Origin of the sequence: Micromonospora endolithica (genome assembly GCF_003626595.1) — a bacterium.
Taxonomy (GTDB): Bacteria; Actinomycetota; Actinomycetes; order Mycobacteriales; family Micromonosporaceae; genus Micromonospora; species Micromonospora endolithica.
Genome location: NZ_RBAK01000009.1, coordinates 114,668 through 171,756, shown reverse-complemented (window position 1 = coordinate 171,756; position 57,089 = coordinate 114,668). Strand labels below are relative to the sequence as shown.

The 57,089-nt window shown below is 73.8% G+C and carries 50 protein-coding genes (1 of these 50 cut by a window edge); 27 read left to right on the top strand and 23 right to left on the bottom strand.

What is annotated here, in order from left to right; genetic code table 11:
• Positions 1–64: 64 nt before the first annotated feature.
• The 6 genes from D7223_RS22230 to D7223_RS22200 form a co-directional block, all read right to left on the bottom strand.
• A complete protein-coding gene (locus tag D7223_RS22230) occupies positions 65–1,666 on the bottom strand; it encodes an acyl-CoA carboxylase subunit beta (RefSeq protein ID WP_120730355.1) in 1,602 nt (533 codons plus the stop codon).
• Positions 1,667–2,794, bottom strand: coding sequence for an acyl-CoA dehydrogenase family protein (locus D7223_RS22225; RefSeq protein WP_120730354.1), 1,128 nt, complete (start codon positions 2,792–2,794; stop codon positions 1,667–1,669).
• Positions 2,795–2,797: 3 nt separating this feature from the next.
• Positions 2,798–4,531 carry an acyclic terpene utilization AtuA family protein gene (locus D7223_RS22220; protein WP_120730353.1) on the bottom strand — a complete coding sequence of 578 codons (1,734 nt, stop codon included), beginning with the start codon at positions 4,529–4,531 and terminating at the stop codon, positions 2,798–2,800.
• Positions 4,528–5,331 carry a TIGR03084 family metal-binding protein gene (locus tag D7223_RS22215; RefSeq protein ID WP_120730352.1) on the bottom strand — a complete coding sequence of 268 codons (804 nt, stop codon included), beginning with the start codon at positions 5,329–5,331 and terminating at the stop codon, positions 4,528–4,530. The genes D7223_RS22220 and D7223_RS22215 overlap by 4 nt, the downstream gene beginning before the upstream one ends.
• A 29-nt stretch (positions 5,332–5,360) precedes the next feature.
• Positions 5,361–5,975, bottom strand: a complete 615-nt coding sequence (locus D7223_RS22210) for a TetR/AcrR family transcriptional regulator (protein ID WP_120730351.1) — start codon at positions 5,973–5,975, stop codon at positions 5,361–5,363.
• A 1,021-nt stretch (positions 5,976–6,996) separates the two neighbouring features.
• Positions 6,997–7,674 (bottom strand): Crp/Fnr family transcriptional regulator, encoded by a 678-nt coding sequence (locus D7223_RS22200; RefSeq protein ID WP_007073398.1) that lies wholly within the window; start codon positions 7,672–7,674, stop codon positions 6,997–6,999.
• Between the two features lie 220 nt (positions 7,675–7,894).
• Between D7223_RS22200 and D7223_RS22195 the strand changes: the two genes are divergently transcribed.
• The 6 genes from D7223_RS22195 (at position 7,895) to D7223_RS22170 (ending at position 13,242) form a co-directional block, all read left to right on the top strand.
• Entirely contained in the window at positions 7,895–8,557 is a 663-nt protein-coding gene (locus D7223_RS22195; RefSeq protein WP_120730349.1) for an adenosylcobinamide amidohydrolase, read from the top strand.
• Between the two features lie 56 nt (positions 8,558–8,613).
• The gene (locus D7223_RS22190; protein ID WP_120730348.1) at positions 8,614–9,777 is read left to right on the top strand and encodes a CapA family protein; all 1,164 of its coding nucleotides are present in this window, start codon (positions 8,614–8,616) and stop codon (positions 9,775–9,777) included.
• A gap of 38 nt (positions 9,778–9,815) precedes the next feature.
• Positions 9,816–10,625 (top strand): endonuclease III, encoded by an 810-nt coding sequence (nth, locus tag D7223_RS22185; protein ID WP_120730347.1) that lies wholly within the window; start codon positions 9,816–9,818, stop codon positions 10,623–10,625.
• Positions 10,622–11,278, top strand: a complete 657-nt coding sequence (locus D7223_RS22180) for a TlpA family protein disulfide reductase (protein WP_120730346.1) — start codon at positions 10,622–10,624, stop codon at positions 11,276–11,278. The genes nth and D7223_RS22180 overlap by 4 nt, the downstream gene beginning before the upstream one ends.
• Complete coding sequence (locus D7223_RS22175; protein ID WP_120730345.1) at positions 11,275–11,967, top strand: NUDIX hydrolase; 693 nt, start codon at positions 11,275–11,277, stop codon at positions 11,965–11,967. The genes D7223_RS22180 and D7223_RS22175 overlap by 4 nt, the downstream gene beginning before the upstream one ends.
• Positions 11,968–12,063: 96 nt before the next feature.
• Positions 12,064–13,242 (top strand): MarP family serine protease, encoded by a 1,179-nt coding sequence (locus D7223_RS22170; RefSeq protein ID WP_120730428.1) that lies wholly within the window; start codon positions 12,064–12,066, stop codon positions 13,240–13,242.
• A 10-nt stretch (positions 13,243–13,252) separates the two neighbouring features.
• On the opposite strand, the gene D7223_RS22165 is transcribed toward D7223_RS22170, so the two are convergent.
• The 4 genes from D7223_RS22165 to eccCa form a co-directional block, all read right to left on the bottom strand.
• Entirely contained in the window at positions 13,253–13,981 is a 729-nt protein-coding gene (locus D7223_RS22165; protein WP_120730344.1) for a phosphatase PAP2 family protein, read from the bottom strand.
• Positions 13,982–14,034: 53 nt separating this feature from the next.
• Positions 14,035–14,829: a phosphatase PAP2 family protein gene (locus D7223_RS22160; RefSeq protein ID WP_120730343.1), complete on the bottom strand. Its 795-nt coding sequence runs from the start codon at positions 14,827–14,829 to the stop codon at positions 14,035–14,037.
• Positions 14,830–14,882: 53 nt separating this feature from the next.
• The gene (gene mycP, locus D7223_RS22155; RefSeq protein ID WP_186832319.1) at positions 14,883–16,229 is read right to left on the bottom strand and encodes a type VII secretion-associated serine protease mycosin; all 1,347 of its coding nucleotides are present in this window, start codon (positions 16,227–16,229) and stop codon (positions 14,883–14,885) included.
• A gap of 74 nt (positions 16,230–16,303) precedes the next feature.
• Positions 16,304–20,251, bottom strand: a complete 3,948-nt coding sequence (gene eccCa, locus D7223_RS22150; protein WP_120730341.1) for a type VII secretion protein EccCa — start codon at positions 20,249–20,251, stop codon at positions 16,304–16,306.
• Between the two features lie 101 nt (positions 20,252–20,352).
• Between eccCa and eccD the strand changes: the two genes are divergently transcribed.
• On the top strand, positions 20,353–21,753 hold the full coding sequence (eccD, locus tag D7223_RS22145) for a type VII secretion integral membrane protein EccD (RefSeq protein ID WP_120730340.1): 1,401 nt from the start codon (positions 20,353–20,355) through the stop codon (positions 21,751–21,753).
• Positions 21,754–21,784: 31 nt separating this feature from the next.
• Here the strand turns inward: eccD and D7223_RS22140 are convergent, their stop codons facing one another.
• Positions 21,785–22,291: an inorganic diphosphatase gene (locus tag D7223_RS22140; RefSeq protein WP_120730339.1), complete on the bottom strand. Its 507-nt coding sequence runs from the start codon at positions 22,289–22,291 to the stop codon at positions 21,785–21,787.
• Positions 22,292–22,732: 441 nt separating this feature from the next.
• On the opposite strand from D7223_RS22140, the gene dacB reads away from it, so the two are divergent.
• The 4 genes from dacB to D7223_RS22120 all read left to right on the top strand — a co-directional run bounded on the left by dacB (position 22,733) and on the right by D7223_RS22120 (position 28,088).
• Positions 22,733–24,157, top strand: coding sequence for a D-alanyl-D-alanine carboxypeptidase/D-alanyl-D-alanine endopeptidase (gene dacB, locus D7223_RS22135; RefSeq protein ID WP_238162171.1), 1,425 nt, complete (start codon positions 22,733–22,735; stop codon positions 24,155–24,157).
• 57 nt (positions 24,158–24,214) lie between these two features.
• The gene (locus D7223_RS22130; RefSeq protein WP_120730337.1) at positions 24,215–25,285 is read left to right on the top strand and encodes a zinc-dependent metalloprotease; all 1,071 of its coding nucleotides are present in this window, start codon (positions 24,215–24,217) and stop codon (positions 25,283–25,285) included.
• A gap of 10 nt (positions 25,286–25,295) precedes the next feature.
• Complete coding sequence (tilS, locus tag D7223_RS22125; protein WP_120730336.1) at positions 25,296–26,288, top strand: tRNA lysidine(34) synthetase TilS; 993 nt, start codon at positions 25,296–25,298, stop codon at positions 26,286–26,288.
• A gap of 156 nt (positions 26,289–26,444) precedes the next feature.
• On the top strand, positions 26,445–28,088 hold the full coding sequence (locus D7223_RS22120; RefSeq protein WP_120730335.1) for a gamma-glutamyltransferase family protein: 1,644 nt from the start codon (positions 26,445–26,447) through the stop codon (positions 28,086–28,088).
• Here D7223_RS22120 and D7223_RS22115 read toward each other — a convergent pair.
• On the bottom strand, positions 28,082–29,056 hold the full coding sequence (locus D7223_RS22115; RefSeq protein WP_120730334.1) for a GlxA family transcriptional regulator: 975 nt from the start codon (positions 29,054–29,056) through the stop codon (positions 28,082–28,084). The genes D7223_RS22120 and D7223_RS22115 overlap by 7 nt on opposite strands.
• A 99-nt stretch (positions 29,057–29,155) precedes the next feature.
• Between D7223_RS22115 and D7223_RS22110 the strand changes: the two genes are divergently transcribed.
• From D7223_RS22110 to folE, 4 genes are all read left to right on the top strand, one after another.
• On the top strand, positions 29,156–29,344 hold the full coding sequence (locus D7223_RS22110; protein WP_120730333.1) for a hypothetical protein: 189 nt from the start codon (positions 29,156–29,158) through the stop codon (positions 29,342–29,344).
• A gap of 101 nt (positions 29,345–29,445) precedes the next feature.
• Entirely contained in the window at positions 29,446–30,021 is a 576-nt protein-coding gene (gene hpt / locus D7223_RS22105) for a hypoxanthine phosphoribosyltransferase (protein WP_120730332.1), read from the top strand.
• Positions 30,022–30,407: 386 nt separating this feature from the next.
• Entirely contained in the window at positions 30,408–32,420 is a 2,013-nt protein-coding gene (gene ftsH, locus D7223_RS22100) for an ATP-dependent zinc metalloprotease FtsH (protein WP_120730331.1), read from the top strand.
• Positions 32,421–32,458: 38 nt separating this feature from the next.
• Complete coding sequence (folE, locus tag D7223_RS22095; protein WP_186832438.1) at positions 32,459–33,121, top strand: GTP cyclohydrolase I FolE; 663 nt, start codon at positions 32,459–32,461, stop codon at positions 33,119–33,121.
• A gap of 12 nt (positions 33,122–33,133) precedes the next feature.
• Here the strand turns inward: folE and D7223_RS22090 are convergent, their stop codons facing one another.
• Positions 33,134–33,868, bottom strand: a complete 735-nt coding sequence (locus tag D7223_RS22090) for a hypothetical protein (protein WP_120730329.1) — start codon at positions 33,866–33,868, stop codon at positions 33,134–33,136.
• Positions 33,865–36,471, bottom strand: coding sequence for an FtsK/SpoIIIE domain-containing protein (locus D7223_RS22085; protein ID WP_120730328.1), 2,607 nt, complete (start codon positions 36,469–36,471; stop codon positions 33,865–33,867). The genes D7223_RS22090 and D7223_RS22085 overlap by 4 nt, the downstream gene beginning before the upstream one ends.
• Positions 36,472–36,667: 196 nt before the next feature.
• Here D7223_RS22085 and D7223_RS22080 point away from each other — a divergent pair, with 196 nt between their 5' ends.
• Positions 36,668–37,225 (top strand): hypothetical protein, encoded by a 558-nt coding sequence (locus tag D7223_RS22080; protein ID WP_120730327.1) that lies wholly within the window; start codon positions 36,668–36,670, stop codon positions 37,223–37,225.
• Positions 37,226–37,229: 4 nt separating this feature from the next.
• Here D7223_RS22080 and D7223_RS22075 read toward each other — a convergent pair whose 3' ends face one another.
• From D7223_RS22075 to D7223_RS22045, 7 genes are read right to left on the bottom strand one after another with little or no spacing between them, the layout of a single operon-like run.
• On the bottom strand, positions 37,230–37,832 hold the full coding sequence (locus D7223_RS22075) for a hypothetical protein (protein WP_120730427.1): 603 nt from the start codon (positions 37,830–37,832) through the stop codon (positions 37,230–37,232).
• 13 nt (positions 37,833–37,845) lie between these two features.
• Positions 37,846–39,012, bottom strand: coding sequence for a M23 family metallopeptidase (locus D7223_RS22070; RefSeq protein ID WP_120730326.1), 1,167 nt, complete (start codon positions 39,010–39,012; stop codon positions 37,846–37,848).
• Positions 39,009–39,566, bottom strand: a complete 558-nt coding sequence (locus D7223_RS22065; RefSeq protein WP_120730325.1) for a hypothetical protein — start codon at positions 39,564–39,566, stop codon at positions 39,009–39,011. The genes D7223_RS22070 and D7223_RS22065 overlap by 4 nt, the downstream gene beginning before the upstream one ends.
• Positions 39,563–41,509 carry an MFS transporter gene (locus tag D7223_RS22060; RefSeq protein ID WP_120730324.1) on the bottom strand — a complete coding sequence of 649 codons (1,947 nt, stop codon included), beginning with the start codon at positions 41,507–41,509 and terminating at the stop codon, positions 39,563–39,565. The genes D7223_RS22065 and D7223_RS22060 overlap by 4 nt, the downstream gene beginning before the upstream one ends.
• A 1-nt stretch (position 41,510) precedes the next feature.
• Entirely contained in the window at positions 41,511–44,954 is a 3,444-nt protein-coding gene (locus D7223_RS22055; RefSeq protein ID WP_120730323.1) for an ATP-binding protein, read from the bottom strand.
• A gap of 34 nt (positions 44,955–44,988) precedes the next feature.
• Positions 44,989–45,351 carry a hypothetical protein gene (locus D7223_RS22050; RefSeq protein WP_120730322.1) on the bottom strand — a complete coding sequence of 121 codons (363 nt, stop codon included), beginning with the start codon at positions 45,349–45,351 and terminating at the stop codon, positions 44,989–44,991.
• 13 nt (positions 45,352–45,364) lie between these two features.
• On the bottom strand, positions 45,365–45,679 hold the full coding sequence (locus tag D7223_RS22045; RefSeq protein ID WP_120730321.1) for a hypothetical protein: 315 nt from the start codon (positions 45,677–45,679) through the stop codon (positions 45,365–45,367).
• Positions 45,680–46,021: 342 nt separating this feature from the next.
• Here D7223_RS22045 and folP point away from each other — a divergent pair, with 342 nt between their 5' ends.
• The 7 genes from folP (at position 46,022) to D7223_RS22010 (ending at position 50,708) form a co-directional block, all read left to right on the top strand.
• The gene (gene folP, locus D7223_RS22040; protein ID WP_186832320.1) at positions 46,022–46,912 is read left to right on the top strand and encodes a dihydropteroate synthase; all 891 of its coding nucleotides are present in this window, start codon (positions 46,022–46,024) and stop codon (positions 46,910–46,912) included.
• Positions 46,909–47,274, top strand: a complete 366-nt coding sequence (folB, locus tag D7223_RS22035; protein ID WP_120730319.1) for a dihydroneopterin aldolase — start codon at positions 46,909–46,911, stop codon at positions 47,272–47,274. Before folP ends, folB begins: the two co-directional genes overlap by 4 nt.
• A complete protein-coding gene (gene folK, locus D7223_RS22030; protein WP_120730318.1) occupies positions 47,271–47,798 on the top strand; it encodes a 2-amino-4-hydroxy-6-hydroxymethyldihydropteridine diphosphokinase in 528 nt (175 codons plus the stop codon). Before folB ends, folK begins: the two co-directional genes overlap by 4 nt.
• A 19-nt stretch (positions 47,799–47,817) precedes the next feature.
• Positions 47,818–48,342 (top strand): DUF3180 domain-containing protein, encoded by a 525-nt coding sequence (locus D7223_RS22025; RefSeq protein WP_120730426.1) that lies wholly within the window; start codon positions 47,818–47,820, stop codon positions 48,340–48,342.
• Between the two features lie 201 nt (positions 48,343–48,543).
• Positions 48,544–49,752: an ABC transporter permease gene (locus D7223_RS22020; protein ID WP_120730317.1), complete on the top strand. Its 1,209-nt coding sequence runs from the start codon at positions 48,544–48,546 to the stop codon at positions 49,750–49,752.
• Between the two features lie 85 nt (positions 49,753–49,837).
• Positions 49,838–50,146, top strand: coding sequence for a hypothetical protein (locus tag D7223_RS22015; protein WP_120730316.1), 309 nt, complete (start codon positions 49,838–49,840; stop codon positions 50,144–50,146).
• A gap of 73 nt (positions 50,147–50,219) precedes the next feature.
• On the top strand, positions 50,220–50,708 hold the full coding sequence (locus D7223_RS22010; protein WP_120730315.1) for a hypothetical protein: 489 nt from the start codon (positions 50,220–50,222) through the stop codon (positions 50,706–50,708).
• Between the two features lie 44 nt (positions 50,709–50,752).
• Here the strand turns inward: D7223_RS22010 and D7223_RS22005 are convergent, their stop codons facing one another.
• Complete coding sequence (locus D7223_RS22005; protein WP_120730314.1) at positions 50,753–51,754, bottom strand: ABC transporter ATP-binding protein; 1,002 nt, start codon at positions 51,752–51,754, stop codon at positions 50,753–50,755.
• A gap of 2 nt (positions 51,755–51,756) precedes the next feature.
• Between D7223_RS22005 and D7223_RS22000 the strand changes: the two genes are divergently transcribed.
• The 4 genes from D7223_RS22000 to D7223_RS21985 all read left to right on the top strand — a co-directional run bounded on the left by D7223_RS22000 (position 51,757) and on the right by D7223_RS21985 (position 56,361).
• Positions 51,757–52,446 carry an ABC transporter permease gene (locus D7223_RS22000; RefSeq protein WP_120730313.1) on the top strand — a complete coding sequence of 230 codons (690 nt, stop codon included), beginning with the start codon at positions 51,757–51,759 and terminating at the stop codon, positions 52,444–52,446.
• Entirely contained in the window at positions 52,443–53,165 is a 723-nt protein-coding gene (locus D7223_RS21995; RefSeq protein WP_120730312.1) for an ABC transporter permease, read from the top strand. Before D7223_RS22000 ends, D7223_RS21995 begins: the two co-directional genes overlap by 4 nt.
• Before the next feature lie 180 nt (positions 53,166–53,345).
• Positions 53,346–54,350 carry a glycine betaine ABC transporter substrate-binding protein gene (locus D7223_RS21990; protein ID WP_120730311.1) on the top strand — a complete coding sequence of 335 codons (1,005 nt, stop codon included), beginning with the start codon at positions 53,346–53,348 and terminating at the stop codon, positions 54,348–54,350.
• A 187-nt stretch (positions 54,351–54,537) separates the two neighbouring features.
• Positions 54,538–56,361 (top strand): hypothetical protein, encoded by a 1,824-nt coding sequence (locus D7223_RS21985; RefSeq protein ID WP_186832321.1) that lies wholly within the window; start codon positions 54,538–54,540, stop codon positions 56,359–56,361.
• A 1-nt stretch (position 56,362) separates the two neighbouring features.
• Here D7223_RS21985 and D7223_RS21980 read toward each other — a convergent pair whose 3' ends face one another.
• Positions 56,363–57,089, bottom strand: partial view of an NADH-quinone oxidoreductase subunit D gene (locus tag D7223_RS21980; protein ID WP_186832322.1) — the 3' portion only. The gene runs 440 nt beyond the window's last position; 727 of the gene's 1,167 nt are visible here — the last part of the coding sequence; the start codon falls outside the window, past its right edge; it ends in the stop codon at positions 56,363–56,365.

The following is a 57,089-nucleotide window of genomic DNA, read 5'->3' as shown; positions in this document are numbered from 1 at the left end:
TGAGCCTGCCTTTCGTTCGCGACTGCGGGACTCCGCTTCGCTGCGTTCCTCGCGCTCACCGTGATCACATCCGGAAGACGCCGAAACCGTCGGCGCCCCTCACCGGTCCGTTGTGGATCGCCGACAGGCACAGGCCCAGGACGGTCCGGGTGTCCCGGGGGTCGATCACCCCGTCGTCGTAGAGCCGGCCGGAGAGGAAGAGCGCCCCGGACTGGGACTCGATCTGCTGCTCGACCATCATTCGCATCGCGGCGTCGGAGTCCTCGTCGTAGTCGCGGCCCCGGGCGGCGGCGGCCTGCCGGGCGACGATCGACAGCACGCCCGCCAACTGCGCCGGACCCATCACCGCCGACTTGGCGTTCGGCCAGGTGAACAGGAACCTCGGCTCGTACGCCCGGCCGCACATGCCGTAGTTGCCGGCGCCGTACGAGGCGCCCAGGTTGACCGTCAGGTGCGGCACCTTCGAGTTCGATACCGCGTTGATCATCAGTGCGCCGTGCTTGATGATGCCGCGCTGCTCGTACTCGGTGCCGACCATGTAGCCGGTGGTGTTCTGCAGGAAGACCAGCGGGGTGTCGGCGGCGTTGGCCAGCTGGATGAACTGGGCCGCCTTCTGCGCCTCCGCGCTGAACAGCACGCCCCGGGCGTTGGCCAGTACGCCGACCGGGTACCCGTGCAACTCGCCCCAACCGGTGACCAGTGCGGTGCCGTAGCCGGGCTTGAACTCGTCGAACTCGCTGCCGTCCAGCACCCGGGCCAGCACCTCGCGCGGGTCGAACGGCACCTTGAGGTCGCCGCTGGCGATGCCGAGCAGTTCCTCCGGGTCGTACTTCGGTGGTTGCGGCACCGGATTGCGCGGCGGCGGGCCCTGCTTGCGCCAGTTCAGCCGGCGTACGCACTGCCGGGCCAGCCGGATGCCGTCCCGCTCGTCCTCGGCGAGGAAGTCGGCCAGGCCGGACGTGGTGGCGTGCATGGCCGCGCCGCCCAGCGACTCGTCGTCGGCGTCCTCACCGGTGGCCATCTTCACCAGCGGCGGGCCGGCCAGGTAGACCTGCGACCGATCCCGGATCATGATCGTGAAGTCGGACATGCCCGGCACGTACGCGCCGCCGGCGGTGGCGTTGCCGAAGACCACGCTGACCGTGGGGATCTTCTCGGCCGAGAGCCGGGTCAGGTCGCGGAAGACCCGGCCACCCGGAATGAAGATCTCCGCCTGGGTGGGCAGGTCCGCGCCGGCCGACTCGACCAGGTTCACCATCGGCAGCCGGTTGGCCAGGGCGATCTCGCCGGCCCGCCGGGTCTTCGCCAGCGACCACGGGTTGACCGCGCCGCCGCGTACGGTCGGGTCGTTGGCGACGATCAGGCACTCCACGCCCTCGACCACCCCGATGCCGGTCACCACGCTGGCACCGACCGGGAAGTCGGTGCCGTACGCGGCCACCGGGGACAGCTCCAGGAACGGACCGTCCGGGTCCAGCAGCAACTCGATCCGCTCCCGGGGGAGCAGCTTGCCGCGCTTGTGATGCCGGGCCACGTACTTATCGCCGCCGCCGGCCCGGGCCTGGTCGAGCGCGGCGTCCAGCTCGGCGAGGCGTTCCCGCAGGGCCTCGCGGTTCGCCGCGAAGGCCGGCGCCGACGGGTCGATCGTGCTGTCCAGTGTGGTCATCTACAGGCCCATGCCCTTCGCGATGATCTCGTTCATGATCTCGGTGGTGCCGCCGCCGATGCCGAGGATCCGGGAGTCCCGGTAGTGCCGCTCCACCTCGGCGTCCCGCAGGTAGCCGAAGCCGCCGTGCAGTTGCAGCGCCGCGTCGACCACCTCGGCGCACGCCGCCACCGCCACGTTCTTCGCCATCGCCACCTCGGTCACCACCGGCTCGCCCGCGGCGACCCGGCCGGCCACCTCGTGCACGTACGCGCGGGCCGACTCGGCGCGGGTGTGCATCTCGGCCAGCCGGTGCCGGACCAGTTGACGGCTGGCCAGCGGGCGGCCGAACGTGGAACGGTCCCGGCACCACCGGGTGGTCAGCTCCACGCAGCGCTGCGCGGTCGCGTACGCCTGGGTGGCCAGGGAGAGCCGTTCCGCGGCGAAGTGCTGCATGATCGCCAGGAAGCCGGTGTGCTCCTCGCCGACCCGGTTGGCCACCGGCACCCGGACGTCGACGAAGGACAGCTCGGCGGTGTCCGAGCAGTGCCAGCCGAGCTTCTCCAGCCGCCGCCCGACGGTCAAGCCGGGCAGGCCCTTGTCGATCACCAGCAGGGAGAGCCCGCTGCCGGTGGACACCGCGGTGGTCACGAAGTCGGCCCGGATTCCGCTGGTGATGTACGTCTTCGACCCGTTCACCAGGTAGTCGTCGCCGTCCCGGCGGGCCTTCGTCCGGATGCCGGCCACGTCCGAGCCGCCGTCGGGTTCGGTGACCGCCAACGCGCCGATCGTGGTGCCGGCGAGCGTGGGCCGGACGTACCGGTCGATGAGATCGCCGTTGCCCGAGGCGAGCACGTGCGGCAGCGCGATGCCGTGCGTGAACAGCGCCGCGACCAGACCGGACGAGCCGCCGGAGCGGATGATCTCCTCGGTCACCACGATCGAGTCGAGCAGGTCGCCGCCGCTGCCGCCGACCGACTCTTCGAAGCCGACGCCGAGCAGCCCGACCTTCGCGGCGGCGGCGTGCAACGCCCGGGGCACCTCGCCGGCGCGCTCCCAGCCGTCCAGGTGGGGCAGCACCTCACGGGTCACGAACGATCGGGTCAGCTCGCGCAGCTGCCGCCGTTCCGGGGTGTCCACGATGGTCATCGCTCACTCCTCGGCCGGCAGGTCGACGATCCGCGAGCGGAGCAGCTCGCCGAGGGCCTTGGCCTGCGGGTCGAACCGGGTGGACGCGGCCACCCCCTGCCCCAACAGTCCCCGGATCACGAAGTTGACCGCGCGTAGGTTCGGCAGCTCGTACCGCTGCACGGTCAGCGTCCCGGTCTCCGGCAGCAGTTCGGCCAGCCGCTCGACGGTCAGCCAGCCGCGCAGCCAGGCCCAGGTCGCGTCGGTGCGCGCCCAGACGCCGAGGTTCGCGTCGCCGCCCTTGTCCCCCGAGCGCGCCCCGACCAGCTCGCCGAGCGCCCCCCGCCGGGTGGGATGTAAGGACGAATGGGCCGGGGGCGCTCCGGCGCAGCAGGCGCCGCCGGCCTGTTCGGAAGGGACCCCTTTTAACGCCTGGTGTTGTACAAGGGGCCCTTCCAATCGCGTCAGCGGCTCCGTTGTCGTGGGCGGGGCGATCGGCACGCGTACCCCGTCGGGCAGCACCGCGACGTGCGCCACCTCGGCCTGCGGCACCACGTCGGCGGTGAACACCCCGTAGGGCGTCGCGTCGCCGGGCAGGGTGGTCAGCGTGCAGCCGGGATAGGAGGCCAGCGCCAACTCGACCGCGGCGGCCGAGAACGCCCGCCCGGCCCGTGCCCGGTCACCGTCGCGCAGGTGTACGTGCAGCAGCGCGCTCGCCGTCTCGGTGTCGGTCGCGTCCACATGGTCGGTGCGGGCCAGGGTGAACTCCAGCCCGTCCTTGCCGACCGCCTCCTCGATCTGGCCCCGGACCAGGGCTGCCTTCGCGGGGATGTCCAGCCCGCAGAGGACGAACGTCATCGAGTTGCGGAAGCCACCGAGGTTGTTGACGCCCACCTTGAGGGTGTCCGGCGGGGGAGTGCCGCGGATGCCGTCGACGCGTACCCGGTCCGGGCCGTCCTGGGCGAGCCGCACGGTGTCCAGGTGCGTCACCACGTCCGGCCCCAGGTACGCGGGCGCGCCCACCTCGTACAGCAGTTGCGCGGTGACCGTCTCGACGGTGACCGCGCCCCCCGTGCCGGGGTGCTTGGTGATCACCGAGGAGCCGTCGGGGTGGAGTTCCGCGATCGGGAAACCGGGCCTATGCCCGCCGTCGGGCAGTTCGGTGAAGAAGCTGAAGTTGCCACCGGTCACCTGCGCTCCGCATTCCAGCAGGTGTCCGGCCACGGTCGCCCCGGCCAGGGCGTCCAGGTCGTCGCGCCGCCACCCGAAGCGGGCGATCGCCGGACCGACCACCAGGGACGCGTCGGTGACCCGGCCGGTCACCACCACGTCCGCGCCGGCGTCCAGGCAGGCGGCGATGCCGAACGCGCCGAGGTAGGCGTTGGCGGTCAGCGCGTCCGGCCGGGCCAGGGCGTCGCCCTCGACGTACCCGATCCGGGCCTCCAGGCCCAGCCGCGCGGCGAGTGACCCGATCGCGGCGGCCAGCCCGGCGGGGTTCAGGCCGCCGGCGTTGGTCACCAGCCGGACACCCCGGTCCAACGCCGTGCCGAGGGCGCTCTCCAGTTGCCGGAGGAACGTCTTCGCGTACCCGAGTGACTCGTCGCGCATCCGGTCCCGGCCAAGGATGAGCATGGTCAGCTCGGCCAGGTAGTCACCGGTCAACACGTCCAGGTCGCCGCCGTCCAGCATCTCCCGCCAGGCGGTCGCCCGGTCCCCGTAGAAGCCGGACGCGTTGCCCACCCGCAGGACGCCGCTCATACCGGCGCCTCGGTGGCGCCGACGGTCCGCGGCGCCCGCCCGGCACCGGGCGGGCCGGCGAACGCCTGCGCGACGTCCAGCCACGCGTCGGCGACCGGGCCGGTGGCGACCAGGGCCAGGTCGTCGCGGTGCCGCCGCTGGGTGACCAGCAGGCAGAAGTCCAGCGCCGGTCCGGTGACCCGGTCGGTGGCGTCGGCCGGGCCGTACGCCCAGGTGTCTCCCTGGGGTGCGGTCAGCTCGACCCGCATCGGCGCCGCAGGCACCGCACGGCCGTGGGCGGCGAAGCCGTGCCCGAGGGTACGGAAACCGAGGTGCGCGACATGCCGCAGCCGGGCGGTGGCCGGCCGGATGACGCCGAGCGCGTCGGCGATGTCCTCGCCGTGCGCCCAGGTCTCCATGATCCTTGCGGTGACCATGGAGGCGGGTGACATCCGGGTGCCGTACCAGGGCACCTTCTCTCCGGGCGGCGCGGCGGCCAGCACGGCGGCCAGAGCGGTCCGGCCGGTCCGCCACCTCGGGAGCAGTTGCGCGGGTGGGCCGAGGAACTCCGCCGCACCGTCGTCGACCAGCCGAGCCGGGTCGGGAGCGGAACTGACCGAGGCGTAGAACGACTCGGTGTCGGTGACGGCCAGCAGCGCCACGTGGTCGGTCCAGGTCAGGTGCGCGATCTGGTGCCCGACGGTCCACCCCGGTGCCGGGGTCGGTCGGTCCCAGTCCGCCGGTGGCCGCCCGGCCACCAGGTTGTCCAACTGGCCGGACTCCTCGGCCAGGTCCGCGAGCAGATCCTTCAGGTCGACCATGGTGCCTCCGGCGGCTCGGCGGTGGTCAGTCAGGGGTTTTCCGGGGCGAGCACGGTGGCGAGCTGGCGCTTCCAGGTGTGCAGTAGGGCGGACCGGCGGGACGAGTCGTCGCTGAGCAGGTTGGCCACACCCAGTCCGCGCAGCAGGTCGAGGGTCGCCTGCACCGCCTCGCGTACGCCCGGCCGGCGCTCGTCCACGCCGAGCAGGCCGACGGTGAGCCGGTGCATCTCCCGCCCGACCCGGGCCTCCAGCGGCACCAGGGCCTCGCGTAGCTCCCGGTCGGTGCGGGCAGCGACCCATAGTTCGAGGGCGGCGACGAAGAGTGGCCCGGTGAAGGCCGCCCCGAGGAGGTCGATCACGCGGTCCAGGCGCTGTGGCCCGGCCGGCAGCGCCTCCGCCTCGGTACGCAGTTCCTCGGCCCGCCGCTCGGCCAGGTGTGCCACCGCGGCGGTCACCAGCGCCGCCTTGGTGGGGTAGTGGTGCAGCTGCGCACCCCGCGAGACGCCGGCCCGCGCCGCGACGACGGTGGTGGTGGTGCCGGACCAGCCGTGCTCCACCAGGCATTCGACGGTCGCCTCCAGCAGCCGGGCCTGGGTGGCGCGGCTGCGCTCCTGCTGCGGTACGCGGGTCGGTGCTACGGACACGGCAACAGCGTGCCGCCCTCGAAACAAACAGTCAAGCCTGACTTTTTCGGAGCCCGCGAGCGGCGGCCCCCTCCCGTCCTTCCCCTCCGGCCCCTCGCTCCCGGCCCTCCCGTTCCTGGCCTTGGCGTTCCTGGGCCTTGCGTTCCTGGCTCTTCCGTTCCTGGCCCTTGCGTTCCTGGCCTTTCCTTCCTGGCCTTTCCTTCCCGGTCCTTCCGTTCCGGGCGGCACAGTTGCTCGGGACGCTTTCGAGCTGATGTCGTTGATGACTCACGGCTCCGGACCCGCGGCGCCGCCGGCGGTGGCCGCGATCCGGCGGCCGCCGTGCCGGTACGTGATCCGGCGGTGGCCCGGGCGGTGGCGTGGTGTAGCGGTGGCCGGGCGGTGGCGTGATCCGGCGGTGGCCCGGGCGGTGGCGTGGTGTGGCGTGGCCGGGCGGTGGCGTAGTGGCCCGAGCGGTGCCGTGGTGTGGCGGTGGCCCGCGCGATGGCGTGGTGTGGCGGTGGCCCGGGCGGTGGCGTGGTGTGGCGGTGGCGTGGTGCGGCGGTGGCCCGGGCGGTGGCGCGATCCGGCGGTGGCCCGCGCGGTGGCGTGGTGTGGTGGCCCGGGTGCGGTGGCGCGGTGCGGTGGTGGCGCGGCGTGGTGGTCCGGCGCCGGACTCTCGCCGGGGCCGGGGCGCGTTCGGTTCCGCCGCACACTGGTCGAGCCGGGGCGCAAGCCGTCGCCTCCCGGCCCGATGACATCGATGACTCAGCTCGAAAGGGCTGCTGGCGCGCATCGTCCTGCGGGCCCGCCGCGCTCCGGGAGGAGGGCTGTGACACCCCGGGAACGTCCACAGGCGGAGGCGTTGCCGGGGGTGGAAGCGATGTCCGGTGCGGAGGAACCCAGGGGGGAGCGGGCAGCGCCGACCGGGCTGGGTGACCCGCCGGGTCCGGGTGCGGTGCCCAGGCCGGACGGGTGCCGCAGCGCGGAGCGGCCCGGACCGCCGTCGGGCGATCCGGGCCGGAAAAGCCGGGCGTACGGGTCAGACGCGGGCGCGGCGGGCCAGGCGCTCCGGGTCGAGGATGATGATGCTCTTGCCATCCAGCCGCAGCCAGCCGCGCGAGGCGAAGTCGGCCAGGGCCTTGTTGACGGTCTCCCGGGAGGCGCCGACGAGCTGGGCGATCTCCTCCTGGGTGAGGTCGTGGGTGACCCGCAGGACGCCGCCGTCCCGGGTGCCGAAGCGGCCGGCCATCTGGAGCAGGTTCTTCGCGACCCGGCCCGGCACGTCGGTGAAGATCAGGTCGGCCAGCGAGTCGTTGGTCCGGCGCAGCCTGCGGGCCAGCACCCGCAGCAACTGCTCGGCGATCTCCGGCCGGTTGTTGAGCCACGGACGCAACGCCTGCTTGCGCAGCCGCACCAGACGGGTGTCGGTCACCGCCGTGGCGGTCGCCGTCCGCGGTCCGGGGTCGAAGAGCGACAGCTCGCCGACCATGTCCGACGGTCCCATGACCGCGATCAGGTTCTGCCGGCCGTCCGCCGCCCGGCGACCGACCTTGATCTTGCCGGACAGCAGGATGTAGAGACTGTCGCCGGGCTCGCCCTCGTTGAACACGACCTCGCCCTTGCGGACCTCGATCGTCTCCATCTCCTTGGCGAGCGCCTCGGCAGCCTCCGGGTCAACGCCCTGGAAGATCCCGCTGCGGGCCAGTACCTCATCCATCGCGCACCTCCGGTCGCGCGGTGCCGTCCGTCGGCCGGGTCCGCCGTCCGCTGATCCCTTCGCGCGCCGCCAAGTCTAGGCCCACGTGAGCAGGAATCGGAGGTGCACCCCTGGAATCTTGATCGTTGGGCGTAACCCGCCCGACTCCCGCCGGCGGTACGATCTCGCGCCCGACCGGGTGCCGGCGGGCCGGTAAGCGCGCAGGTCGTAGGGTCACCACGTGCTGAACGACCCGCTGCTGACCACCCGCCGCGAGGACGGGCGGGACGTCCCGCTGCTGGTGTGGCGCACCGTGCGCCCGCTACTGACCGTGAGTTCCGGACCACTCGGCGGTGGGCTCGGCCCCCGAAGTTGGGTGGTCAACGCGACGGTGCCGATGTCGTACGACCGGGACGACCCCGCGGACCACCTGACCGACCTGGCCGACCAGCTCGGCCTGGACGGACCCGGGGTGGGCCTGCTGACCGGCGTGGACGTCGCCGAGGTGGTGGCCCGCGCGGACGGCGGCGTCAGGGTCTGGACGACCGTCGGGCTGGGCACCCCCGTCCCGGCGGCGGCCCCCGCGCCGGTCGCGCTCGCCGAGCGGGTCGGCACGGTCAACATCGTGGCGTACGTGCCGGCCCGGCTCTCCGCCGCCGCGCTGGTCAACGCCGTGGCCACGGCGACGGAGGCGAAGGTCCAGGCCATCGCCGCACTCGGGCTGCCGGGCACCGGCACCCCGACCGACGCGGTCACCGTGCTCTGCCCGGCCGAAGGGCCGGAGGTGGCGTACGGCGGACCCCGCTCGGCCTGGGGCGCGCCGCTCGCCCGCGCGGTGCATGCGACCGTGACCGCCGGCGGCGCCGGCACCGTGATCCCCTGGTCCGACCGACCGGCCGGCTGAATCTCGACCCGATCGGCTCTCGTGGGCGCGTCGACCAGCCGGTAGGGTCGCGGGCGATGTACTCTGCCGCTCCCTTCCTGGTCCGTCCGCGTCGCCGCCTGGCGCTCGCGGCCGGCGTGCTGCTGTCCGTCCTGCTCGCCACCGGGTGCGGCACGGAGGAGCCCGGGGCCGGCGCGGTCTGGCAACCCGGAGCGGGTGGCGGTGGCACCGGCGCCCCGGTCGCCACGACCGGCGGCACCGAGCCGGCCGGCTCGGCGATCTCGATGTCCGCCACCGGCGACATCATCATGGGCAACGCGCCGAACCGGCTCCCCCCGAACGGTGGCAAGGGTTTCTTCACCTCGGTCCGCAAGGCGCTCGCCGCCGACCTGGTGATGGGCAACCTGGAGGAGCCGCTGACCGTCGACACCGGCACCGGCAAGTGCGGCGCCAACTCGACCCGCTGCTTCCAGTTCCGGGCTCCGCCGGAGTACGCCGCACACCTGCGCGACGCCGGGTTCGACCTGCTCAACCAGGCCAACAACCACGGCTACGACTACGGCCCGAAGGGCTACGAGAACACCCAGGCCGCGCTGGAGAAGTACGACCTCGCGCACACCGGGGCGCCCGACCAGATCACCGTGGTCGACGTCAAGGGCGTCAAGGTCGCCGTGGCCGGCTTCTCGTCCTACGTGTGGTCCAACCCGCTGACCGACATCGCGGCGTCGAAGAAGGTCGTCGCCAAGGCGGCCGGGATGGCCGACCTGGTGGTCGTGCAGGTGCACATGGGCGGCGAGGGGGCCGACAAGACGCGGGTGAAGCCGGGCACCGAGATGTTCCTCGGCGAGAACCGGGGCGACCCGGTGAAGTTCTCCAAGGCCATGATCGACGCCGGCGCGGACCTGATCGTCGGGCATGGCCCGCACGTGCTGCGCGGCATGGAGTTCTACAAGGGCCGGCTGATCGCCTACAGCCTGGGCAACTTCGCCGGCGGGGGCAACTCCCTCAGCAACAACGGTCGGCTCGGCTGGGGTGGCGTGCTCAAGGTGTCGCTGAAGCCGGACGGCACCTGGGCCGGCGGATCGTTCGTCTCGACCTTCATGAACTCCTCCGGCAAGCCGACGATGGACCCGGACGATCGGGGCCTCGGGCTGATGCGGCAGTTGACCGCCGACGACTTCCCGAAGTCCGGGGCGACGTTCGACGACTCCGGCAAGATCAGCCCACCCGCCGCCGGCTGAACCGGCTCCCGGCCGGGTGTGGCCCGGGCGGACGGTCGGTGCGGCGACGTAGGCTGGCCGGCGTGACGACCAGCTCCACGCGCGCCGACGAGACCGACCTCGGGCGTACCCGCCGCGCCCGGCGGATCGGCCGGGCGCTGACCGAGACCCACCCGGACGCACACTGTGAACTCGACCACTCCAGTGCCCTGGAGCTGGCCGTGGCGACGATCCTCTCCGCGCAGTGCACGGACAAGAAGGTCAACGAGGTCACCCCGAAGCTCTTCGCCCGCTACCCGACCGCGGCCGACTATGCCGCCGCCGACCGGGGCGAGATGGAGGAGCTGATCCGGCCGACCGGGTTCTACCGCAACAAGACCGACTCGCTGATCAAGCTCGGTCAGGCGCTCGTCGAGCGGTACGACGGTCAGGTCCCGGGCCGGCTGGTCGACCTGGTGACGCTGCCCGGGATCGGCCGCAAGACCGCCAACGTGATCCTCGGCAACGCCTTCGGCGTCCCCGGCATCACCGTCGACACCCACTTCCACCGCCTCGTGTCTCGGTGGCGGCTGACCACCGAGACCGACCCGGTGAAGATCGAACATGCGATCGGCGCGCTGTACCCGAAGCGCGACTGGACCATGCTGTCGCACCGGATCATCTTCCACGGCCGGCGCGTCTGCCACGCGCGCAAGCCCGCCTGCGGCGCGTGCACCCTGGCCCGGCTGTGCCCGTCGTACGGCACCGGTCCCACCGAGCCGGCGGCGGCGAAGCTGCTCAAGGGCCCCCGCGCCCGGGACCTGGCGGTCGCCGCCGGGGTGGACCCGGATCTGGTGCCCGCCCAGGCCGTCGTGGCGGACGTGCCATGAGGAAGCGGCTCGTCCTGCTGCTCGTCCCGGCGCTGCTCGCGGTGGCCGGCTGCACCGCCGACACCGACACCGACACCGGACCGGCGACCACCACCCGGGAGAAGGCGGCGAGCAGCCGGCCGTCACCGTTCGCCGACTGCGCCGATCTCGGCACCCCGCCGGCCTCCGCCGACCTGGCCACTCCGCCGTCCTCCGCCCTGCCCGAGTCGTCCCGGGTGCCCGGCGTCGGGAAGGCGCTGCCCGAGCTGACCCTCACCTGCTTCACCGGCGGCGACGCGGTCGCCCTACCGGACCTGCGCGGTCCGGCGGTGATCAACGTGTGGGCGTCCTGGTGCCCACCCTGCCGCAAGGAACTGCCCGCCTTCCAGCGGCTCAGCGAGCGGACCGCGGGCCAGCTGCGGGTGGTCGGCGTCAACAGCCGGGACGGGCGCGGGGCCGCGCAGTCCTTCGGCGAGGACTTCGGCGTCCGCTTCCCGATGCTGTTCGACCAGGGTGAGGCGTTCCAGCGGGCGTTGGAACGCAACGCGATCCCGCTGACCGTGCTCGTCGACGGGCAGGGCATCGTACGGCACGTCGACGCCTCGGGCGCACTGGACGACGCCCGCCTGGCCGAGCTGGTCCGGCGGCACCTGGGTGTGGCGGTGCCGGCGTGAACCGGCGGCCGCCGGGCTGGATCGAACCCCTGCTGGCCCGGCTCGGCAGCGCGCGTACCGAGGACTTCACCCGGCTGGCCACCCCGGAGACGGGCGGCCGGGAGAGCGCCGTGCTGGTGCTCCTCGGTGAGGAGCCGGGCGTCGGTCCCGACGTGCTGATCCTCCAGCGGGCCGCCACCCTCCGCAACCACGCCGGTCAGCCGGCCTTCCCCGGCGGCGCGGCCGACCCGGAGGATTCCGACGCCTCCGCCACCGCCCTGCGCGAGGCGAACGAGGAGGTAGGCCTCGACCCGGCCAGCGTCACCGTCCTCGCCGAACTGCCGAGGCTCTGGATCCCGGTCAGCGACTTCGTGGTCACCCCGGTCCTCGCCTGGTGGCACACGCCGCACCCGGTGCACCCCCGGGAGCCGGCCGAGGTGGCGCACGTGGCCCGGTTGCCGGTCGCCGAGCTGGTCGACCCGGACAACCGGATGCGGGTACGCCATCCCAGCGGCTGGATCGGCCCGGCGTTCTCCGCCCGGGGGATGCTGGTGTGGGGTTTCACCGCCGGGGTGCTCTCCACGCTGCTGGAGATGGGCGGCTGGGCCCGACCGTGGTCGCGTGGCCGGGTGGTCGAGCTGCCGCCCACCGGCGCCGACCCGGCACCGTCGGCCGGCACCGACCAGGTGGACGAGACCCCCGTGCGCTGAGCCGATCCCGCCGTGGTGATCCCGATGCGCTCACCTGACGGTCACCTTCCGCAAGCGATGGTCATCCGATCGGCCGTCTGCCCGTACGCTGGACGGGTGTCCGCCGTGGATCTCGTACTGCTACTGCTCATGCTCGTGTTCGCGATCAGCGGATACCGTCAGGGCTTCGTCATCGGGGTGATGTCGTTCTCCGGGTTCTTCCTGGGCGCCCTGATCGGATTGCAGCTCGGCCCGTTGCTGGCCCAGCAGTTCGTGGACAGCGGCACCCGGGTGCTGATCTCGCTGGTCACCGTCTTCGGCCTGGCGGTGGTCGGTCAGGCACTGGCCGGCTGGCTCGGCTCCCACCTGCGCAAGACGATCACCAGCGAGGTCGGGAAGCGGGCCGACGACGTCGGCGGCGCGTTCGTGTCGCTCTTCGCGGTCCTGCTGGTCGCCTGGCTGGTGGCGGTGCCGCTCGGCTCGTCGTCGCTGCCGTGGCTGGCCTCCTCGGTCCGCAACAGCGCACTGCTCACGGTGGTCGACCGGGTCCTGCCCGACCAGGCGCAGGAGTTGTCCACCGCGCTGCGGGACACGGTGGACACCAACGGTTTCCCGGACGTCTTCGGTGACCTGGCGCCCACCCGGGCCCGGCAGGTCTCCCCGCCCGACCCCGCGCTGGCCGGGTCCCAGGTGGTGGTCAACAGCCAGCGGGCGGTGGTCAAGGTGCTGGGTTCCGCGCCCAGCTGCTCGCGCCGGATCGAGGGCTCCGGCTTCGTCTACGCCGACGACCGGGTGATGACCAACGCGCACGTGGTGGCGGGCACCCGCTCCACCGTCGTGGAGCTGAACGGCGACCGCTACGACGGCAAGGTCGTCGTCTACGACCCGGACCGGGACCTGGCCGTGCTCCACGTACCCGGCCTGCCCGGCCCGTCGCTGCGGTTCGCGGCCGGCAACGCGGGCACCGGCGCCGACGCGATCGTGCTCGGGTTCCCGCTGGACGGCCCGTACGACGCGCAGTCGGCGCGGATCCGGGACGTCGACCGGATCACCGGCCCGGACATCTACGACGGCGGGAAGGTGACCCGGGAGATCTACACGATCCGGGCCCTGGTGCAGAGCGGCAACTCCGGTGGACCGTTGGTCTCCTCCAACGGCCTGGTGCTGGGGGTGATCTTCGCGGCGGCGGCGGACGACCCGAACACCGGCTTCGCGGTGACCGCCGCCGAGGCCCGGCCGGTGGCGCTGGCCGGTGCCGAGCGCACCCGGGCGGTCCGCACCGGCGAGTGCACCTGACCGGTCGCCGTCAGGATGCCGCCGGCTGCCCCACGACGCCCCGGTCGGCGTCCGCCGCCTGGCCCGGCGACAGCATGGACCGACCCCAGCGGATGCCGCGGTCGAGGAAGGCGCGCGCCATGATCAGCACGCAGGTGCCGCCGTTGACGAACGACGCGACCACGTCGCTCGGGTGGTGCATGCCCCGGTACATGCGGGTGAGCGCGACGCCCACCGGCACCAGCAGGAGCAGGCTGCCCCAGGCCACCTTGGCCGGCGTGCTCCGAGCCCGCAGGACGAGCAGCAGCCCGATGCCGAGGTAGAGCGCCACCGCCGCGGAGGTGTGCCCGGACGGGAAGCTCGACGTGGGCGGGGAGACGTCCATCTGCTCGACGGCCGGGCGACGTCGGTCGATCGCCATGGTGGTCAGCAGGAAGATCAGCGCCTGTGCGCTCACCGCGGCGCACAGGAAGAGCGGCTCCCGCCAGCGGTGCAGCCGCAGCCGGAGGAACAACGCCACCAGCACGGTCACCACGACGATCATCTGGGTGCTGGCCAGCGTGCTGAAGACCAGCGACACGTCGTTCCAGCCGGACGTACGCTCGGCCGCCAGCCCGCTGTTCACCCCGGGCTCCAGGGTGAAGGGCCAGGACCCGGCGAAGACGCGGGTGACCAGCATCCCGAGCGTCACCATCACGGCGAGCAGGAGCGTCACCGGCAGCAGAACCCGTCGTAGACCCTGGAGCACTGTGGAGGACATGGCGCAGCCTGTACCCGCCCGGTGACCGGCGCACGCCCTGTCCGGGCCGTCGCTCAGCCGAACCGCCGCGGGGCGTCCCTCTCCCCGGGGTCGCCCCCGTCTCCGGTGACCCGGACCGGGGGCAGGTCGACCCGGTGCCGCCAGGTGGTGAAGGCGGCGGTAGTGGCGGCCACCACCGCGGCGCCGAGCAGCCAACCGCCCATTACGTCGCTGGTCCAGTGCACGCCCAGCGCTACCCGGGTGAAGCCGGTCAACCCGACCAGGACCAGCGCGGCCACCCAGAGCGCGACCCGGCGGGCCGGCGCCACGGCGGACGGCAGGAAGACCACCAGTAGCACGCCGGCGGCCAGCGCGGCGTTGAGCGCGTGGCCGGAGGGGAACGCGTAGCCGGTCGCGTGGGCCACCGGGTCCAGCAGGTCCGGTCGGTCCCGCCCGACGAGCAGCTTCAGCAGCGGCCCGAGCAGCCCACCCACGACCATGGTGACGGTCACCCAGAGCGCCAGCCGACGGGCCTGCCGGCGTACCAGCCAGACCACCAGGACCAGCGCGGCCACCCGCAACGGCAGCGGGCCGAACACGTCGGTCCAGACGTTCAGGAAGCGGGTCCAGCCCGGCCGGTCGAGCGCCCAGCCGTGCAGACGATCGGTCACCGTCGCGTCCCAGCGGTGCAGGGGCGACGAGGAGCTGAGGACGAACAGGGCCAGCAGCGCGAACGGCACGAGGACCAGGAAGGCGCCCGCCGCGGCCAGGGTGAGTCGCAGGCCGAGGGAGTGGTCCGGGTCGAGACGGCGCCGCGGCCACGAGGACCGGGTCCCGGGCGACAGCGTACGAGGGCCGGACGAACTCATGCCAGCCGTTCTACCCCCGCCGGGGCCGGATCAGACCCGGACCCGGGAAACCCTCAGCGATTCCACAGGCGGAACCGGCGTACCACCAGCGCGGCACCGGTCAGCAGCGCCACCAGTACCGCGATCCCGGTCCAGAAACGTGCCGGGCCGGCCGCGTCCTCGGCCCCGGCCGGCTGCGCCGACCACCGGGTCTGCTGCCGGGGGGCGGTCAGGCCCAACCCGTCCCGGTCGGCGCCGGCTCCCTCGGCCTGGCCCGAGCCCGGTGCCGGGCCGAACCCGATCACGCCCGGGGAGGTCTGGTCGTCCAACGGGTTCCGGCCGACCGACGGCACCTCGCCGTCCAGTGCCGCCACCGGGTCGACCAGGCCGTACCCGTAGCGGTCGTCGCGACCGGTGGGACCGATGTCGCGGGCGGTGCTGAGCAGCCGGTTGACCACGTCACCGGCGGGCATCTGCGGGTAACGGGCCCGGATCAACGCGGCGGTCGCGGCCACCAGCGGCGCGGCGAAGCTGGTGCCTTGCACCCGCCAGTACCCGTCCTTCGGGCGCGCCCCGACCAGGCCGGTGGCGGGGGCGGTGAGCACCGTCGCGCGACCGGTGATCGCGCCGGACCACAGGTTGTCGCTGGCCCGTTCCAGGCCGGATACCGCGACCACGCCCGGCTCCCGGGCCGGGTACCACACCCTCTTGTCGGACGAGGTCGCCACGTTGCCGGTGCAGGCGACCACCACGACGTCCCGGGCGAAGGCGTAGTCCAGGGCGGCGGCCAGCGCCGGGCTGTCGCTGCTGCCGCCCAGCGAAAGGTTGATCACGCGGGCGCCGTGGTCCACGGCCCAGCGCACGCCCTTGGCGACGATCAGGGCGTCGTCGTAGCGGTTGGCCGCGTCGAGGACCCGGACCGGCAGGATCCGGGCGTCGGGCGCCAGCCCGACCACGCCGCGCTTGTCGTCGTTGCGTCCGGCGATCAGCCCGGCCACCGTGGTGCCGTGCCCGACCGGGTCGACGTCGGTGGTGCCCTCGGGGGAGACCAGGTCGAGACCGGGCAGCACCTGCCCGGCCAGGTCCGGGTGACTCCCGTCCACCCCGGAGTCGATCACCGCGACGATCACGCCGGCTCCCGTCGAGGTGCGCCAGGCCGTCTCCGCCCGCAACTCGTCGATCTGCCACTGTTCGTCGCGGACCTGGTCCGGGCGGTCCCGGCCGTCCGGCGCCGCGGCGAACCCCCCGGCGGCGACCTGCTCCACGGCCGGTGGGGTGGCGGCTGCCGGGGCCGCGGCTGCCGGGGCACCCGCACCGGCCACCGACACCACGGTGGCCGCCACGCCGATCAGCGCCCGGACGGCGAACCGTCGAGCCATCGGCGGAGCGCTGTGCCGCACCCTGGTCACATTCCCAGCCATTCGTCACGACAGAAAACCGACGATGGGAGATTACCGGTTCCGGACCGCCCAGCGGGGCGTTCGCGGAACACCGGTCACACTGGCGGCAGATGGGCCAGCTGCACGAGGCGTACGCCCTCACGCCGTGTGACCAGTCGACCCCGCCCCGGCGGCAGTGGGCCCGGGCGGACCGGACCGACCAGTGCTCCCTCGTCCGGGCTGCCCGCCATCACCAGCCCGGCTGTCGACAGCTCCCGCAGCCGTTGCACGATCGGCTCGTACTGGGCCCGCCCGGCACCGCCGGACCGCCGGGCGAGCACCAGGTGCAGCCCGACGTCCCGGGCGTGCGGGAGGTGCTCCTCCAGCGCCCGCAGCGGGTTGGCCGGGCCGCTGGCGACCAGGTCGTAGTCGTCGACCAGCACGAACAGTTCGGGACCGGTCCACCAGGACCGTTCCCGTAGCTGCGCCGGGGTGACCTCCGGACCGGGCAGGCGCCCCTGGAGATAGCCGGCGGCCGACTCGATCAGGTCGGTGGTGTGCGCGGCGGCGGTGCCGTACCCGATCAGGTGGTCGGTGGTGATCGTGTCCATCAGGCTGCGCCGGTAGTCGACCAGGATCACCCGGGCCCGAACCGGAGTGAACCGGGTGACGATGGAGGTGGCCAGCGCGCGCAGGAACGACGACTTGCCGCACTCCGCGTCACCGAACACCACGAAGTGCGGCTCGGTGGCGAAGTCCAGGAACACCGGGCGCAGGTCGGCCTCGGCGATGCCGACCGGCAGGCGCAGGCCGGTCGTCGCGGTCAGGTCCAGGTCGGCGTACGGCAGGACCGGCGGCAGCAGGCGCACCGGTGGGGCGGTCGGCCCCGGCCAGCCCCCGGCGGCCTGCTTGACGAGGTCGGCGGTGTCCCCGCCGGAGCCGGCGAGCTGCGGCAGCGCGGTGAGGAAGTGCAGGCTCTCCGCCGTGACGCCCCGGCCGGGTGTCTTCTCCGGCACGTTCGCGGCGGCCCGCCGGGCGACCAGCGAGTCCGACGGCTCACCGAGGCGCAGCTCCAGCCGGGAGCCGAACAGGTCCCGGATCGCCGGCCGGAAGTCCAGCCAGCGCACCGCGGTGGCCACCACGTGCACCCCGTAGGACAGCCCCCGGGTGGCCAGGTCGGTGATCAGCGGTTCCAGGTCGTCGTACTCGCCGCGCAGCGTGGCCCAGCCGTCCACCACGAGGAACACGTCGCCGAACGGGTCGTCGGCCGGCTGCCGGGCACCGGCGGCGCGGCGCTGCCGCCACGCGGCCATCGACTCCACGCCCAACTCGGCGAAGCGGCGTTCCCGGTCGGCCAGCAGGGTGGCGACCTCACCGACCGTACGCCGGACCGCCGTCGGGTCGGTGCGGCCGGTGACCCCGCCGACGTGCGGCAGGTCGCGCAGCACGGCCAGTCCGCCGCCGCCGAAGTCCAGGCAGTAGACCTGTACCTCGGTCGGCGTGTGGGTGAGTGCCAGCGCGCAGACCAGCGTGCGCAGCGCGGTCGACTTGCCGCTCTGCGGCCCGCCCACCACGGCCACGTGCCCGGCGGCGCCGTCCAGCGCCAGCCAGAGCAGGTCCCGCCGCTGCTCGAAGGGCTTGTCCACCACCGCCACCGGCACGCCGAGCGCGCCGTGCAGCTCAGGGTTGCCGAAGCAGAGGCCACGCGCCGGGTCGACCCGGACCGGGCCGAGCAGCTCGTCCAGCGCCGGTGCCGGGCCGAGCGGTGGCAGCCACACCTGGTGTGCCGGCGGTCCCTGGCCGGCCAGCCGGCCGATCAGCAGGTCCAGCAGGCTGGTGCCACCGTCCTCGTCGGCCGGCGGGAGGGCCGGCGGCCCGACCGGTTCCGGCACCGGCACGTGATGGGTGGTGAAGGTGAGCAGCCGTGGTGCCCCGGTCTCGCCGGTGCCCGGTGCCACGCCGCGCCGGCGGACCACCCCGGAGACGTACGCGGCCCGGAAGCGCACCAGCGGCTCGGTGCCGAAGCGCAGGTAGCCGTGCCCCGGGGAGCGGGGCAGCTCGTGCGCGTCGGGCACCCCGAGCACCGTCCGGGACTCCAGCGCCGAGAAGGTCCGCAGCCCGATCCGGTACGACAGGTGGGTGTCCAGTCCACGGAGCCGGCCCTCCTCCAGGCGCTGGCTGGCCAGCAGCAGGTGCACGCCGAGCGAGCGGCCCAACCGGCCGATCTGGACGAAGAGGTCGATGAAGTCCGGCTTGGCGGACAGCAGCTCGGAGAACTCGTCACAGACGATCAGCAGCGACGGCAGTGGGGCGAGCGGGGTGCCGGCGGCCCGGGCCCGCTCGTAGTCCCGCACGCTGGCGAAGTTGCCGGCCCGGCGGAGCAGCTCCTGGCGGCGGACCAGCTCCCCGTTGATCGCGTCGACCATCCGGTCCACCAGCGGCAGCGCGTCGGCCAGGTTGGTGATCACCGCGGCGGTGTGCGGCAGCCGGTCGAAGGAGGCGAACGTCGCCCCGCCCTTGAAGTCGACGAGCACCACGTTGAGCTGCTCCGAGCTGTGCGTGGCGGCCAGCCCGAGGATCAGCGTACGGAGCAGCTCGGACTTGCCCGAGCCGGTGGCGCCGATGAGCAGGCCGTGCGGACCCATCCCGTCCTGCGCGGACTCCTTGAGGTCCAGCTCGATGGCGCCGCCGTCGGTGCCCACCCCGATCGGTACCCGGAGCCGCTCGCGGGGCGGTCGGGGCAGCCAGCCCTGCTCCGCGGTGAAGCTCTCCGGGTCGCCGATGCCGAGCAGCTCGGGCAGGCCGAGGTCGGCGCCCGGGGCCGCGTCGATCCCGGGTCCGGTGGCGGCCAGCCGCAGCGGGGCGAGTCGCCGGGCGACGGCCTCCGCGTCGGCGACGTCGAGCTGGTCCGGCGTACCGACCTCGGCGTGTCCCTCGGCGGAGTGCGAGTGCAGCCGGCCGTGCCGCAGTTCCAGCAGCAGGGCGAAACGGTCGAGCAGTCGCGGGGGCGGGGTGTCCAGGTCGAGGACGGTGACCGCGTCGATGCCGCTCTCCCCGGTCAGGTCGGTGGCGCCGGTCAGGTCGCCGCCGTCGAGCACCACCACCACGTGGGGACCGTCGGTGGCCGGTCCGGCCGGACTGAACCGGGACCGGCTGGCCAGGACCTCGTCCAGCAGCCGCTCCAGCTCGGTGACGGAACTGGTGACCAGCCGTACCGGCCCCAGCGCGTCGGCGCGGACCGGGTGGTGGGCGTGCGGCAGCCACTTGGCCCACTCCCAGGCGGCCCGCCGTTCCGGCCCGGCGCAGACCGCGACGAGCAGCTCGTCCGGGGCGTGGAAGACGGCCAGCTGGGTGAGTATCGCGCGGGCCAACGCCTGGGCGGCGGTCGAGCCGGTGCCGGGCGTCGCGTCCCGGACGAAGACCCGGGCGAAGCTGCGCAGGGACAGCGCCACCGGCAGGTCGGGCACGACCGAGTACGCGTCCAGGAAGCGGCGCAGCGCCCCGGCGGTCATCGGCTCCAGCTCCTCCAGCGGGCGGGTGACCGGCGGGACCAGCGGGGTGGCCAGGGTCTGCGGGCCGACGCCGACCCGGACGACGGCGAAGTCGGGGTCGTTCGGGCGGCGTTCCCACACCCGGTGGCTGTCCACGGTCGACCAGAGCCGGCCCGGGTCCGGGTGCCGGTAGTACAGCCCGGCGCGCTGCCGGCCGGCGGTCTCCCGGACCCGCCGGCGCAGCCCGGTGAGGTGCCGCAGGTATTCCCGGCGGGCGGCCATCATCTCGGACTTCTTCGGGGTGCCCGAGGCGCTGCCCCAGGAGGTGAACAGCATCGCCAGCGAGGAGAGCCCGAACATCCCACCGACGACGTAGGAGTAGGCCCCGCCGCCCCGGCCGAACATCATCGCCATCGCCACCGTGCCGCCGAGCATCGGCAGCACCATCAACATCTGGTGCCAGCGCCCGCCGGTGACCGGCGGGATCTCCGGCGGCGCCTCCACCGGCAGCTCGCCGACCGGTATCTCCGGTGCCGGCCGGCGCGGCGGTCGCCTGATCACGACAGTGGACACTCGACCTCCCGACAGCGCTCAGTAACCCGAGCCTGGCTCATGGTAGGTAAAGTCCTGTCGTCCGGATACCCACCTACCCCGCTCGATATGGAGGTCGGTCGATGACGATCGGGCTGGCCCGGGTCACCATCAGCGGCCCGCAACGGCGGGTGGACGTCGCTCTTCCCGAGCAGGTTCCCCTGGCCGAGCTGCTGCCCGAGGTGCTCCGGCACGCCGGCGAGGGTCTCGCCGACGACGGTGAACGACACGGCGGGTGGGTGCTGCGCCGGACCGACGGCGCGGTGCTCGCCACCGCCCAGGCGCTGCTTCCCCAGGGCGTCCGCGACGGCGAGGTGCTGCACCTGGTGCCGGCCCGCGCGCAGTGGCCCGAGCTGGAGTACGACGACGTGGTCGAGGCGATCGCCGACGGCGCCCGCCGGCGCGGCGGTGCCTGGTCACCCACCGCCACCCGGACCACGGCCCTGGCCGGCGCCGCCGTACCGCTGGGTGTGGGCCTGTGCGCCGTCCTGGCCGGCGGGCCCGCGCACACCGGCGGTGCGCCGGCCGCCGCGGTGGTCGCCCTGCTGCTCGCCCTCGCCGGGGTGGTGGCCTCCCGGGGGTACGGGGACGGTGCGGCCGGTGCCACCCTCGGCGGGTACGCCCTGCCCTACGCGGCGGCGGCCGGAGCCCTCGCGGTCAGCTCCGGTGACCCGGTCGGCCCGCTGGCCGGGCTGCGCTGGATCGGCGCGCCCGAGCTGCTGGCCGGCACGGTGGCGTTGCTGCTCGTCTCGGTGCTTCTCCTGGTCGGCGTCGCCACCCGGCTGCGGGTGTTCGTGGCCGGCGTGGTGGCCGGGTTCTGCGGCGCGGTCGCCGCGCTCGGCGGCCTGGTGCTCGCGCCGGCCGGCACGGCAGCGGTCCTGCTCACCGTGCTGGTTTTCGCGGTGGGGGCGATCCCGTTGCTGGCCATCCGACTCGGCAAGGTGCCGCTGCCGCCGATCACGCTGCCCAGCGGGGAGCCCGGCGGACCGGACCGGGCCCGCGACCTGCCGGACTCCGACCGGGTCTACGCCGCGGTCGCCCGCACCGAGGAGATGCTCACCGGCATGCTCCTCGGCCACGCCGCGCTGACCGTCGGCGCCGCCGTGGTGCTCGGGCTGTCCGGGGGCACCGCCGGCCGGCTGCTGGTGGCGGTCGCCGGCGCGGTCCTGCTGCTGCGGTCCCGGCTCTTCGTGGCGGTCCGGCACCGGGTGCCGACCGTGGTCGCCGGCCTGACCGGGTACGCCGTCCTCGGCGCGGTGCTGGCCGACCGTGCCGGCCCGACCGGTCTGCTCGTGCTGGTCCTGGGCGGGCTGGCGCTGGCCCTGGTGGCCGTGGTCGCCGGCACCACGTACGCCCGCCGGCCGGTCTCCCCGTACGTCGGCCGGATCGCCGACCTCACCGACACCGCGCTGGTGGTCTCCGTGGTGCCGGTCGCCTGCGCGGTGCTCGACCTGTACGACAAGGCCCGGGGGTTGCTCGGCTGAGCCGCCCCCCGGGCGGTCGGACGTCGTGGTGTCAGTGGGTGGACTCGCCGCGCGCCTCGGCCTCCCGAGCCCGCCGGTACGACGCGACGATCTCGGTCTCGGCCTCCTGGCGACCGACCCAGGTCGCGCCCTCGACCGACTTGCCCGGCTCCAGGTCCTTGTAGACCTCGAAGAAGTGCTGGATCTCCAGGCGGTCGAACTCGCCGAGGTGGTGGATGTCGCGCAGGTGCTCCTGACGCGGGTCCTCGTAGGGCACGCAGAGGACCTTGTCGTCGCCGCCCTTCTCGTCGGTCATCCGGAACATGCCGATCGTGCGGCACCGGATCAGGCAGCCCGGGAAGGTCGGCTCGGGGACCAGCACCAGCGCGTCCAGCGGGTCGCCGTCCTCGCCCAGGGTGCCCTCGATGAAGCCGTAGTCCGCCGGGTACTGCGTGGACGTGAAGAGGGTGCGGTCCAGCCGGATCCGGCCGGTCGCGTGGTCCACCTCGTACTTGTTGCGGTGACCCTTGGGGATCTCAACCGTCACGTCGAAATCCATCTGCACGCTCCCTCGTTTGCCCACGCTGGCCCACGGTGACCAGCGGCTCGCCGCTCCCCGGACAGGTCAATGCCACCCGTCGGCTCCGGCCGCCGCATAGTGTTCGGACCGAAGTAGTGTCACCCAAGCAGATTTTCGCGGGGGGAGGAGGGGGCCGTGGGGAGGGAAGATTCACACTACCGGCCGGACGGCGGTGCTGGACGGCCGCCCGGCGGATCTGCTTCCGGCGGGTTCACCGGACGGGTGCCGGTGCCCGACGCCCACCCTGCCCGGCGGGGTTCCGGGACCGCCGACGTGACCCCGGCCGGCACCGCGCCGGGCGGCGACGGCCGACCCGCACCGGTGGACCTCTGGGCCGCCGCCGCGGCGCGCCCGGCCGCCGGCCCGCCGCCGGTCTCCGCACCACCGTCGCCACCGACCGCCCCGGGCCGTCGGCGTCGCCTGCTGCCGGTGGCGCTGGCCACCGTGCTGGTGCTCGTCCTCGCGGCCGTCGGACTGGCCGTGGTCCGGCCCGGTCCGGTCGGGCAGTGGCTGGGCGACGAACCGGCCGCGCCGTCGGCCGCCGCACGACCGCCGGAGCCGGCGCCCGTACCGGTCCTGGCCGCCGCCGACGCGAACGCGCCGCTGCCCACCACCGCGGGGGTACGCGCGGCGCTCGCCCCCCTGGTCGGGGTGTCCGCCCTCGGTGACCGGGTCAACGTCTCGGTCGCCGACGTGGCCACCGGCCGACCGCTGTACGGCCGGGGCGAGGACGACGGCACCGTGCCCGCCTCGGTGACGAAGCTGGTCACCGCCGTGACGGTCCTCGCCGCGCGGGGCCCCGGGTACCGCATCCCCACCCGCGCGGTCGCCGGCGCCGCCCCCGGCGAGGTGGTGCTCGTCGGCGGCGGCGACCCCACCCTCGCGGTGGACCGGAAGGGCTTCTACCCCGGCGCGGCCCGGCTGGACGACCTCGCCGCGCAGGTGAAGAAGGCCCTCGGCGGTACGGCGCCGACGAAGGTGGTGGTCGACTCCACGCTCTACTCGGGCCCGGTCCACGAGCCGGGCTGGGACTCCGACATTCCCGACGGCGGGTACGGCGGGGCGGTGACCGCCCTGATGACCGACGGCGCGCGCAGCGACGTGCCGCAGGCGAAGAAGGACCACGACAACGGCAACCACGGCGCCGACCGGGTGGCCAAGCCCGACGTGGCCGCCGGAAGATCGTTCGCCCGGCTGCTCGGCGTCCCGGCCGACCGGGTCACCACCGGGAGGGCGCCCGCCGCTGGCGCCGGTGCCGCCGCCGGAGCCCCGGGCACCCAGTTGGGGGTCGTGTCGTCCCTGCCGATGGTCCGGCTGGTCGACATCATGATCAGCGACAGCGACAACCTGGTCGCGGAGGCGCTGGCCCGTCAGGTCGCGCTGGCCCGGGGCGAGGCCGCGTCGTTCGCCGGAGGTGCGAAGGCGATGGATGCGGTCGTCGCCGAACTGGGGCTGCCGGCCGACGAGATGTCCCTGGCCGACGGCAGCGGCCTGTCCCGCAGCAACCGGATCAGCCCGTCCCTGCTCACCGACCTGATCACCCTGGCCGGTGACGGCACCCGCCCCGAGTTGGCGGCGATCTTCGGCGGGCTGCCGGTGGCCGCCTGGTCCGGCACCCTCACGGACCGGTTCGCCGGTCCGGCCGGTGTCGCCGCCGGACAGGTCCGCGCCAAGACCGGGACGCTGACCCGCGTACACGCCATCGCCGGCCTGGTCAGCACCGCCGACGGCCGGCTGCTGAGCTTCGCCGTACTCACCGACGACGTGCCCCCGGACGGGCTGACCGCCGCCCGCGCCGCCCTCGACCGCGTCACCGCCGCCCTGGCCACCTGCGGCTGCCGCTGACCCGACCGACTCGTCGAGCGCGGGTTCGGCTGTGCCCGCGCGGGTACGGTGGGGTGCATGGCGCAGTTCGTGGACTGGGATCTGGCCGCCGCGACCGCGGGGGCGCTGGGCAAGTCGGGCCCCCGGGTGTCGTACGCGGAGGCCACCGACGTCGTCGGCGACCTGCGACGGCTGACCGACGAGGCGGCCGGGCACGTGGCCGACTACACCGGGCTGCGGTCCCAGGTGTCCCACCCGCCGGTGCGGGTGGTCGACCGGCGGGACTGGGCGGCGACCAACATCGCCGGGCTGCGTGAGGTGATCACCCCGCTGGTCAGCCGGCTGTCCAAGGACAAGCAGCCGGGTGCGCTGACCGAGGCGATCGGGTCCCGGCTGACCGGGGTGCAGGCCGGCACCGTGCTGGCCTACCTGTCCGGGCGGGTCCTCGGCCAGTACGAGGTCTTCTCCGCCGACCCGGGGCAGTTGCTGCTGGTCGCGCCGAACATCGTCGAGGTGGAGCGGAAGCTCGGCGCCGATCCGCGCGACTTCCGGCTCTGGGTCTGCCTGCACGAGGTCACCCACCGCACCCAGTTCACCGCGGTGCCGTGGATGCGGGCGTACTTCCTGACCGAGGTGCAGGCGTTCGTGGACGCCTCCTCCAGCGGGGGCGAGCACCTGCTGGAACGACTCCGCCGGGGGGTGGCCACCCTCTCCGACGCGGTGAAGGACCCGGACGGCCGGACCAGCGTGCTGGACATCGTGCAGACCCCGGCCCAGCGCGCCGTGCTGGACCGGCTGACCGCGCTGATGACCCTGCTCGAGGGCCACGCCGAGTTCGTGATGGACGGCGTCGGCCCGCAGGTGATTCCGAGCGTGGAGCGGATCCGGGCCTCGTTCAACCGCCGCCGCGAGGCGGGCAACCCGCTGGAGAAGGCGATCCGCCGGTTGCTCGGCGTCGACGTGAAGATGCGCCAGTACGCCGAGGGCCGCAAGTTCGTGCACGGTGTCGTGGAGCGGGTGGGAATGCCGGGCTTCAACCGGATCTTCTCGTCCCCGCTGACCCTGCCCCGGCTGGAGGAGCTGGGCGACCCGGACGCCTGGGTGGCCCGGGTGCACGGGCCGGCCGGCCCGCTGCCGGCCGCCGGCTGACCGTCCGACCGTGGCGGCGCTCGCCCCGCCGGTGGCGGCGATCCGCGTCGCGGTGCGGCGTGCCCTGACCGACCTGGCGGAGCCGGGTCCGGTGCTGGTCGCCTGCTCGGGTGGGGCCGACTCGTTGGCCCTGGCCGCGGCCACCGCGTTCGTGGCGCCCCGGATGGGTCGCGCCGCCGGTCTGGTCACCGTCGACCACGGCCTCCAGGACGGCTCCGCCGAGCGGGCCGCGGCGGTGGCGGCGTGGGCCCGGAAGGCGGGGCTGGACCCGGTGGAGGTGGTCCGGGTCGAGGTGGCCGGCCGGCCGGGCGGTCCCGAGGCGGCCGCGCGGGAGGCCCGCTACGCCGCGCTGACCGGGGTGGCCGTCCGGCACCGGGCGGCGGCCCTGCTGATCGGGCACACCCGCGACGACCAGGCCGAGACGGTGCTGCTGGCGCTCGCCCGGGGTGCCGGCCCACGCGGTCTGTCCGGCATGCCGTTCCGGCGCGACCTGGCCGGGGTGCCGTTGCTGCGGCCGTTGCTGGAGGTGGCCCGGGAACAGACCCGGGACGCCTGTGCCGCGCTCGGACTCCGCCCCTGGGTGGACCCGCACAACACCGACCCCTCGTACGCCCGGGCGCGGGTGCGGGCCGACGTGCTGCCGGCGCTGGTCGGTGCCCTCGGGCCGGGCGTCCTGGACAACCTGGCCCGTACGGCCCGGCTGCTCGCGGCCGACAACGCCGTCCTGGACGAGTTGGCCGCGGTCGCCCTGGCCGGGGTGCGACACCCGGACGGCGGTCTGGCGGTGCCCGGGCTGGCCGAGCTGGCGCCGGCCGTACGCGGTCGGGTCCTGCACGCCTGGGCCCGCGAGCTGGGCGCGCCGCCGGCCGCGCTCGGGCACCGGCACGTCACCGCGCTGGAGGCACTGGTCACCACCTGGCACGGCCAGGGCCCGGTCTCCCTGCCCGGCGGCGTACGAGTGTGCCGCCGGACCGACCGGCTGACCGTCGCCGCCACCCGGTAACCGCCCGCCCCGCCCACCCCTGGTGTAAGGAAGGGCCCCTTTTTAACGCGCTCTGTTAACAAGGGGCCCTTCTACTACCGCAGGCGTTAAGCGGGGGCCCTTCCTTACGCCCCGGTGGGGGTACGCGGGAGCCGCCGGAGGCGGTAGACATGGCGGATGGCGTACCCCCGGAAGTCGATCTTCGCGCCGCACGGCGCGGTGGCCACCAGCCACCCGCTGGCCGCGGCGGCCGGCCTGGCCGCGCTGCGGCGCGGCGGCAACGCCGTCGACGCGGCGCTGGCCACGGCGACCACCCTGACCGTCGTGCAGCCACCCTCCAACGACATCGGCGGTGATCTCTTCGCCATCGTCTGGGACGGCACGCGGCTGCACGGGTTGAACGCCGCCGGTCGCTCCCCGGCCGGGCTGACCCGGGAGGTGGTGCGCGTCGCGACCGGGGGTCGGGCGGCCGAGCCGGCGGCCGCGCTCGGCGGTGCGCAGGCGCGCGGTCCGGCGATGCCGGCCCGGGGCTGGCTGCCGGTAACCGTGCCCGGTGCGCCGGCCGGGTGGCGGGACCTGCACGACCGCTTCGGCTCGTTGCCCTTCGCCGATCTGTTCGCCGACGCGATCGGCTACGCCGAGCACGGCCACCCGGTCTCCGCCGGGGTCGCCGCCGCGTGGTCCCGCGGGGTCGCCGGGCACGTCGGCCTCACCGGCCCGGAGTACGCGGAGTTCGGCCGGGTCTTCGCCCCGGCCGGCCGGGCCCCCCGGCCGGGCGAGTGGTGGCGCAACCCGGACGCGGCGGGGACGTTGCGCCGGATCGCCGCCACCGGGGCGGAGGACTTCTACCGGGGCGGGATCGCGGCGGCCCTCGACGCGCACGCCGCCCGTACCGGCGGTCTGCTCACCGGCGACGACCTGGCCCGGCACACCTCGACCTGGGTCGATCCGGTCCGCGCCCGCTACCGGCGCCACGACGTGTGGGAGTTGCCGCCGCCCGGGCAGGGGCTGGCCGCGCTGCTGGCGCTGCACGTCCTGGACGGCACCGACCTCGCCGGGCTGCCCCTTGCCGAGCGGCTGCACCGGCAGGTCGAGGCGGTCAAGCTGGGCTTCGCCGACACGCACGCGCACGTCGCCGACCCGGACCGGGCCCCGGTGCCGGTCGCGGCCCTGCTCGACCCCGGGTACGCGGCCGTCCGCCGGGCGCTGGTCACCGACCGGGCGGGTGACCCGGCGGCGGGTGACCCGGAGCGGGGCGGCACCGTCTACCTGTGCGCGGCCGACGCGGGCGGGATGATGGTCAGCCTGATCCAGTCGACCTACCTGGCGTTCGGCTCGCACGTGGTGCTGCCCGGGCACGGGTTCGCCCTGCAGAACCGGGGGCTGGGATTCCGGCTCGACCCGGCGCACCCCAACGTGGTGGGCCCGGCGAAGCGTCCGTTCCACACGATCATCCCCGGCTTCCTGACCCGGGACGGCGCGCCGGTCGGCCCGTTCGGCGTGATGGGCGGACACATGCAACCGCAGGGCCACGTGCAACTGCTCTCCGGCACGCTCGACGGCGGACTGGACCCGCAGGCGGCGCTCGACGCGCCGCGCTGGTACTGGCACGCCGGCCGGACGCTGCTGGTCGAGCCGGAGCTGGTGGCCACGGCCGAGGGCCGGGCCGCGGTGGCTGAGCTGCGGACCCGCGGCCACCAGGTCACCGTCGCCGACGAGCCGGCGCTGTTCGGGTACGGGCAGGCGATCTGGCGACGTCCGGAGGGCGGGTACGTGGTCGGCTCGGAATCCCGGGTGGACGGCGGCGCGGGCGGCTACTGAGCGGCGACGGCGGTCTCGGCCCGGCACCGGAACGTGGTGCGGTAGCCCTGCGGGGTGGTGCCGACGCGTCGGGCGAAGTGGTGCCGCAGCGCGGCGGCGTCGGAGAAGCCGGCCCGCTCGGCCACCGTCTCCACGCTGAGCGCGGTGTCCTCCAGCAGGCGACGGGCCAGCAGCACCCGCTGGTTGGTCAGCCAGTCGTGCGGGGTGGTGCCGGTCTCGGCGCGGAACCGGCGGGCGAACGTACGCGGTGCCATCCCGGCCCGCTCGGCCAGGTCGTCCACGCTCACCGAGCGGTGCAGATGTCCCATCAGCCACTCCAGGACCGGCTCCAGGGTGGGCGCGTCCGGTGTCCGGGGGATCGGTGCCTCGATGTACTGGGCCTGTCCGCCGTCGCGGTGCGGCGGCACCACCATCCGGCGGGCCAGCCGGGTGGCGGTCGCCGAGCCGTGTTCCTGGCGCACCAGGTGCAGGGCGGCGTCGATCCCGGCGGCGGTGCCGGCGCTGGTGAGCAACCGGCCGTCCTGCACGTACAGCGAGTTGCACCGGACCCGGGCGCTCGGGTGGCGGCGTTGCAACTCGTCGGTGTACCGCCAGTGGGTGGTGCACTCCCGGCCGTCGAGCAGGCCCGCCGCGCCGAGCACGAACGCGCCGGAACAGACGCTGAACACGTACGCGCCCCGGTCGGCGGCCCGGCGCAGCGCGGCGAGCACGGGTGCCGGGACGTCGGTGCCGTCGGCGTGGGCCGGCACCGCCACCAGGTCGGCGTCCTCGACCGGCCCGAGGTCGGCGTGTGGGGTGAGCAGGAAGCCGGACCGGCTGCGGACCGGCCCGCCGTCGACGGTGCAGACGGCGAAGCGGTAGCCGGGGAAGCCGTCGGCGGTGCGGTCGGTCCCGAACACCTCGGCGAGCACACCCAACTCGAAGGCGGCGACGTCCTCCAGCGCGATGACGGCCACGGATCGGAGCATGTGACGAGGGTAACCGAACGGGTGGCAGGAAATCGAGGCTCAGGGGCAATTCTGCCTCTGTCGGGCCCGGAGCGAGCGGCGCACACTGGCTTATGTCCGGTGCGCACCGGCGACGAAACGGTCATCAAACGGATGAAAGCGAGCGTCGCCATGGAGTTCCTGTTCCTTCTCGCGTTCTTCGCCCTGCTGGGCGTCGCCTCGGCCACCGGCCTGACCGCCGACAGTCGGGATTCGGCGGACTGGAAGCCGACCGAGGGAGGTCGTCGCTGGCGATCGCGCGCCTGCTGAGATGTTTCCTCCTGTTTGCGGGGAAAATTCCGGGGCGGGACCGCGCCAAATGGGGCGGCCCCGCCGACGGAGGCCCACCGGCGTACGGCAGGCTAGGAGGCATGGCTGACGGCTCCTGGTACGACGCCGACATCGATCACGTGATCATCTCCGAGGCGCAGATCCGCGAGAAGACCGCGGAGCTCGCCAAGCAGGTCTCGGCGGACTATTCGCACGTCCAGGACGGACTGCTGCTGGTGTGCGTGCTCAAGGGCGCGGTCATGTTCATGGCGGACTTCGCCCGGGCGCTGGGCCGGCAGGGCCCGCCTGCCGAGCTGGACTTCATGGCCATCTCCTCGTACGGCCAGGGGACCACCTCCTCCGGCGTGGTGCGGATCCTCAAGGACCTGGACCGGGACATCGCCGGCCGGCACGTGGTCGTGGTCGAGGACATCGTCGACTCCGGGCTGACCCTCTCCTGGCTGCTGCGTTACCTGGAGTCCCGCTCGGCGGCGAGCGTCGAGGTGGTCGCGCTGTTCCGCAAGCCGGACGCGGTGAAGGTGCCGGTGCCGGTCAAGTACGTCGGCTTCGACATCCCGACCGAGTTCGTGGTGGGCTACGGCCTCGACTTCGGCGAGCGCTACCGCGAGCTGCCGTACGTCGGCGTGCTCAAGCCCGAGGTCTACGCCCGGGCCTGACCCGCCTCCGGGTACCTCCATCGGCGTCCATCGAGCCGACGTTCAGCGGGTTCTCAGGTGTTCGGACTACGGTGTAGGTCGGTGGTGTGGAGGCGTCCTCCATGCTCGACCCTCGACCCGCTTGACCGGGCGGTCGGGTGGCCGGGCGCGGAGCTCTCACCACGCCGGCCCGAAACCCGGTTCGCCGTACGCGTAAGTGCTGGGCTCGCAAGCTCGCCCCTGGCACCGAAGGTGTACCGTCGAATGACCGTGGTGCGGCAGTTCGCGCGCCCCGGGGTCGAGGCCGGCCCGCACGGCGGCTCCGGCCGCCGCGCAGGCGGCGACACCATTCAGACGGTCAGGACGTCGATCAGGAGGATGCGGGCGTCTCGGCGCTCGACTACAGCATGGAACGTACGCGTTTCTTCCGCCGACCGGTGGTCTGGATCATCCTGGTCATCCTCGGCGCAGTCGTGCTCAGTCAGCTGTTCACCGGTGGTCCCAGCTACCACCGGGTGGACACTTCCGTCGCGCTCGACCAGCTCAACAAGGGCGGTATCGACAAGGTCGTCTTCCAGGACAAGGAGCAGACGCTCCGGCTGGACCTGAAGGACAAGGCCACATTCGGTGACACCGACACCGACCGGATCGAGGCGCAGTTCCCGTACGAGGTCGGCGACGAGGTCTGGAACGAGGTCCTCGAGGCCAAGGCGAACAACCGGGTCACCGGCCCGGCCGACGTCGAGGTGTCGTCCGACTCGATCTGGGTGAGCCTCTTCGTCAACCTGCTCCCCATCGTCCTGCTGGTGCTCCTGCTGCTCTTCTTCATGTCGCAGATGCAGGGCGGCGGCTCCCGGGTGCTCAACTTCGGCAAGTCCAAGGCGAAGATGATCACCAAGGACACGCCGAAGACCACGTTCGCGGACGTGGCCGGCGCCGAGGAGGCCGTCGAGGAGCTGCACGAGATCAAGGACTTCCTGCAGAACCCGGCCAAATACCAGGCACTGGGCGCGAAGATCCCGAAGGGCGTCCTGCTGTTCGGCCCGCCCGGAACCGGTAAGACGCTGCTGGCCCGCGCGGTCGCCGGCGAGGCCGGCGTGCCGTTCTACTCGATCTCCGGTTCGGACTTCGTGGAGATGTTCGTCGGTGTCGGCGCCAGCCGGGTCCGGGACCTCTTCGAGCAGGCCAAGGCGAACGCCCCGGCGATCGTCTTCGTCGACGAGATCGACGCGGTCGGCCGGCACCGTGGCGCCGGCATGGGCGGCGGCCACGACGAGCGCGAGCAGACCCTCAACCAGCTGCTCGTCGAGATGGACGGCTTCGACGTGAAGGGCGGGGTCATCCTGATCGCCGCCACCAACCGGCCGGACATCCTCGACCCCGCGCTGCTGCGCCCGGGCCGCTTCGACCGGCAGATCCCGGTCGACGCCCCCGACATGGAGGGTCGCAAGGCCATCCTGCGGGTGCACGGCAAGGGCAAGCCGTTCACGCCCGACGTCGACCTCGACGCGGTGGCTCGGCGCACGCCCGGGTTCAGCGGCGCCGACCTGGCCAACGTCATCAACGAGGCCGCGCTGCTCACCGCCCGCAAGGACGAGCGGGCGATCACCAACGACTCCCTGGAGGAGTCGATCGACCGGGTGATCGCCGGTCCGCAGCGGCGGACCCGGGTGATGAGCGACCAGGAGAAGAAGATCACCGCGTACCACGAGGGTGGGCACGCGCTGGTCGCCTGGGCGCTGCCGCACGCCGCGCCGGTGCACAAGGTGACGATCCTGTCCCGGGGTCGCTCGCTGGGTCACACGCTGGTCCTCCCGACCGAGGACAAGTACACCCAGACCCGCGCCGAGATGGTCGACACCCTGGCGTACGCGCTGGGTGGCCGGGCCGCCGAGGAGCTGGTGTTCCACGAGCCGACCACCGGCGCCGGCAACGACATCGAGAAGGCCACCCAGCTGGCCCGCGCGATGATCACCCAGTACGGCATGAGCTCCAAGCTCGGCGCGATCAAGTACGGCACCAGCGGCGACGAGCCGTTCCTCGGCCGCAACATGGGCCACGAGCGGGACTACTCCGACGCCGTCGCCGCCGAGATCGACGGTGAGATGCGGGCACTGGTCGAGCTGGCGCACGACGAGGCCTGGGAGATCCTGGTGGAATACCGGGACGTCCTGGACAACATCGTGCTCGAGCTGATGGAGAAGGAGACCCTCTCCACGGCGGACATGGCGCGGATCTGCGCGCGGGTGGTCAAGCGCCCGCCGCTGGCGCCCTACAACGGCTTCGGCAAGCGGCAGCCGTCGACGGAGCCGCCGGTGCTCACACCGGCGGAGAAGGACGCGCTCTCGGTGCAGGCCCAGGCCGACGGCGCGGCCGTGGGCGGCGGTCCCGCCTCGAACAACTCGGACGGCACGCACTGAGCACGGACCCCACGGCCAGCCCCCGGAACCCTCGGGGGCTGGCCGTCTCCGCGACCGAGCCCGACGACGACGGCCTGGACTACGTGGCCGCCCGGTTGATCAGCGGCAAGCTCAGCGGCCGGCCCGTCGAGGAAACGATGGACCTCGGCCGGATCGAGAAGGCCGTCCGGGAGATCCTCATCGCCGTCGGGGAGGACCCCGACCGGGACGGTCTCCAGCAGACACCGGCGCGTGTCGCCCGGGCGTACGCCGAGCTTTTCGCCGGCCTCCGGGTCGATCCGGCGCAGGTGCTCACCACCACCTTCGAGGCCAATCACGAAGAGCTGGTGCTCGTCCGGGACATCGACGTGATGAGCCTCTGCGAGCACCACCTGCTGCCGTTCCGGGGCAGCGCCCACATCGGCTACATCCCCGGTCCGGACGGCCGGATCACCGGCCTGTCCAAGCTGGCCCGCCTGGTCGAGGTCTTCGCCCGGCGCCCACAGGTGCAGGAACGGCTCACCTCGCAGATCGCGGACCTGCTGATGGAGCGACTGGCCCCCCGCGGCGTGATCGTGGTGCTCCAGTGCGAGCACATGTGCATGGCGATGCGGGGCATCCAGAAGTCGGGCGCGCAGACCATCACCTCGGCCGTCCGGGGCACGCTCCAGCACGACGCGAAGTCCCGCGCCGAGGCGATGACGCTGATCATGGCCCGCTGACCGCCGTTCGGGTCAGCCGGCGAGAACTGCCAGCAGCAGTACGGTGCTGACCAGCACCGCCGGCACCAGGCAGACCAGTACGCCGAGCCGCGCGGTGCGGTCCACCCGACCGCCGGGACCGGCCGGGAACAGCCGGCCCACCCCCACCCAGCCGGCCGCGAAGGTGACCGCCGGCATGGGCAGCCCGCAGACCAGCGCCGCCAGGGTCACCGCGCCCCCTCCGCTGGCCAGCAGCAGCACCACCTGCACCGCCGGCACGAGCAGCGCCAGCGGCCCGTACACCAGCAGGTTGCGGAGCGCGGCCGGCCAGGCGGACGGGCTGATCGCCCCCCGGGCGGCCAGCGCCGCGTCGGCGGCGTCCGCCCGGGCCCGCGCGGTGCGCAGACCACCCAGGACGGCCGCCGGCCCACCCGCCATCGCGCGGGCCGCCTCGGTGACCTCCGGCGGGGTCGGCACCAGCGAGATCGCCGGTACGCCCCGCTCCCGCAACCGCGACTCCTGCGGCGCCAACCGGGTGCGTACCGCGTTCAACTCCTCGCGGGCGGCCTGCACCGACCGGGCCTGCTCGCCCGCGGCGGTGGACGCGTCCCGGCGTACCCCGTCGAGCTGGCGGGCGGCGGCCAGGTAGTCGGTCCAGGCGGCCGGCACCGGGTCGGCGGTCGTGCCGGTCCCGCCCTCCGGCGACGCGGCGGCGGTTCGCTGCCGGCCCGGCCCCGACGTCCTGCTCCGTGCCGCGCCGCGGGTCATGGCTGGTCCCCCTCGTCGGCGAAGGGGACCAGGACGGTGCCGCGTTCCCCCGACCCGTCCCAGAGGATCGCCCGGCCCGGCCGGGGTCGCCACTCGACCGGCCGGCCGACGATCGACGTGAGCTGTGCGCCGGGCAGGTCCACCACCGCGACCGCGGCGAGCTTCTCCATCTCGCCCTCCGGTTCGAGCAGGGTCGCGAACGGCGGCGCGGTGCGCCAACGCCCCAGCACGTGACGGCCGGTCGCCGGACCCTCCCGGAGCAGCGTCCGCAACCGGTCCGGCGGTAACCGGTCCGGAGGAATCCCGCCCACGTCGAAGATCACCAGGTACCCGGGCGCGGCGTCCTCGACGGCGGCGAGCAGGCCGGGAAGGTCGACCGTCTCGACCGGATGACGCTCGGCCAGCTCGACGGCGAGCGGCTCGGCGTCACCGGTCGGCGCGTACAGCACGAAACGCGCGGTCCCCGGTGGATGGTGTGCGGCGGTGCTCCGCGCCGCCGTGCCCAGCAACCGGACCGCCTCCGGACCGGGACCGAGCACCGCCAGGTTGCGTCCGGGGGACGGGCCCAGCGGCACCGCCACCGTGGACCGTTCGACGTCCACCGCCCTCCCCAGCAGCGCCGCCGGCTCCGGCGCCCGACCGGCCAGCGCGGCCCGGTGCCGGGGATCGTTCCGCAGCGACGGGCGCGCCCAACCGGCGAACACCACCGGCGGCGCGGAGCCCTCCGGACGGGCCGACCACAACCGTTGTCGCAGCTCCGCCACCGTCTCCGGATGGTCCTGCGGATCGGGAAACCGGACCATCCGTTCGTGCCCCCGGATGGCGCCCCGGGGGCCACCGAGCCCACCGGCGGTGTTGACCACCGCGCTGCCCACCGGCAGGCCGGCGGCCGAGTCGTTCGTCGGTTCCAGCACCGCGCCACCACCGGGCAGGGCCACCCGCACCGGGAACTGACCGAGAACCGAGTCCCGGTCGGTACGCGAACCCAGCCCGAGGTCGCCCTCACCGGCCAGAACCAGGTGCACCCCGTACGCCCGACCCGTCCGGGCCAGTGCGTCCAGCCGGGCGTTCGCCTCCGTCGCGAGGCGGTCCCGCTCCGCGAACAGCAGCGGCAGGTGATCGAGTACGCACACGATCCGGGGCATCGGCCGGTGCTGCCGCAGCTCGGCGAAACGCTGTCCACCGGCCCGCGCGCCGGCCTCCTCCCGACGGCGGACCTCGGCCGTCAACTCGTCGAGGAGGCCGAGCACGTACTCCCGGTCCGCGGCCATCGCCGCCGCCCGCACCTGCGGGATCCACGACCGGTCGCGCTCGGTCTGCAAGAACTCCACGAAGGACTCACCCGCACCGAGGTCCACCAGGTAGAGGGCCAGGTCCTCCGGGCCGTACCGGGTGGCCAGGCCGAGCAACGCGGTGCCGAGGAAGGTCGACCGGCCCGCCCCGGACCGGCCGCTGACCAACCAGTGCGGGGTCAGCTCGGTGAAACCCAGCGACACCGGCCGGCCACCCGCGTCCCCCACGGTGGTGGCGATGCCGTCGGTCGCGCCCGCGCTCCACAGTTCCTCGTCCGTGGCCGGCAGCAGATCGGCGAGCGACAGCCGGGAACCGGCCTCCACCTGCGCGGCGAGTCGCCGGCACACCGCGTCGACCAGTTCCGCCGGCGGATCCGGCTCGATGAGCACCGGCGAGTTCAACCCACCCGGTGCCTCCGCGCCCGGCCCGGCGTACGAGGTGCCCGGCGGATCACCCAGCAACGCGTACGCCGTCCGCACCGCGACCGCCGTCGCCCGCGGCAACGGTGTTCGGTCCGCCGCCGCTCCGCCGTCCGCGGTGCCCGCCGGCCAGCCCGCCGCCGTCGCGCCGTCCCCGGCTTCCGGCGCTCCCGCCGGCCAGCCCGCCACGATCAGGTGCAGGCCGGTCGCCGGGCCCTGCTCCGCCAGCGCGGCGATCCGGGCCAGGTCGGTGGCACCCACCGGCGCCGGCAACGCGGCGACCACCAGCAGCAGCGTCCGGTCGTGCCGGCGACGACCGCCGGAACCCGGTACCACCCACTGCTCCGCCTCGGTCAGCACCGCCCGCAGCCCCGCGACGTCCGTCGCCGGCGGGGGCAGCAGGCCGGCGTCCGCCAGACCGGCGAACGGACCCAGCGCCTCACCCGTCGCATCCACCGCGCGGACCAGCAGCGCCCCGGCCGGTGTCGCCGCCAACAACCGCAGGAGTACGCCCCGGAGCAACCCCGCCACCCGGGTGTCCCGGGCATCGGCGTCGACGCTGAGGTGGCCCGTGCCGAGCAACGGCACCAGGGCGGGGAAACGCGCGTCGTCCAGCGGTGCGGCCGTACCGACCCGGACGAAGGACGGCGGGCCGTCCCCGGCGGGCGCCGTCGGGGCCATCGTCTCCAGGGCGTCACCGGCCCAACCGGGCGCCAGCACCGCCGCCGCCGTACGCAGGCGCTCCGCCAGCTCGTACTGGCGGCCGTGGTCCGCCGGCACCGGACGGGTGTCGTCCAGGATGTCCGCGGCGGCCAGCGCGGTCGCGGCGGCCCGACGGTGCAGGGCGGCCGCGCGGCTCGTGCGTGCCCTCGGACCGGCCACGGCGTCCACCCCCTCTTGCGCGAGGTCGGCAACCCCTCCCCGCGCAGAGACCGTAACCCAGGTCGCGTCTCCACCGGCGGAGGCAGGACGGCGGTGCGCCGGTGTTGTCGTGGATCTCACCGATGGGGAGTGGTCCGTCACGATCCGCTGCATCTGAGGCATTGGGTCAATCGCGCCCAGCCGTTAGCCTCAGGGAGTGGAATCAGTGCCGCCCCCCGCCGGTTCCCAGGTCTCCCGCGTACCGGCGCAACGGGCCCCCTCGGACCACCTGGCGCCCCCCTCGGCGGCGCCGGTTCCCCAGCGGCCCCGACGGCGGCTGCGCACCGTCCTGACGGTGGTGGCAGCGGTACTGACGTCCCTCGTACTCGGTGGTATCGCCGCCGGTTACGTCATCTACGACCGCGCCACCACACCCGACCGCAGCGCCCCCGACGTCGTCGTGGACAACTACCTGCGGGCTTTCCTTGTCGATCGTAACGACACCCGAGCCAACCTCTACACCTGCAATAAGGGCGAAGTCACGGAGCTACGCGTCCTGAGAGACGACCTGGTGGCTCGCGAGCAGCGGTTCGGAACGACCATCTCAGTGAGCTGGGGCAGCCTGCAAGACGAACGTCGAGGCGATGTTGCTGAGATAAGGGTAGACCTGATCCTGTCTGCCTATGTGGATGGCATCACTCAAAGTGACCGGCAGCCTTGGCAGTTCACCACCCAGCTCGAAGACGAGAACTGGCGGGTATGTGGCGGGGCACAGGTCAACTGAGTCCTCACTCGACCCAGAGCAGGTGGACCGGAACCTCAAGGGTGCTCGGTGCCTGCCCGCGCCAAGCCCAGCGATACCACTCCATCTCCGGGGTGATCCGTACGCAGATGTCCCCGTCCGCTCCCGAGTAGGTCTCGGTGACCGCACGCAGGTCGCGTTGCTCCACCGATTCGACGACGTGCACGACCCGGCGGCCGGCGACCGCGTCGGCCTCGAAGACCGGCGTCGGTGCCGGGTGCGCCGGGACGTCCAGCGACACCAGCCGGATCCCTGGCTCCCGACCCGGGCTGCCGGGCGGCGTTCGCGGCCCCACCGTCTCCACCCAGACCCGCTCGACCGGCACCAGCGGGGCGAAGACCTCGACCTGGTCGGCCTCGGCCCGGTACCACTCGTGTTCGGGGATGACCGGCACGTAGGTCCGGCTGCCCTGCACCACGCGTTCGTCGGCGCGTAGGTCGCCACGCCAGCCCAGGCCGGGCAGGCCGACCAGGACGCGCCGTCCGCGCAGGTCGACCCGGGCGGTGGCGGGAACGATCTCGATCGGCCGGGGCGGCAGCGGTGCCCAGTCCGGCTGGCCCGCGAACGGATCGGGCAGCGGATCGGTCATGACGTCGAGCGTCTCATCCCGCACTCCGCAGCGGGGCCCCGCGGTCCCGCATGAAGGACACCGGGTCGATCGCGCTCCGACTGCTGCGGTCCCCGTCGGTGTGGACCTCGTAGTGCAGGTGCGGTCCGGAGGAATTGCCGCTGCTGCCGACCTCGCCGATCACGTCGCCGGCCTCGACCAACTGCCCGGCGCGCACCTTCGGCCGGGTCACCATGTGACAGTAGCGGGTGACGATCTTGCCCGCGTGCAGAACGTCCACGAACCAGCCACAGCCGCCCTTGCCCGGCCGTCCGTCCACGTTGCAGTCGAGACGCCCGCGGCGGTCCGGGTCGCAGCGGGAGACGAGTACCCGCCCGGTGGCGGCGACCCGGATCAGCGTGCCCTTCGGTGCGGCGATGTCGACGCCGTTGTGCGCCGGGCGGTCGGCGGTGCGGAAGCCGGAGCCCACCCCGCCCGGGATGGGCGCGGTCCAGCCGGACGCGGCGATCGCGCCCGCGGCTGCCGCGTCGCACGCCTGTCGACCGCCGACCAGGGTGATCCGGGCGGCGCCACCGGCCAACCGGTTGACGATCCTCGCGGCGAGCTCCTCGTGCTTGGCGTAAGCGTCGGGGAAGGCACTGATCTGCACCTTCTGGGCCGCCAGCGTGAGCGGCAGATCCTGCCAGCCCGGGACCTGCACGAGCTTCTCGTAGAACTTGCGGGCGGCGTACTCGGGGGTCATCCGCTGGGTGACGCTGCCCCATCCGGCCCGTTGCTGGAAGAGACCGACGGAGTCGTGGTCCGCGCCCACGCCCTCGTTCGGGATCGTCCGGGAACTGGCGACGGTGCTGTTGGCCAGGTTGCGCAGCCGGGACTCCTGCATCGCGGTGGCGATGGCGATCACCCAGCCGCGCGGCGGGACCTTCATCTCCTGGCCGACCTTGATGATCCGGGCGGCGTTGCGCAGTTGGACCTCGCCGTACCCGGAGAAACGGGGCATCTCACCGGTCACGGTGACCGTGGAGTCTTCGGTGCAGTCCTGACTGGCCAACGTCAGCTGGTCGGCGTCGTCACCACCCAGCTCGGTCAGGAGAAAGGCGCCCGCACCGCCGGTGCAACAGAGCAGGGTGAGGGCCGCGGTCAGGGCGGTGGCCAGGGCGCCGACGCGGAGTCGGCGGCGCGGCCGGACGTCGCCGTTCATTCCTGCTCCCAGTCCACCGCGTCCACCAGCCACCGTCCCTCCGGTGCCACCAGTTCCAGTCGCAGTCGCCCGCTGTCCAGCGGGACCAACGCCTCGACGAACGCCTCGGTCCGAGGCTGAAGGGTGATCTCGTCGCCGATCTGCGCGGCCGGCACTCCGGCCGGATCCGCACCGGCCAGCTTGTCGGTCAGCGCGGGCGTGGAGAGTGGGCGCATGCCGGCGTGCCACTGCTCAGCGGTCATGCCCGGCCGGCCGAGCCACGCCGTCACGAACTTCTCGGCGGTCTGTTCCGGGGTCAGTTCGCCCTCCCGGGTGACCGGGTCGGGCGGGGTGGGCGTGGCGATCAGGCCGTCGTCGCCGGCGGTCGGGGCGACCGTGGTGATCGGGCGACTCGGACGGTTGCTGAGCCCGGTGGACGGGTCACCGGGTCCACTGACCAGGCGAGCCGCTCCGATCACGCCGAACACCACGACGGCGAGGAGGACCGCGATGCCCAACCGGGACCGCAGGACCCGGGTGAGGAGGAACTCGATTGCCCGTCGCACCGCACTCACCGTGCCTCGGAGCGGACCCGGGGGGTCGGTCGCTCCGGTTCGCGCTCGGCCGATCCGGGCCGGTAGATGACGAAGGAGGGGTTCTCCTCCGGTACGTCCGGCTCGGTCCAACCGGCCGCCTGTCGGCGTCGGGGCCGGGGGGCGACCGGACGTGGAGCAGATCGCTCCTCGTCCGCCGGGGCGTTGTTCTCGGTCCGTTCACGGCCGTCCGGTCGCTCCCGCTCGCCGCCCCCGGAGGGGGAGAGCGAGGTGCCAGCGTGTGCCGGGTCCTCCCGGCGGGCCTCGGGTCGCAGGGTGGTCTGCTCCGCGACGACCTGCCGCCGCCCCCGTGCCGGTTCGGCGGTGCCACCCGGTTCCGCCACGTCCAGACGTGCCGCGGTCCGCATGTCGCGGAAGAAGCGGCGGTGCCAGGAGCCGGCCGAGCTGACCGCCTCGGAACTGTCCTTGCCACCCAGTTGGGTGATGCGTCGGTACGGACGCAGCAGCAGCCACCCCACCACGCCGCAGAGCCAGACCAGCACCACCTGGAGCCAGCCGGGCAGGGTCGGCGTACTCATGATGAGGTCGACCGCGAACAGGTAGATAGCCGCGCCGGTGCCGAAGATGGCGATGTTGAAGACGGCGGCGACCACGGCGTTGCCGAGCCGCCGGAGACCGGCGCTGGCCGGACGCAGTAGGCCCACCGTGCCGAGGATCGGCGCGGCGATCACCGCCCAGCGGAAGATCAGGAATCCGAGCAGCACCAGCAGCGAGGCGGTGAGGTCGAACATCGCGAACAGCACCGAGGCGAGCACCGCGATGAAGCCGGCGCCCACCCGATCCATGTCCCGGACGCCCTGGAGGTACTCGTAGGCCTCCGGGTCCTCCTGCTCGATCTGCTGCGCCACCCGCGCCCACTGCTGCTGCTTGGCCTTGATGGTCGCTTCCCGGGTCGCGGGGTTGGACCGGAGCTTCTCCGACTCCTCCCAGGAGAGCGACTTGGCGTCGTAGAGCGCGGGGCCGTACTTCTTGGCGGTCTCACTGTCCGCCGAGCCGAGCACGCCCCGCAGCCAGTTGCGGTACAGCATCGACTCGGTGGCGGTGTCGCTGGCCCGAACCGCAGGCGGTCGCTTGTCTTTGCAAGCGTCGGGGCTCGGCAGTGCGCACTTCTCCGGGGGGACGTCTTTGGAGGCTGGTCCGACGGCGTCATGGACCACACCGAGTGTGGTGACGAGCGTTCCGTCGGCGATGTTGGCGGACTTGACCGGCCACGCGGCCAGGGCGGTCACCGCCACCATGACCAGGAGGGCCCAGCCGGCGGTCGTCATCGCGTTGCTCATGTCCGACTGACGGGAGCGCCAGAGCAGGTAGAGCCCGACGACGCACAGGGTGACGATGCCGAAGACGCTGAACACCTTCTGGTAGACGGCCTTGGTCGCCTGGTCCACCAGAGGATCCGCCCAGCCCCACATGGAGCGCGGGTCCCAGGCTCGCTCACGCAGGGCGTTGGAGGCGCCCACGATCGCCGTGGCGATCATGAACTCGCCGTTGGCCACCGTGTTGGTGAACTTGTAGTCGGGGTGCAGGACCGCGGTCGCGCAGCCGGTGTCCACGTCGTAGGTGCTGTAGCTGTACCCCGCGTACCCGTAGTCGCTGTAGAAGCCCTTCGGGCCGGACTGCTTGGCGGAGTCGGGGCGGGAGGCGAACCAGCCGGCGAGGCCGGAGTCCGGTGTGGTCGGCGTGGGCGCGTTCCGGCACTTGACGTCGTCCTCGGCGACGTCCTTCAGTTTGGCCACGCAGGCGCGGAAGTCGGCCTGCCACTCCTGGGTGGTGCAGAGGTCGCCGGGAGCCTGGGTGACGACCGGTGCCGCACTCGCCCCGACCGCCGGCCAGCTGATGGTGGCTCCGGCCAGGACGCCGAGGGCGAGCAGCAGCGCCGCGGTCCGTGCTCGGGCCCCGGCCATGTCACGCCTCCAGATCCGGTAGGACGGACGGCAGCACCCCGGCCGCCGCGGCGATGGCCGCCGGTGTGGTGTCCAGGTAGTCCAGCAGGCCGTCGACGTACGAGACGTCGACGCGTACCTTCTGCACCCGCCCGTCGACGTCGCGCATCACGAACTCGCGGAAGCCGAGTCGGGTGGCGGAGGTGGCGTCGGCGGTGGAGAGGGAGGCCAGGGTCGCCTCGTAGCCGTCGTTGACCGGTACGCGCAGCAGACGCAGGGCCTCGGAGGCGATCTCGGCGTCCTCGGCGATCCGGCCGACGAAGACGGTGGAGACCAGGTTCTGCACGTCGAGGCCGAGGATGTCCTTCGGGTTCTGCGAGGCGACCAGCGCGGCCAGGTTCCACTTGCGGGAGTCGCGGGCGAGCCGGACTAGGAAGGACCGGCCGGAGCGCCAGCCCTCCATGAAGTGGGCCTCGTCCAGGCCGACGAGCTTGCGGGACGACATCGACCCGCCGTAACAACGGCGGACGGCGAGTCGGTGCGCGGTGTGCAGCATCGGCAGGGCGAGCGCCTCCTCGGCCGACCAGTACTCGCGCTCGATCTTCAGGTCGGGCAGCCGCAGCCCGGCCATGGTGATCACGGTGAGGGCGGCGTCGGCACCGAGCAGCCCCTCCGGCGGCCGGCCGAAGAAGAGCATCGCCAGCGGCATCTCGGCGGTGTCCAGCAGCAGGTTCGCCAGTTCCCGCCCGGCGTCGTCGTCGAGCTGGGCGAGGCAGGTGACCACGTCGTCCAGTGTGGACGTCTCTTCGGCCGGCACCTGGCGTACGGCGTGGCGGAACAGGGTCGCGGTGGACGCCTCCCGGGCCACCTGCGGCGGCACCAGCATCATGCAGATGTCCTGGACGAGCATCCGCCGCTCGGCCCGGGCGTTGGAGACCGCGATCTCGAACTCCCGGTCGCCCGGGGCGCCGGCGCCGAACTCGCTGCGCAGCGGGGTGGGGATCAGCGAGTACGGCGCGAGGGTGCCGTGTTCGGACCCGGTCAGGTTGAGCACCCGGGCGTACGGGCGCAGCTCCGGCATCGCGCAGAGGCGGGCGAGCGGGCCGGACGGGTCGAGCAGGGTCACCTGCACTCCGCGCCGGGCGGCGAGGTAGCCCAGGGCGCCGAGCAGGGTCGACTTGCCACCGCCCGGTTCGGCGACGAAGACCGCGAGCCCGGAGCGTTCCCGGACCTCCATCGGGAAGTGCAGGTCGAGGAAGACCGGCCGGCGGCAGGTCCCGGCGGTACGTCCGATCAGGTCACCCCGCCGGTCGCCGACGGTGGAGGCGGCCTGCGGCAGGGCCGCGGCCAGCAGGTTGACCGGCATCCGCCGAACGTACCCGGTGTTGGCGATGGGCTCGCCGGGGATGAACTCGCGGGCCAGCCAGTCCTGGTTCTTCGGGTGCTGGAGGGAGACCCGCAGCTCCCGCGAGTAGAGCTGGATCAGCCGGCGGGCCCGTTCCAGGCACTCCTCGCGGGTGCGTCCGCCGACGGCGATCCGGTGCCAGCCGTGGGCGCGGGCGGAGTCCACCGGCAGGCCGGTGGTCATCTCGTCGCCGATCACCAGCGCCCGCTTGGCCAGCCGTTCCAGCTCGGGCGGGGCGTCGATGCCGTGCTCGGCGTAGTCGAGCTGCTGGGACCGGATCATCCGCAGCCGGTGCTCCAGGTTCCGGAAGGAGTCGCCGGAGCCGAGGATGTCGACCCGGGTGGAGATCTCCATCGGCCAGGGCAGCCGCTCGTGGAAGTGCAGCCAGGGTTCGTGCCGCTCGGGGATCTCCAGTGGCTCCATCCGGCCCACGGCGAGCACCGCCACGTGCCGTTCCTCACCGGTCATCCGGTTGACCAGCTTGACCGTGGAGCCGTACGGGGTGCGGTAACGCTCGACCTGCTCGGTGAGGGCCAGCAGGTCACCCCGGTCCCAGCGTCCGTCGGTGACCGGGCCGAGGGTGCCGGGCGGTGCCATGCACAGCGCGACCGACCGGTAGAGCAACCACTCCAACTCCTGGGCGCTGACCCGCCGTCCGCGCATGCCGAACGCGCCGAGCACCTCGTCGAACTGCTCGACGGTGCGGCCGAGCTTGCGCCGCTCGCCCTCGGCGACGCCGCGTCCGAAGGTGCGCAGCAGTCGTTCGGTGAGCGAGTCGCCGAGTGACCTTCGGGCGAAGGTGACCCCCAGGTAGGTCTGTCCCTCGGCGTGGTTGACCGACAGCAGGTGCCGCTGCGCGGCGACCAGGTGGTCGGCCCAGCCCGTGGTGCCCGGCACGTCGGGCAGCGGTGCGGCGGTGTGCGCGTCGATGGTGCGGGCCCACTCGTCGGCGGGGAACGGGCGGGTGGTCCGGCGCAGGTGCAGCCGGAAGCCGGCCAGTCCCGCGTACTGCTCGGAGATCGCCGAGAGCAGCGCCTCCCGCTCGGCGTCCGGGCGGAAGGCCCACCGGACCTCGGGCAGCCAGTACCACGCGGTGACGGTGTTGGGGGTGAAGGTCAGGTGACCGGCGATCTCGGTGATGGCCAGTTCGACGGCCGGGTCGCGGTCACCGAACTTGATCTTCGGAGGCTTGACCCGCACCGGCTGGACGGGCCGGTCACGGCGGCCGGCCGTGCGCTGGCGTGGCGCGGTGACCTCGCGGCCGGGCGTACGCTCCGGTGCCACGCCGCGTCGGGGCGGCCGTTCGGCCCGGTCGGGCTCCTCGGTGGGCGGCCCGATCGCCGGTCGCCGGTTGTCGGCCTGGTGCGGCACCCGGGCGGTACGGCCCGGGGCGCCGGTCGCCGGGTGTCCCTCGTCGTCCGGGTCGGGGCCGGCGGCCGGCGGGGTCCGGGGTGCCGGTTCGACCGGGGGTGCACTCGTGGGGGAGGCGTCCCGGGCGTACGACGGCGGGGTCTGGATCCGCCGGGGCGGCTCGGCGGAGCGGATTCCCTCGGCCCCCTCGGCCGGCGGCGCCGGCTGCCGGGGCGACGGCGGTGGCGCGTCGAGCCGGGCGGGTGACGCGTCGAGCCGGGGGGGCGGGGCGTCGAGCCGGGCGGGCGGGGCCTCGACGCGCGTGGTCGGCGCGTCGACCCGGGCGGCGGGAGCCGGGGCACCGTTGCTCGGCTGCTGCGGGATGGCCCGCTGCTCGCGGGGTGCGCGGGCCGGCGCCGCCGGGCGGGCGGCACCCGGACGGGTCCCGCCGAACAGGTCGAGGAAGGGAGAGTCGATGTCGGCGCTGTCCAGGGTGGACGGTTTTGGTTCGGCCGGCGGGGTCCGGCGCTGCACCGGCCGGGGCGCCTGGAAGACGCCGACACCGCCCTGGCCGGGCGTGGTCACCAGCGCCTGGTCGAGCACGACCTCGTCCAGCTGCGGATCGTCCGGGTAGTCGTACGAACGCGTACGGTCACCGTGCGGCGCGGCCGGACGGCCGGCCGGGGAGCCCGGCGTGGAGGAGCGACTCATGCGACCGCCTCACCCGCGTCGTTCCACTGCCTGGTCATGCCAGTTCCTCCCGGATCCTGATCCGGCTGCCGACCAGACGGGGATCCCGTAGCTCGGTGGCCGGCTCCCGGGTGCGCCGCCAGTCGGTCAGCGCGGTGCGGATCACCATCCGCGCCGGCCGGTCCGGATCGACGTACCGGAAGATGAAAGAGGTGCTCACGATGGCGAGCGCGATCTCCCAGGCGGGGAAAAGCTCGACCTGGAACGTGAACAGCCAGTGGATGAACATGTAGAGGGGGACGAGCAGCATGAACAGCCCGTACTGGGCGTACGGCAGGTGGACCGGAAGGGTGTAGCCGGGCGGCCCGAGGTAGACCAGGCGGGCCCGGTAGATGTCGTCGTCGGTGCGCAGCCGCATCTCGTGCCCGCGCCTATTCGAAGATCAGGTCGATCAGGTAGTCGCCGATGAAGAACAGTGTGGCGGCCCCGGCGATGAAGGCCAGCCCGACGATGGCGATCGCGGAACTGGTCAGGACCTTGGAGATCTCACCCCGGCTGGCCCGACCGATGAAGATCACGCCCAGCACGGCCAGCAGGATCGGCGCGATCTTGCTGGCGAAGAAGGTGACGACGCCCTCGGTGTCGATGCCCTTCGGCGCCGGCTCGGCGAGTGGCGCCGACGCCAGGGTGGAGAGCGCATGGGCGACGCCGGACGACGCCGTCTCCATCAGCTCGATGGCGATCACTGGAACCTCCCCAAGTCGCGGCCGGCGCAGCCGCGTGGTGCATTAGGCATGCCTGGCGGGAATGGTGCTCACTCTGCGCAGCGTTGGCGACGCTGCGTTCGTCACCCGCCACGGTCAGTGGCGAGCTTTGGGCGGATTTTCCCGCTTCGGCCCTCCCTCCAGGCTTCGCCATCTCGATGCCGGGCAATTCCAAAGCGTACGGGCACCCACTGTTTGCGACAAGCCGCGAAGAGTCTGCCCGGTTCGACCCGGACGACCGATCGTACACCTGTTCCAATTGGCATGTCAGCACCCTCGGCCGGGCCGTTCGGGGCCGCCGGAGGCGACCGGTACGGTCTAGTCGTGACCGATCTGGTACGGGCCGCGGCCCCGGTGGTGATGGGCGTCCTCAACGTCACGCCGGATTCCTTCTCCGACGGCGGACGGTACGCGGACCTGGACGCCGCCGTCGGACACGGCGTGCGGCTGCGGGCCGAGGGCGCCCACCTGGTCGACGTCGGCGGCGAGTCGACCCGGCCCGGTGCCGACCGGGTGGACGCGGACACCGAGGCCGCCCGGGTTCTGCCGGTGGTCCGGGCGCTGGCCGCGGCCGGGGTGCCGGTCAGCATCGACACCAGCCGGGCCTCGGTCGCCGCGGCGGCGCTCACCGCCGGGGCGGTCGTGGTCAACGACGTCTCCGGTGGGCTCGCCGACCCGGACATGGCCCGGGTGGTCCGGGACGCCGGCTGCCCGTGGGTGCTCATGCACTGGCGCGGCCACTCCCGCCGGATGGGGGAGCTGGCCCGGTACGGCGATGTCGTGGCCGACGTGCGTGGAGAACTGGCCGCGCGGGCCGACGAGGCGCTGCGCGCCGGCGTGCCCGCCGACCGCATCGTCGTCGACCCGGGCCTGGGCTTCGCCAAGACCGCGGAGCACAACTGGGAGCTCAGCGCCCGCCTGCCGGAGCTGCTCGACCTCGGCTTCCCGCTGCTGTTCGCGGCGAGCCGGAAGTCCTACCTGGGTCGGCTCCTGGCCGGCCCGGACGGCACCCCCCGGCCGACCGGGGGACGCGAGGCGGCGACCGTCGCCACCAGCCTGCTCGCGGTGGCGGCGGGTGCCTGGGGGGTACGCGTGCACGACGTGCGAGCCACGGTGGACGCGCTGGCGGTGTGGCAGGCCACCGGTCGCCCCCGCCTGGCGTCCGCCGGGCGGCCGGTGCCGACCCCGACCGCCGCGCCCGGAGGAGAACGGTGAACGACCGGATCGAACTGACCGGCCTACGGGCGCACGGCCGGCACGGGGTGTACGACTTCGAACGCGAGCGGGGCCAGGACTTCGTCGTCGACGCCGTCCTGGAACTGGACCTGCGCCCGGCCGCCCGCTCGGACGACGTGGCCGACACCGTGCACTACGGCGAACTGGCCGAGCGTCTGGTCGCGGTCGTCACCGGGGAACCGGTCAACCTGATCGAGACGCTGGCCGACCGGCTGCTCACCGTCTGCCTCGCCGACCAGCGGGTCCGCGCCGCGACGGTGACCGTGCACAAACCGGAGGCCCCCGTCCCGCACGCCTTCACCGACGTGGCCGTCACCCTGACCCGGACGCGTGACCGGTGAGCCGGGCCGTCCTCGCGCTGGGCAGCAACCTCGGCGACCGGCTGGGTCACCTGCGCTCCGCGGTGGCGACGCTCGGCGACGCCGTCCGGGTGGTCTCCGGGGTGTACGAGACTCCACCGTGGGGGGACGCCGGGCAGCCCGCGTACCTCAACGCCGTGCTGCTGGCGGAGGATCCGGACGCCGGGCCGTACGACTGGCTGGAGCGGGCCCGGAGCGCGGAGCGCGCGGCGGGTCGTGAGCGCGACCCCGCGCGGCGCTTCGGCCCCCGCACCCTCGACGTCGACGTCATCGTGGTGTGGGGCGCGGACGACGAGCCGGTGCTCAGCGACGCCGCGGAACTGACCCTGCCGCATCCCCGGGCGCACCTGCGGGCGTTCGTGCTGCGGCCGTGGATCGACATCCAGCCCTACGGCCGGTTGCCCGGGCACGGTTGGCTCACCGACCTGCTCACCACCGGACCGGCCGCCGAGGACGCCCTGGACGTGCGCCCCCGCCCGGATCTGACGCTAGAGTCGACGGCATGACCCAGTGGAGCCGGCCGGCATGACGCAGGCGCAGTCCCCGCCGCCCGGGCCCGGCCGGATGGGCCCCACCCGGGTGTCCACCCTGGTGGTGGCCGGCCTCGCCGCCGCCGCGGTGGCCTGGCTGCTGATCAGCGCCCTCTACTACGACTACCTGCCCGCGCTGCCCTGGCTGCCGGTGGTGATCCTGGCGGCGCTGGCCGTGCTGGAGGCGTACGCGGCGATCAACACCCGGGCGCGGATCGAGCGCAAGCCCGGCCGCGAGCCGGTGGACCCGCTCCTCGTCGCCCGGTTCGTGGTGCTCGCCAAGGCATCCTCGCTGGCCGGCGCGATCTTCGCCGGCTTCTACGGTGGTCTCGCCGGGTGGCTGTTCCTGGAGCCCACCGACGCCGCCGCCGGCGACCGCCCGATCGCCCTGGCCGGCCTGATCGCCGCCCTGGCCCTGGTCGGCGCGGGCCTGTGGCTGGAACGCTCCTGCCGGGTGCCGGAGCGTCCCGAGGACGAACGTGAGGGCGACGAGCGGGAGACTCGGCCCGGCCCGCGTTGAGCAGGGGGTTACGTCGGGGCTACGGGCGCGGGTACGGTGCCTGGCGACCGGAGAGCAACGGCCGCCCCCGGTCCGCCCGCCGCGTCGGGACCGGATGAGCGAGCTTCAGCGAGCGCATCACCGGTTCGGCGTCGTGGTGCCTCGTGACGGCACGCGGCGCAGCGCAGTGCCGGCATGGGCGGCCACCTGGGGAGGGGCCGCATGGGACACGACGAACCGGGGCGGGCAGCCCCCGGCGAGTCCTCGTCGGGGATACCCGCGACCGTCCTGGAGAACGTCTTCGACGACCCGGCCCACGGTGAGCCCGGCCGGGACCGGCTCGCGGTCCACGTGGTCTGGGAGATCCTGCTGCTCGTCGCCTTGGCCGTCGCGACCTGGCTGCTCTGGCAGGAGGCGCCGGACACGCTGCGCGGCGACGGCCTGCGCGACCTGCTGGGCGACGTGGTGGTGCTCGGGCTGCTCACCCTGGCCGCCGGCCTGAGCCTGCGGGCCGCGACGGTGAACCTGGCGATCGGCCCGGTCGCGGTCGCCGCCGCGCTGCACATGGCCGAGCAGAGCGACCGGGGTGTCGCCGCCGCGATCGGACCGACCGCGGCCCTCGCCGCGATCGTCGGCCTGGCGTTGGCCCTCGCCGTGGTGGTGCTGCACGTTCCCGCCTGGGCCGCCGGCCTGGCGGTCGCCGCCGGGGTGATCGTCTGGATCGAGCAGCGGGCCACCGCCGTGGTGCCCCAGGGGACGTACGACCCGGAACGCGACGCGCTGCCGCTGTTCGCCGGGTTCGCGGCGGTGGCCGTGCTCGGTGGTGTGTTCGGGGCGGTGCGGGCCGTCCGCCGGCTGCTCGGCCGGTTCCGCCCGGTCGCCGACCCGGCGCGGCGCCGGGGTGCCGTGGCGGCGCTCGTCGCGGTCTGCGCACTGGTCGGCTCGACCGTGCTGGCGATGCTCGCCGGACTGCTGCTCGGTTCCGCCGACGCCGGACCGGTGGCCCCGGAGACCGGACTGGACTGGACGGTGCTCGCGGTCGGCACGTCGCTTCTCGCCGGCACCAGCGCGTACGGCCGTCGCGGCGGTGTCTTCGGCACGCTGCTCGCGGTCAGCCTGGTCACGATCGCCCTCGCGTACACGGACGCGCGCGGCTGGACGGTGGACCGGTGGGCGCTCGGTGCGGTGGCCCTGGGGCTCGGGCTGGGGGTCACCCGGCTGGTCGAGGCGTACGGGCGGCCGGGCGGGGCACGGGAGCCGCACCCGGTCTCCGACGGCCGCATCAGCACCGGTTGGACGGTGTCCCGGCCGGACACGCCCGCCGCCTGGCCGCCCGCGCTGCCCGACCAGTCCGCCGAGGAGCCGGTCGACCCGTGGGACGTCGCCCGCTGGGAGTCCGGTCCGCGCCGACGGGACGGCGACGACCGCTGATCGCGGGTCGGTTCCCGGTCCGGCGCGGGTCCCCGGCGTCACGTCCGCCGAGCCGGAAACGATCTCGCCGGTTAGGCTCGGCGGCATGACCGACACACCATCGACCTCCGCCGGCCGTCCGTTCGCCGAGCTCGACGCGCTCTCCACCGAAGAACTGCGCGAGCAGGCCTTCGCGGTCGCCCGGGAGCGCCGTGACGTCGGCTTCTTCTGGTCGGTGCTGCGGCACCTGCCGAACGCCGACGAGGCCGCCGCCCTGGACGGTGCGCCCAACTCGGTCGGTCCGACCATCGACGAGGCAGCGGCGCTGTGGCGGGAACTGACCGGCCACGGCTACGAGGAGTCCGCGCCGCTGCTGCGGGCGGCCTTCATCGACTACCTGATGAAGCACGGCTGAGCCGCCGGCCGTGCGCCCACCGGCCGGTGGGCGCAGGTTTGCCCGCCCCGACCGGCCGGGAACAGAGCTGATCATGGCGCTCACCAACCGGACCCGGCCGATCCCCCGGTACGGGACCGCGGCGGGCACGGGCACGCTGGCGACCCTCGTCCTGGTCGGGGTCTGCGGCAGCCCGGCGTACGTGGAATGGGCCGGATCGGCCACCGACGCCACCTCGGCCGCCGGGTGGTTCCTCCGCCTGCTGGCCTGGCCGGCGTGGTCGTTCGACACCGCCGAGCCGGTCGCCGCGAACCTCCGGGCGGTGCTGCTGGTGGTCCTCGCGGCGGTCTTCCTCTGGTTGCTGCCGGCCTCGCAGGTGGCCCGGGTGCCCGGTTCGGCCAGTCAGTTCTTCACCGGCTGGGCCGCGTACGCGCTGGCCGGCGGTCTCGCCTCGCTGCTCGCGGCGTTCGCGGCGGCGGACCCGAGCATGCTGCTCGCCCTCCAGTCGGCCGGAACCGGCGCCACCTACGGCTTTCTCGCCGGCTGGATCATCGGCACGGCGAGTCTCGGCGGCCGGGCCTGAGCCTCGGCCCCACGGCCGGCCCGGCGGCCGGGTCGACCGCCGGTTCAGTCGGGGGCCCGGCCCAGGTCGAGCAGCCGGGTCCGGCTCAGCACGCCCACCGGTCGGTCCGCCTCGGTCACCACCACCCGGTCGGTGGCCGAGCTCAGCAGCACGCCGAGCGCGTCGTACGCCGACCCGCCGAGCGGTACGGCCGGCAGCCCGTCGACGCCGGCGCCGGGCAGCGGCTCGATCGTCTCCCGGGTGAGCGGGGTGACCACCAGCCGGCGGATGCCCCGGTCCGCGCCGACGAACTCGCGGACGAACGGGGTGGCCGGGGCGCCGAGCACGGTCGCCGGGGTGTCGTACTGCTCCAGGTTGCCGCCCTGGGACAGCACCGCGATCCGGTCGCCGAGCCGGACCGCCTCGTCCAGGTCGTGAGTGACCAGCACGATCGTCTTGCGTACCTCGGCCTGTAGCCGGAGGAACTCCTCCTGGAGACGGGTGCGGACGATCGGGTCTACCGCCGAGAACGGCTCGTCCATCAGCAGCACCACCGGGTCGGCGGCCAGCGCACGGGCCACCCCGACGCGCTGGCGCTGCCCGCCGGACAACTCGTGCGGGTAGCGCCGGCCGAACTGCGCCGGGTCCAGACCGACCAGCTCCAGCAGCTCCTCGACCCGCTTCCGGCTGCGCTCCCGGGGCCAGCCGAGCAGTTGCGGCACGGTGGCGACGTTGGCGCTGACCGTCTGGTGCGGGAAGAGGCCCACGTTCTGGATCACGTACCCGATGCGCCGGCGCAGCCGCACCGGGTCGACCCGGGTCACGTCCTCCCCGCCGAGCAGGATCCGGCCCGCGGTCGGCTCGATCAGCCGGTTGACCATCCGCAGCACGGTCGACTTGCCGCAGCCCGAGGGGCCGATCAGCACCACCAGCTCACCGGCGGCGATGTCCAGGGACAACTCACGGACCGCCTCCGTGCCGTCGGGGTAGCGCTTGCCGATCCCGTCGAGCGAGATCGACGCCGCACGCGGCCCGCCGCCGTCGGTGGTCTCCGGGGTAACGTCCACACATGTCCTTCCGCCTGAGCTACCGGGCCGACCCGGGTAACCCGTGGTTCTCCTGGCAGTACGCGCGGGACAACTCTGACACGATCCTCGCCGCCGTGCGGGAGCACACCTGGCTCACCGCCCGGGCGGTCCTGATCGCGGCGCTGATCGCCCTGCCGCTCGCCGTGGCCGCGTACTGGTTCCGCCGGCTCACCGGCCCGATCCTCGCGTTCACCGGCGTGCTCTACACGATCCCGTCGCTGGCGCTCTTCGCGTTCATCGCCCCCTACCTGGGCATCGGTGCGGCGACAGTGCTCACCGTGGTGGTGCTGTACGCCCTACTGGTGATCGTCCGCAACGCGGTCGCCGGTCTGAACCAGGTGCCCGAGGAGGTGCGCGAGGCGGCCGAGGGGATGGGGTACGGCCGCTGGGGCCGACTGCTCCGGATCGAGTTGCCGCTCGCCCTGCCCGGCATCCTGACCGGGCTCCGGCTGGCCACCGTCTCCACGGTGGCGCTGGTGACCGTCGGCGTGGTGATCGGCCGTGGTGGCCTCGGGCAGATCATCTTCGCCGGATTCCAGAACAACTTCTACAAACAGCAGATCCTGACCGGGACGCTGCTCTGCGTCCTGCTCGCCCTGGTGCTCGACCTGATCCTGGCCGGAATCGGTCGTCTGCTGACCCCCTGGACACGGCGCGGGAGGCCGGCGTGAGCCCGATCGAGGCGGCGGTGGTCTGGCTCAACGATCCGCTGAACTGGACCAACCCGGGCGGCGTACTGGACCGGATCGTGGAGCACCTGTCCATCTCGGCGGCGGCGGTGGCGCTCGGCTGCCTGGTCGCCTGGCCGATCGGGCTGTGGCTGGGCCACACCGGTCGGGGCGGCGGTCTGGTGGTGCTCATCGCCAACGTCACCCTGGCCGTCCCGACCCTCGCCCTGCTGACCATCCTGCCGTTGACCGTCCTCGGGTTCGGCCGCCCCTCGGTGGTGGTGGCGCTCGCCGTGTTCGCGGTGCCGCCGCTGCTCGCCAACGCGTACACCGGGGTGCGGCAGGCCGACCCGGAGGCCCGCGACGCCGCGCGCGGCATGGGTTTCTCCGGTTGGCAGCTGCTGCGCCGGGTCGAGCTGCCGCTGGCGGTGCCCTACCTGGCGGCCGGGTTCCGGACGGCGGCCGTGCAGGTGGTGGCCACCGCCGCGCTGGCGTCCTTCGTCAACGGCGGTGGCCTGGGCCAGATCATCCGGGCCGGGTTCGGGCTGGACATCGCCGCCGGGCAGGGCCAGATCCTGGCCGGTGGCCTGCTGGTCGCGGGGCTGGCCATCCTGGTGGAGTTGCTGCTCGCCCAGGTCGAGCGCGTGGTGACGCCACGCCCGCTGCGGGCCACCCGGCGGCGGGCCAACCGCCGGGCGGCCGACGCCGTCGCCGGCACCTGACCCCCCGCACCGGAGGCGATGGGTCACCGGGGTGACGATCCGGTGACAAACATCGCCCGAAGTTGTCTCACCTTCGTGGAGGATGTTGGGTGGGAAGTCGCGGGCGTCCGGAGCAGGATCGCCCGTCGGACACGCGGCCGGCCCGGAAGGGGTCGCGCCGGGACACGGAAGGCGGGCGTCATGCGCGCACGTACTCGTCTGGCGATCGGTGCGGTGGGTGCCCTCACCGCCGCCGGCATCCTCACCGGCTGCGGTGACGCCGGTTCCTCCGGCACCGACGCGCCTGAGCAGGCCGCCTCGGGCGCCGGGTGTGCCCCGGTCGCCGGTGACGAGCTGGTCGCCCTGGACGACGACAAGAAGCTCCAGAACACCGACAACATCATCCCGGCGGTCAACGCCGACGCGGCCAACCCGCAACTCCTCGCCGCATTGGACAAGGTCTCCGCGGCGCTGGACACCCCGAAGCTGATCCAGCTCAACAAGGCCGTCGACGTGGACCGCAAGACTCCGGAGACCGCCGCGAAGGAGTTCGCCTCGGCGAACGACCTGACCGCCGGTCTCGCCAAGGGGCCGGGCGGCGCGCTCACGGTCGGCGCCGGCAACTTCAGCGAGAGCCAGACCCTCGCCGAGCTCTACAAGATCACGCTGACCGCGGCCGGCTACCAGGTCAAGGTGCAGCAGATCGGCAGCCGGGAGCTCTACGAGCCGGCCCTGGAGAAGGGCGAGATCCAGGTCGTGCCGGAGTACGCGGCAACCATGGCGGAGTTCCTCAACACCAAGGCCAACGGGCAGAACGCCCAGCCCGTGTCGTCGCCGGAGCTGGACAAGACGGTCACCGCGTTGAAGGCCTCCGGGGAGAAGGCCGGGCTCGTCTTCGGCACCCCGTCGGCGGCCCAGGACCAGAACGCCTTCGCCGTCACCCGCGCCTTCGCCGACAAGTACGGCGTCCGGACGCTGTCCGACCTGGCCGCGAAGTGCTCCGGGCAGGCGACCGTGCTCGCCGGTCCGCCGGAGTGCCCGCAGCGGCCCAAGTGCCAGGCCGGCCTGATCGAGATCTACGACTTCAGGGCCGGTTCGTTCAGCTCGCTGGACGCCGGTGGCCCGCAGACCAAGAACGCGCTCAAGACCGGTGCCGCGAGTGTCGGGCTCGTCTTCTCGTCGGACGCCGCGCTCGCCGGCAGCTGACCCGTCGTCGAGCAGGTGGAGCGGCGGTGGCGGCCGGTCACGACCGGGCCTTCGGGCCCGCCGGTGACCGGCCGCTTCCGTTGCCCGGTCGATCTCCGTCACCGGCGGGTCGACCGTGGGCCGGACGGGCCCGGAGGCGCCCCGGGACCGTTCACAGGCGGGGCAACTCTCGGTAGGCTGCACACCCATGCCCGCCCCGGTTGTCTCCGATGACAGGCGTCACCCACCGCTGCTGAGCGCTCTCTTCTGGGTCGGCGTGGCCCTGGCACCGGTGGCGGCGCTGATACTGCTGATCGCCGACGGTAACGGCCCGCTCCGGTTCGCCGCGGTGCTCGCCATCCTCGCCGTGGTGCTGATCGGGCTGTCGATCGCGTTGCGCGCGGACGGCGGCCAGGCCGGCACGGAGGAACTGCGGGAAGAGCTGGAGCAGCTCCGGCGGGAACTGCGGGGCGAGATCGTGGCCGCCGCCCAGCGCGGCAACCAGGCTCTCGACCAGGCCCAGCGGGTTCACGAGGCGGTGGGCGCGCTCCGGCGGCAGGTCGACGATGCCGCGGTTCAGCCGGCTGCCGTCCGCCCGGCCGCGTCCGCCGCGGCAGCCGTCCGGCCGGCCGCCTCGGCTGCCGTTCGCCCGGCCTCCTCCGGTGCGGCCCGACCGGTCGCACCGGACGACTCCGCGAACGCCGGCCGGGCCCGCGTCGCCCCGGTCGAGCCGACCGACGACAGAGCCGCCGGCCGGGCCCGCCTCGCCGACCGGGAGGAGGCGTGGCACGCCGACCGGGACGAGGTGGACGAGCCACGCCGTCGGCAGCCCACCCCCCGCCGCGCCGACCGTCCCGGCGTCGAGCCCTCCGCCGCCGGGTACGGCGTCGAGCCCCCGGTCGCCGGTTACGGCACCGGCCGCCCCGGTGCCGGCGCGCACGACGGCGACCGACCGGCAGCCGGCTCGGCCGGGGTGTACGGGGCTTGGCCGGCAGCCCACGACGGCCCTCCTGCCCCCCGACCGCTGGGCGTGGTCCGGCACACCGAGACGGTGCACGTGACCACCCGGCACACCGTCGTGGACGGCGGCGAGGGCAACCGCTACGGCGGGCACACCGGCCGCTGGACACCACCGGCGGAGGACCGGCCGTGGGCCGGTGCCGGAGCGCCGGACGACCGTCCCCGGTCCGTCCACCCCCAACCCGCCGATCGCCCGTGGAGCGGTCACGACGACCGTGGCGACCGCCCCTGGGCCGGTCACCACGAGCATGACGACCGCCCGTGGGCCGGACCGGGTGACCGCGACGAGCCCCGGTGGGGCGGACCGGCCGGAGCGGGCCACCGCGACGAGCAGGCCTGGGCCGGGCAGGCGGACGCCGGCGTACGGTCGCGCGGCGACCGCCCCGCCGACCGGGACCGGCCGGAGCACGACTGGTCCGGCGGGCGGTGGGAGGACCGCGGATCGCGTCACGACCATCCCTACGCCGACGGCGCGGACGATCAGTCCTGGACCGGTGACCACGCCGACGATCGGCCCTGGGACGGGGCCGCGGAACAGCACGACCGTTCCGGCGGGCCCGAGTCGGACGACGACGCGGACAGCGGTGACTACTGGTCGCGGTTGCGCACCGGGGACCGCTGGGCGTCGATGCGGGAGGACGACCGAGGACACGAGCTGCGGGTGGGCGAGCGCCGGGCCGAGGTGCACGCCGACGGGACCGGCACCGAGTACCGGATGGCGGACCGCTGGGCGGCGGTACGGCGGGACGAGCCGCGCCGGGTCGCCGATCGTCCCGCCCACGGCCGGGGCGACGCGCAGCGACGGGACGGCTGGTCGGCGCCGGAGGACCGACCGGCGCTGCCGGTCGGTGGTGTCCCGGTTCCCGACGACTGGCGCCCCCCGCGGCAACGCCGGGCGGAGCCGGAGCCGACCCCCGAGCCGGAGCGGTACGGCCACCGGTACGAGGACTACGGGTACCCGCCGCAGGGCGACGTCCCCCGCGCCGGCGGACGCCCGACGAACTGGCGCTGACCTACTTGTCGATGTCGCCGACGACGAAGAACATCGAGCCGAGGATCGCGATCAGGTCCGGGACCAGGCAGCCGGGGAGCAGGGTGGCGAGGGCCTGCACGTTGGCGTACGACGCGGTGCGCAGCTTCAACCGCCACGGCGTCTTCTCGCCCCGGGACACCAGGTAGTAGCCGTTGATGCCGAGCGGGTTCTCGGTCCAGGCGTACGTGTGGCCCTCGGGGGCCTTGAGCACCTTCGGCAACCGCGTGTTGATCGGCCCGGTCAGCCGGTCCACCCGGTCCAGGCACTGCTCGGCGAGGTCGAGCGACGCGTACACCTGGTCGAGCAGCACCTCGAAGCGGGCGTGGCAGTCCCCGGCGGTCCTGGTCACCACCGGCACGTCGAGCTGGTCGTACGCCAGGTAGGGCTCGTCGCGGCGCAGGTCCAGGTCGAGCCCGGAGGCGCGGGCGACCGGGCCGGAGGCGCCGAACGCGGCGGCGTCGGCGGCGGACAGCACGCCGACGCCGACGGTGCGGGCCAGGAAGATCTCGTTGCGCCGGATCAGGTTGTCCAGGTCGGGCAGCCGCCGGCGGACCTCGGCGATGGCGGTGCGGGCCCGCCCGGTCCAGCCGGCCGGCACCTCCTCCTTGAGGCCGCCCACCCGGTTGAACATGTAGTGGATCCGGCCGCCGGAGACCTCCTCCATGACGGCCTGGATGGTCTCCCGCTCGCGGAACGCGTAGAAGACC

Bases quoted from the DNA above. Each gene is read 5' to 3' on its own strand.
- D7223_RS22020 (WP_120730317.1), top strand. From the start codon at position 48,544: ATGGGACACGACGAACCGGGGCGGGCAGCCCCCGGCGAGTCCTCGTCG.
- ftsH (WP_120730331.1), top strand. From the start codon at position 30,408: ATGGAACGTACGCGTTTCTTCCGCCGACCGGTGGTCTGGATCATCCTG.
- D7223_RS22000 (WP_120730313.1), top strand. From the start codon at position 51,757: ATGTCCTTCCGCCTGAGCTACCGGGCCGACCCGGGTAACCCGTGGTTC.
- D7223_RS22090 (WP_120730329.1), bottom strand. From the start codon at position 33,868: ATGACCCGCGGCGCGGCACGGAGCAGGACGTCGGGGCCGGGCCGGCAG.
- D7223_RS22215 (WP_120730352.1), bottom strand. From the start codon at position 5,331: ATGGTCGACCTGAAGGATCTGCTCGCGGACCTGGCCGAGGAGTCCGGC.
- D7223_RS22140 (WP_120730339.1), bottom strand. From the start codon at position 22,291: ATGGATTTCGACGTGACGGTTGAGATCCCCAAGGGTCACCGCAACAAG.
- D7223_RS22115 (WP_120730334.1), bottom strand. From the start codon at position 29,056: ATGCTCCGATCCGTGGCCGTCATCGCGCTGGAGGACGTCGCCGCCTTC.
- D7223_RS22075 (WP_120730427.1), bottom strand. From the start codon at position 37,832: ATGACCGATCCGCTGCCCGATCCGTTCGCGGGCCAGCCGGACTGGGCA.
- D7223_RS22220 (WP_120730353.1), bottom strand. From the start codon at position 4,531: ATGAGCGGCGTCCTGCGGGTGGGCAACGCGTCCGGCTTCTACGGGGAC.
- D7223_RS22230 (WP_120730355.1), bottom strand. From the start codon at position 1,666: ATGACCACACTGGACAGCACGATCGACCCGTCGGCGCCGGCCTTCGCG.
- D7223_RS22160 (WP_120730343.1), bottom strand. From the start codon at position 14,829: ATGAGTTCGTCCGGCCCTCGTACGCTGTCGCCCGGGACCCGGTCCTCG.
- D7223_RS22120 (WP_120730335.1), top strand. From the start codon at position 26,445: ATGGCGTACCCCCGGAAGTCGATCTTCGCGCCGCACGGCGCGGTGGCC.
- D7223_RS21990 (WP_120730311.1), top strand. From the start codon at position 53,346: ATGCGCGCACGTACTCGTCTGGCGATCGGTGCGGTGGGTGCCCTCACC.
- D7223_RS22010 (WP_120730315.1), top strand. From the start codon at position 50,220: ATGGCGCTCACCAACCGGACCCGGCCGATCCCCCGGTACGGGACCGCG.
- D7223_RS22015 (WP_120730316.1), top strand. From the start codon at position 49,838: ATGACCGACACACCATCGACCTCCGCCGGCCGTCCGTTCGCCGAGCTC.
- D7223_RS21985 (WP_186832321.1), top strand. From the start codon at position 54,538: ATGCCCGCCCCGGTTGTCTCCGATGACAGGCGTCACCCACCGCTGCTG.
- D7223_RS22130 (WP_120730337.1), top strand. From the start codon at position 24,215: ATGGCGCAGTTCGTGGACTGGGATCTGGCCGCCGCGACCGCGGGGGCG.
- D7223_RS22200 (WP_007073398.1), bottom strand. From the start codon at position 7,674: ATGGATGAGGTACTGGCCCGCAGCGGGATCTTCCAGGGCGTTGACCCG.
- D7223_RS22190 (WP_120730348.1), top strand. From the start codon at position 8,614: ATGTACTCTGCCGCTCCCTTCCTGGTCCGTCCGCGTCGCCGCCTGGCG.
- D7223_RS22060 (WP_120730324.1), bottom strand. From the start codon at position 41,509: ATGGCCGGGGCCCGAGCACGGACCGCGGCGCTGCTGCTCGCCCTCGGC.
- D7223_RS22050 (WP_120730322.1), bottom strand. From the start codon at position 45,351: ATGCGGCTGCGCACCGACGACGACATCTACCGGGCCCGCCTGGTCTAC.
- D7223_RS22055 (WP_120730323.1), bottom strand. From the start codon at position 44,954: ATGAGTCGCTCCTCCACGCCGGGCTCCCCGGCCGGCCGTCCGGCCGCG.
- hpt (WP_120730332.1), top strand. From the start codon at position 29,446: ATGGCTGACGGCTCCTGGTACGACGCCGACATCGATCACGTGATCATC.
- D7223_RS22225 (WP_120730354.1), bottom strand. From the start codon at position 2,794: ATGACCATCGTGGACACCCCGGAACGGCGGCAGCTGCGCGAGCTGACC.
- D7223_RS22070 (WP_120730326.1), bottom strand. From the start codon at position 39,012: ATGAACGGCGACGTCCGGCCGCGCCGCCGACTCCGCGTCGGCGCCCTG.
- eccD (WP_120730340.1), top strand. From the start codon at position 20,353: ATGACGATCGGGCTGGCCCGGGTCACCATCAGCGGCCCGCAACGGCGG.
- D7223_RS22025 (WP_120730426.1), top strand. From the start codon at position 47,818: ATGACGCAGGCGCAGTCCCCGCCGCCCGGGCCCGGCCGGATGGGCCCC.
- D7223_RS22180 (WP_120730346.1), top strand. From the start codon at position 10,622: ATGAGGAAGCGGCTCGTCCTGCTGCTCGTCCCGGCGCTGCTCGCGGTG.
- D7223_RS22165 (WP_120730344.1), bottom strand. From the start codon at position 13,981: ATGTCCTCCACAGTGCTCCAGGGTCTACGACGGGTTCTGCTGCCGGTG.
- mycP (WP_186832319.1), bottom strand. From the start codon at position 16,229: ATGGCTGGGAATGTGACCAGGGTGCGGCACAGCGCTCCGCCGATGGCT.